Source organism: Hymenobacter norwichensis DSM 15439 (genome assembly GCF_000420705.1).
In the GTDB taxonomy this organism is placed as follows: domain Bacteria; phylum Bacteroidota; class Bacteroidia; order Cytophagales; family Hymenobacteraceae; genus Hymenobacter; species Hymenobacter norwichensis.
In genome coordinates this window covers 403,699-460,791 of the sequence record NZ_ATVL01000007.1, presented here as the reverse complement: position 1 = coordinate 460,791, position 57,093 = coordinate 403,699, and the positions used below count along the sequence as shown (strand labels likewise).

Below are 57,093 nucleotides of genomic sequence, written 5' to 3'. Positions count from 1 at the left end.
GAGCTAAAGCAGCAGTTGGCAGCCAAAGCAACAAGAGGATAGTTTTCATTCTATTATTCGATAAGCAGCTTGCCGATATATCGGGACTAAATTATCGTTTTCCTATAAACTACCGCCGCTGTACATAGCGCTATTTCTCTCGCTCTATCGTGTAGTTGATAAGTTGCTCTAACGACATGCGCGAGGGCGACGCCGGAAAGGTGTGCAAGATTTCCAAGGCCTCGTCGCGGTAGCGTTTCATCACCCCAATGGCATAATCGAGGCCACCGGTGGTTTTCACAAACTCAATAACAGCCTGCACCCGGTCTTTGCGGCCGTCGTTGTTTTTCACGTTGTAAATGATGCGGCGCTTAGTCAGCCAATCGGCCTGCTGGAGCGAATAGATGAGCGGCAGCGTCATTTTCTTCTCCTTAATATCGATGCCCAGCGGCTTGCCAATTTCGGCAGTTCCGAAGTCGAATAGGTCGTCTTTGATTTGGAAAGCCATGCCTACTTTCTCGCCAAAAAGCCGAGCGCGCTCAATGGTTTCGGCATCGGCACCGGCCGAGGCGGCGCCCACGGCGCAGCAAGAGGCAATGAGCGAAGCCGTTTTCTGCCGGATAATGTCGAAGTACACGTCTTCGGTGATGTCGAGGCGGCGTGCTTTCTCGATTTGCAGCAGTTCGCCTTCACTTAGCTCTTTCACGGCGTTGCTCACAATTTTGAGCAGCGTGTAATCATCGTTTTCCAAGCTCAGCAGCAGCCCTTTGCTCAGCAGATAGTCGCCGACGAGGACGGCAATCTTGTTTTTCCAGAGGGCGTTGATGGAGAAGAACCCGCGCCGATAGTTGCTTTCGTCCACCACGTCGTCGTGCACGAGGGTGGCGGTGTGTAGCAGCTCGATGAGGGCCGCGCCGCGGAACGTAGCTTCAGGCAGTGGGTCGCCGCCGCTGATTTTGGCCGTGAAGAACACGAACATCGGCCGAATCTGCTTGCCCTTGCGCTTCACGATATAGCCCATGATTTTATCGAGCAGCAGCTGCTTGGTTTGCATGGAAGCACGGAATTTCTTCTCAAATTCCTCCATTTCGCCCGCAATTGGGGCTTGTATCTGGTCCAGCGTAACGTTCATGCAGCGGTTTTGGGCGCTGCGAAAGTACGGGGAAAAAGGTGAAGTGGTGAGGTGATGAAATAGTGATTTTGCTGTTCTGTCTGCTCGACCCACACAGCCTGCACCATCAGAACGATGAACTCGCTATTTCACCGCTTCACAATTTCACTACTTCACCAACTCAGCGCTTACCTTCGCCCTTATGCCAACTCAGCCCATCCGCCTCGATTTTCTGTTATCCAGCACGCGCCACAGCCGGCCTTTCGCCGCCGATGCGCAGTACGTGCCCGATGGCCAACCCAAGCCGGTAGTGGTATTTGTGCACGGGTTCAAGGGCTTCAAAGACTGGGGCCACTTCAATGTGCTGGCCGAGTGGTTTGCCGGGCAGGGCTTTGTGTTCGTGAAGCTAAATCTCTCGCACAACGGGCTGGTGGTGGATGGCACCGGCGACCTGGAAGACCTGGAGGCGTTCGGCCAGAATAATTTCAGCTTGGAGCTGGATGATATTGGCGCACTGCTCGATTACCTAGAAAGCCCCGACTCGGTGGTGCCCGCCTCGGAAATCAACTTTTCGCGTTTAGCGCTTATCGGCCACAGCCGGGGCGGTGGCTTGGTGTTGCTGAAAGCCGCCGAAGATGCGCGCGTAACAGCCGTAGCTACATGGGCCGGTATCAATAACATAGACCCCGGCTGGACCGACGAACTGATGCAGCAGTGGCAGCAACAGGGTGTGTACCACGTGGAAAACAGCCGCACCAAACAGCAGCTTCCTCTCTACTACCAGATTGTGGAAGACTACCACACCAACCGCCTGCGCCTCGATATTCCGCACAACGTACGTCGCCACCTGCGCAAGCCCCTCCTAATTTTGCACGGCGACCAAGACGAAACCGTATCAGTGCAGCGCGCCCACGAGCTGAAAATCTGGAAACCGGATGCCGAACTGGTGGTATTACCCGGCGTCACGCACAATTTTGGCGGGGGCCACCCCTACTCTGCTTCGGAGCTACCCACCCAGGCTCAGCAAGCTGCGGAAGCTACTGTAGCGTTTCTGCGCCGGGTACTATGAGTGCGGTACACACTGCCTACCTCCTACTCGGCTCCAACCTCGGCGACCGGGCTACCATCCTCCGGGATGCAGTGCAGCACCTGCGCGCAACAGCCGGTACCGTAGAAGCCACCTCAGGACTGTACGAAACGGCGGCCTGGGGCCTAGAAGAGCAACCCACTTTCCTCAACCAAGCAGTACGCTTGCAAACTAAACTGACGCCCGAACTCCTACTTGATACCTGCCAACAAGCTGAGCAGTTAGCTGGCCGGGAGCGTCTGGTTCGCTGGGGGGCCCGTACTCTAGACGTGGATATTCTGCTTTACGATGGCCTCGTGCTGGATACTCCGCGCCTCACTGTGCCGCACCCACGTCTGCCGGAGCGCCGCTTTGCCTTAGTGCCCTTGGCTGAAATTGCCGCCAATGTGGTGCACCCCGAGGCAAAGTGCACCGTAACCGAACTGCTAGTGGCCTGCCCGGATACGCTGCCGGTAACGAGAATCAATTAGTAGTGGGCTAAAGCTTCAATGGGTGCTGCACTGCCTGTTTTTTATTAGCTAAACTTTCTGCGCTAGCTATGTGGATGACGGGCCGGCTGCGCAAAAACACGGCGTTGTGCACTACCCGGACAACCGGATACAGCAGCCACACCAGTAGCAGCCAATGCAACAGGCGCGGACGTTTGCCCATCGTCCGGCGCAGTGCGCCAAACAGCAGCAACATCACAGGGCCGTAGAATACTGCGGCGTACCGCTCACTGTCGTGGAAGCCCGCCGAACCACGGCTTAACTGGTAGCTCAAGGCGTGCAATACTACATACACACCGGCCGTAACGAGGAGCATTTGCCCAAATCTGCCAATCTCCATTGCTCCCACAATCAGTATGGCAACTACCAGCACTCCCCCAACAAGGTAAGCCCAGGGAACAGGCGCAGGCGGAATAGGCACCGGCAGTAGCCAATGCACCAACATAAACCCGAAGTCGTTTACTGCCTGCAGACCTATTGAGGCCGAATTAGATACTACCAGGGGTAAGTCGAGGTTGGTGCGCCACACGTGTACCTGCCAGAGCAAGCCACCGGATACGCTCAATAGAAAATGTAGTACAGGCGCTAGTGCATATTCGTGTAGTGTGCGGCCATAGGCAACAAGCAGCCCTAATGCTACGCCGGCCAGCACGAAGAACCCCGCTGTACGCTGTAAAGGCAGTAGCAAGCCGGCCAGTGTAGCTACTAGCCACCAGCCCTTTGCTTTGGTAGTAAGGCAATTATATAGGGCCACCGCATAGATGGTAAACAACAGCAGAAAGCAGGTTTCCGACCATACAAACTTAGTTGTCATCAGCCAGGGGGTACTGACAGCTAGCGCCCACGAATAGCACCGTTTCCACGCTATTTCGCGGCCCAATAGCTGACTTCCGAGCCAACTCCACCCCACTAGGCTACCTACCAAACTCACCCCATGCAGCCATACCAGCGCGCGAACCATTGCTTGAGCAGAGGCCCCCAAACTTGATAGCAAAAGGGGATATAACGGCCCCCAGATGACATACGGCGCGCCCGTTGGACCACGCAGTTCGTGTACGTCAGCCCAGCTACGCGCTGCCGCTAGGTAATGCCACGAGTCGGAGGTAGCTGCTGGTCCTTCGCCCCAGGCATAGAGGAAAAGGGCCAGCAACACCGCCGCGCCAAGCACTATACCGTTATTTTGCCGCCAGAACGGACTAGAGAATATTCCCGGCGACACGACGCACAAAATGATTATCCTACCACTGCCGATTGGGCGGCTACTTCCGGCGCAATCTTCTTCACCAAGCCTTGCAGCACTTTACCGGGGCCGCACTCCACAAACTCGGTGGCACCATCTTGCACCATGCGCTGCACACTCTGAGTCCAGCGGACCGGCGCGGTGAGCTGGCGCACCAGATTTTCCCTGATTTCGTCGGCGTCGCGGTGCGGGGCGGCATCCACGTTCTGGTATACCGGACAGACACCCGTTGAGAAAGTGGTTTTGGCAATGGCCTGGGCCAACGCTGCTTCCGCCGACTGCATCAGTGGTGAATGAAACGCTCCACCCACAGGCAGTGGCAACGCCCGCTTAGCACCAGCGGCCTTCAACTGCTCACACGCCAGCTCAATGCCACGCTGAGAACCCGACACCACCAATTGACCGGGGCAGTTGTAGTTGGCGGCCACTACTACGCTGCCGCCGGCCGTAATTTCCTGGCAAATGCGGGCTGTAGTGTCGTCGTCGAGAGCCAGAATAGCGGCCATCGTACCGGGCTGCTCTAGGCAGGCGGCCTGCATGGCCTGGGCCCGCTGGGCTACCAGGCGGAGGGCATCTTCAAACTGCAACACTTTGGCTGCCACCAGCGCCGAAAACTCGCCCAACGAGTGCCCAGCCACCATATCTGGCTTTAGGTCGGGCAATACGGAGGCTAAGGCTACAGAGTGCAAGAAAATAGCCGGCTGGGTTACGTCGGTGCGGCGCAGATCTTCCTCAGAGCCGCTGAACATAACGTCGGTGAGCTGAAAGCCTAAGATATCGTTGGCCTGATCCATTAGGCGCTTGGCCTGAGGGTATTGCTCGTACAAGTCGCGGCCCATGCCGCTGAACTGGCTGCCCTGGCCCGGAAAAACAACTGCTTTCATATGAAGAGAAAAACAAGAGAAAATGGATGGGCTGGCAAGATAGCACGAATAAAAAAAGCCCGTTGCTTGATACAACGGGCTTTCCTTAACAAGAAATCAACTACCACTTATCAGCTTAGCGGGTAATCTGCACCCAGCCTTTGTAGGTGCGCTTGGTGTTGTTGACGTCGCCAAACTCCACCTCGGCCTGGTAGAAGTACATGCCCTCCACTACCGAGGCCCCGCCGCTGCCCTCCGTGCGGCTGCCCCCGCCCGGCCAGTTGATGAGCGGGTCGGCGCTGCTCTCGTAGATTTTCACGCCCCAGCGGTTGAAGGCCGTGAAGTGCGTGCGCCGGATCGGGGTGAAGACCTTGGGCCGGAAGGTGTCGTTCTTGCCATCACCATTGGGGGTGAAGATGTTGGGCAGCAAGAACAGCTGGCAATCGTCTTTGCACTCCACGTTGCTGCGGGCACTGAGCGTACCACTCGAATCCACCGCTTGCACGGCGTAGCAGCCAGCCTCCTGGCGCAGGTTGGTGTGCGCGTAGCTGGTTTGCGTGGCCGGCACCTGAGTCAGGAAGCGCAAGGAATCCTGGTCGTTGGGGGCGTAGTAAATGTTGTAGAACCGGATGGCCCGGCTGCAATCGGCGGGTGTGGTGCCCAGCGTCCAGCGCAGGTTGTTGGTGTACACGGCTCCGCTGATGGGCGTGGCCGGCAACTCGAACAAGCGGCTGGCCAGACTGTCGCAGTTGGGGCGCGTGAGCGTCAGCACTGGCGCACACGGAATGTTGCGCACAGCAATGCATTGCTGTTGGCTGCGGTTGACCAACGTATCGGGCAGCCTTTGGGCATTGTAAGTACCGTTAGTTTCCACATAATAGCAGTAAGTCGCTCCCTTACGCAAGGGCTGGCTGGCTGTGCCCTCGTCGCGGTAGCTGCCCCCGGTGGCCGTGCCTGTAACAGTGGCAATGGCCACAAACGGGTCAGTGGGTAGCGCATCGGGGCCCTTCCGGTAGATGATGGTCGGGCGTAGCGCATTGTTCCAAGGCACGGTGTATGTCCAGTTCAGCACAATAGCATTCCGAGTTGTGATACTTACGGCCGGAATGGCCGTGCCCTCCACCCGCACACTAGAGGCAGCCGGGGCTATTTCCTGCACTTGGTTTTGGCTCAGGAACTCCACCCGGTAGCTGTACGACCGATTCTGCGTGTCGAGGGTGGGGTCCTGGTCGACGTACGTTGTGTCGTTGCCAGTAGTGCTTACGTTAAGCGTAGCAATGGGCGTGAACGGGCCCGTTGTAGTCTGCCCCACAGCCCGTGAGAGGCGAAACTGCTGCGGGTCGGCAAAAGGTGGGGTACTCTTGGGCTTGGTCCATTCCACCGTAATCTGCCCGCTGCTAACAGCCGTGCGGTCCACCGTGACCCGGCGCATGACCAAGGCACGGCCCGTAAAGTTGAGGCAGGCCTCATTGGAAGCAATGCTCTGGCCCCCGGCCGGCAGCGGAAACTCGACATAGATGCGGTAGCAGTACTCCTTGCCCCGGTCTAAGCCCGCGCCGCCGTTGTCGTCGGTGAAAGTGGTTATGTCTGTAGTCCCGGTATAAGTTAGCGCTTGAATCTGCACGAAGCCGCTGCTGGCCGGAATGCCCGTCTGGCACGGCCCTGGGCTAAAGCCCGACGTCCCTTCTTTGCGGTAGATGCGGATCTGGGCGCCGGGTTTGCGGCACAGGTAACTGTTCCACTCCAGGATGGCCGTGCGGGGCGTGCCGGTGCCAGCTCGCACGCGCAGGTTCTGCGGAGCCGGCCCAATGACAGTAATAGACCATACCCGCAAGTCGGTCAGGGCCACACCGCTAGCCCCGCCGGCGGGCTGGTCCACGGCGTTGAAGACCACCAGCTTGGGCTGCACGCCAATGTCGTTGCAGTCCGGCGTCCACTGGAATGTACCCCGCGCCGTGGGCGGCCCTGCCGACGACTGCGTAAACGTGGCCGGGGGCAGAATGCCGCTGTTGGCTGAGAGGGTAATGGGGTTGGCATCGGGGTCGGTGGCCGTCACCGTAGCTGAGACGGGCGTACCGGCCACCACGCACAAATCGGGCGGAATGCTGAGTTCAGGCCGGCGGTTAGTGGTCGGCCGCACCACAATCTGCATGTCGCGAATCACCGAATCGTTGAGCCGGTAGCCGAAGGCCGTGCGCCGGTATGAGCGCACCACAAAAGCGAAGTTGTACTCGCCCACCGTGCCCGGCGAGTTCCACACAATTTGCCCCGTCCGTCGGTTCATCTCGAAAATGGGCGCATCCCCTGGTCTACCTACAGGTGGCCCTGTAAAGGCTACTTGGCTTCCATTAGAGCCATTAAGTAAGTCATTCGGATAGCGGAATCCAGGAACCGGGGCCGGAGTAGGCGTACAACCAACTACGTCTATTGCTCTTCCTGCCTGCCGGCTAGGTGCTAGCACAAATACCAGTGAGTCACCGTCAGGGTCATAAGCACCAGGATTGTGCTGAAACACTTCGGCAACTGCGGCATTATCCACAGCGGGCCGGGTCAGAATTGGGGAACGGTTTGTACCCTGACCAGGGTCAATAACCACGCTGGTAGCAACGTAGAAAGACTGATTAACAGGATCATCCATGTTGCGCACTGCCCCGTTGCGGTTCTCGCCAATAAAGCTGACTAAATAACGCCCGTTAGCACTATAGATATGCTCAAAATCATAGGTATAACGCCGAATATCAGGACCTAACAATACATTTGTGGCCCTTGGTACATTTTGGTCACAGGTTCCGTCGCCGAAAAAGATAGCCGCTGTAGGCTGATCGGCTGCACCATTAGTAGTATTGCTAGGCTCGCGACAATAAAGAACTAGGCGGAATACCACCCGGCGAGGATTACCCCCAACACCAGTGTCAACGCTAGCTTGAATATCCCCCGCCCGAATGTGAGTGGCTTGGATATGAAATGGCAAGCTCAGCAACCCAATGAGCATCAACCAAAACCCGACATGAAATACCCGCGAGAGTAGAAAAGCCAACATAGGCAGCAAGTAAAGATGAGAAAAAGCAGCCCAACGAAGGCGCACTGCAGCCCAGCAATAATCAAGCCTATCAATTAGAGATTGGCACAGGACTTCAGAGGTTTCATTGCTGTTCTTATTGCCAGCTAACAGTCCTGCCTAAACCATCCAAGCTTACATGAGCTAGCACAATTCATGGCACACAGTAATACCTACCAACAAAAAGAGCCTGACCATAATGGTCAGGCTCTTTTTGTTGGTAGCACAATGGCTTACTTAACTTTCTCCACGATGCCTTTGAAGGCTTCGGGATGGTTCAAGGCTAAGTCGGCTAGCACTTTGCGGTTAAGGTCAATGCCAACCTTTTTCAGGCCGCCCATCAACTGCGAATAAGACAAGCCATGCTCACGGGCACCAGCGTTGATACGCTGAATCCAGAGGGCACGGAACTCGCGCTTCTTGGCTTTCCGGTCGCGGTAGGCGTACAGCAGACCTTTTTCAACGGCGTTTTTGGCAACGGTCCAAACGTTCTTACGACGGCCGAAATAGCCTTTCGCCAAACGCATTACTTTTTTCCGACGGTGGCGCGAAGCCACGTGGTTGACACTTCTTGGCATAACCTGCTAGTTTTTGGCGGCCGGCGACAGAACGTTGGTCTTGTCTTTGGGTTTAGCCGGACGCCTGGTTGAAAATTTTGATTGGTAATCACTAGTCGCTGATTGTTAAAGCTGTTCTTCGGCGCTAACAACCAACAAAAGGCAATTACATGTTCAGCATATCTTTCACACGGTTCATATCCGCCGAGCTTACCAAGGTAATGTGCGTCAGATTACGCTTTTGCTTGGTGGTCTTTTTGGTCAGAATGTGGCTCTTGAAAGCGTGCTTACGCTTGATTTTGCCCGTGCCGGTCAGCGTGAAACGCTTTTTGGCGCCGGACTTAGTCTTCATTTTCGGCATTGTGAAGGAGGTAAGAAGTGAAAAAACTGCGGCGGTCGGCTGCCTAGGGCCGGTGCGCCAGCGTATAAAATGACCGAAGCCATTGGAAAAACCACTTATTCGTCGTCTGAACCAGAAGCGGGTTGCGGTGCTGCTTTGGCAGCTGGCTGACCAGCTTTTTCCTTACCAGCTTCCTTGGCTGCCGGGGCAGCAGCAGGCTTGGGCTTAGCAGGGGCAACCACCTTGGGCGCCAGATACAGGAACATGCGCTTGCCTTCGAGCTTCGGTAGCTGCTCTACTTTGGCTAGTTCCTCGAGGGCCTGGGCAAACTTGAGCAACAGAATTTCGCCGCGCTCTTTGAAAACGATGCTACGGCCAACAAAGTGGACGTACGCCTTGATTTTAGCGCCTTCCTTTAGAAATTCCTGCGCGTGCTTCAGCTTGAACGCAAAGTCGTGGTCATCGGTATTGGGTCCGAAGCGGATTTCCTTTAGGATGACTTTGGTTTGCTTGGCCTTCAGTTCGCGGGTCTTCTTCTTCTGCTCGTACTTGAATTTCGAGTAGTCGATGACGCGGCAGACAGGCGGCACGGCAGTAGGCGAAATCTCCACGAGGTCGAGATTCTGCTCCTGCGCGAAACGCCGGGCTTGGTCAATTGAATAAATGCCTTGTTCGATGTTGTCACCAACGAGGCGGACTTCCCGAGCCGTAATCTTCTGATTGATTTTAAACGGCTCCTCGACCTGAGCGCGAGGAATATAGCGGCGGTTTGGGGTAGCTATGGCTTGGTTCTCTTGAGGGTGAGCTAATAGTATTGCTAAGATTGACACGACATGGGCCAAGCCCAATGGGTTCAATCAGCGGGCAAATATCCGCCATTTTTTTCAAACGCTCAAAAAAGGCTATATAAAATTGCCCATGAGCGTTTGAAAAAGAACTGTTTACTGGAGTAGCAAGCAGGTTACTTGGCTTCAATAATCGAGCTTTTATACCTGCCTACTACTCCATTAAACAAAACTTACTTGGTTTTGCCGTCCATCATGGCAGCTATTTGTGTCTGGAAATTCTGTACGAAATCAGCAACTGGCATAGCGCCAATGTCGCCCTCACCGTGCTTACGCAACGAGATGATACCGTTTTCCTGCTCTTTCTCGCCGACAATCAGCATATATGGCACCTTGGAAACCTCGGCGTCGCGGATTTTGCGGCCGATTTTCTCGTCGCGGTGGTCAACGGTACCGCGCAGCTCGGCTTGTACCAACGTGTCGTACACTTGTTGAGCGTAGTCGTGGTATTTCTCGGAAATCGGGAGGACTACAAATTGCTCGGGCGAGAGCCACAACGGGAAATTGCCGCCGCAGTGCTCGATGAGTACTGCTACAAACCGCTCCAACGAGCCGAATGGAGCCCGATGAATCATAACGGGGCGCTGCCGTGAGTTATCGGAAGCCACGTATTCCAACTCGAACCGCTCGGGTAGGTTGTAATCCACCTGAATTGTGCCAAGCTGCCACTTGCGACCTAGGGCGTCGCGCACCATGAAGTCGAGTTTGGGTCCGTAAAAAGCCGCCTCGCCCAACTCGGTTACGGTGTTCAATCCCTTCTCGGCAGCAGCTTCTTGGATAGCCGCTTCGGCCCGGGCCCAATTCTCATCCGACCCGATGTACTTGGTTTTGTTTTCAGGGTCGCGCAAAGAAATTTGAGCCGTGAAGTCAGGAAAGTCCAACGCCTTGAGTACGTAGAGGACAATATCAATAACCTTCAAAAACTCTTCCTTTACTTGATCTGGCCGGCAGAAGATGTGGGCATCGTCCTGCGTAAAGCCGCGCACCCGGGTCAGGCCGTGCAGCTCGCCTGACTGCTCGTAGCGATACACCGTGCCGAACTCGGCCAAACGCACTGGCAAGTCGCGGTACGAGCGGGGCTTGGTCTTGTAGATTTCGCAGTGATGTGGGCAGTTCATCGGCTTTAGGAAGAACTCCTCGCCGGGGTTTGGCGTCTTGATGGGTTGAAACGAATCAGCGCCATATTTCTCGTAGTGGCCGCTGGTCACATACAGCTCTTTCGAGCCGATATGAGGCGTCACGACGGGGAGGTAGCCGGCTTTCATTTGGGCGCGCCGCAGGAATTGCTCCAGCCGCTCACGCAGGGCGGTGCCTTTAGGCAACCACAGTGGCAGTCCCGCTCCTACTTTATCGGAAAAAGCAAACAACTCCAGCTCCTTGCCCAGCTTGCGGTGGTCACGGCGCTTGGCTTCCTCCAGCTTTTCCAAGTACTCCGTCAGCTCTTTAGCTTTGGGGAAGGTGATGCCGTATATGCGAGTGAGCTGCTTGTTTTTTTCGTCGCCGCGCCAGTAGGCACCGGCTACGTTCAGCAGCTTTACAGCCTTGATGGGGCTGGTATCGGGGATGTGTGGCCCGCGGCAGAGGTCTGTGAAATCACCTTGCGTGTAGAACGTGATGGAGCCGTCGTCGAGGCGCTCCAGCAAGTCCAGCTTATACGGGTCGGCCTTTTCGGTGAAGTAGGCAATGGCGTCGGCTTTGCTCACGGCACGCCGCTCGTACTGGCTTTTCTTTTTGGCCAGCTCCAGCATTTTCTTCTCGATTTCAGGAAAATCTTCCGAAGAGATGGTGCGGCCTTCGCCCAGGTCGATGTCGTAATAGAAGCCGTTTTCGATGCTTGGGCCGATGCCCAGCTTCACGCCAGGGTACAAGGCTTCCAGGGCTTCGGCTAGCAAGTGCGCCGACGAATGCCAGAAGGTGCTTTTGCCGTCTTGGTCGTTCCAGGTCAGAATAGCCACGTCGGCATCCTGTTCGATGGGGCGGTGCAGGTCGCGCACTTCGCCGTTGACGCGGATGCCGAGGGCATTGCGGGCGAGGCCTTCGCTAATGCCGGCGGCAACGTCATAGCCCGTGGCGCCATCTACAAACTGGCGCACCGAGCCGTCGGGGAGGGTGATATTGAGCATTGAATGGGGTTGATAATGGCTATACAAACAGCCGTGAGGCCGCAAGTTACGGAAAGGGTGTAGTTGTGAAAGGTGAAGTTGCGAAATCAGCAGCCCGTAGCAGCCAAGCTAGGGTGCTCCTACCTCCACGACTGGCACGCTTGGCTACAGCCCCGGCCGTAGTGGGGATATTGGTTCCAGCTGCTCTGCGGCAGGCGCGGCCGTTCGCTGGGGCCGTTCATCGACGATGATACCTTGAGCACGGTTGCCAACTTTCCAAGCCTTATAAGTCCAGTGCCGGTTGCCGGGATTTTCCACTACAAGCAAGCGGTACTGGTCGGCGGCTTCCTGGTAACGGCCGAGGCTCTCGAAGCTTTCGGCCAGCATTTGGCGGGCTCCCAGTAACCGCGAAGACCGGCGCAAGGCCCGCTGCAAATGCGGAATAGCGGCGCCGTACTTGTGGTTTTTGAAGGCGACCATAGCCAACCGGTAGTCGGCCCGATAGAAGGTGGTATCGAGCTGCACGACCCGGGCGTAAATGCGCGTGGCACTATCAGGCTGATTTTGCAGCTCGAACTGGCGGCCGTAGTCGTACCAGAGTGGGCCGTAAGTGGGAGCCAGTTTCAGGCCACGGGCCGCGTAAATAGCCGCGTTGGCGGGCTGCCGGAAAGCATTAGAGAGAAAAGCCAGTTGATGCAGGGTTTCGGGTTGGCGCGGGTCACGGGACAGGCTGGCCCGCAGGTAGTCCAGAGCCTGCACCGTGTCTTGTAGGCCAATATAGGCCACACCTTTGTAGAACAGGGCCGCTGTGTGGTCGGGTTCCTGTTGCAGGGTGCGGTCCAAGTAGTCGATGGCGGTTTGGTAGTGACGGGCCGCCAGGTGAGTTTCGCCTACCAGCAGATTCAGCTCGACGGAGGCGTAGCCTTTTTGCGAAGCTACATCAGCCGCAGCTAGTGCCGATTGGTACTTACCCTGCGCCCGGAGCGCGCGAGCTTTAGTGAAATAAAACTCGCCGGGCGAATCATCTAAGTCGAGGGCGCGGTTGATGTCCATTAACGCGGGTTCAACCTGACCAGCATCAAGGCGAAACGCAGCCCGACGACCGTACAAGGAGGCATTGCGCGGTTGACGGCTAATGGCGCCGTCCAACTCCTCGGCCTGCACTTTGGGGCCGCTTTGCACCGAAGTCAGGCTTACCATCGTTTCGGGCTCTTCTTCATCGGGGCTGCTGCCACATGACGCTAGAGCGCCGCTGAGCACGAGAAGAGGTAACAGATGAAAAATGAAGCGCGAAAAAGCCACAAACGACGGGTTGAACTCGAAATATAATCTGTAGTTGCAAAGATACCATGCCGCCAAAGTTAAACGGCCATTCAGACCTGCAACCTAGCCGTTCCCTCCTACTCCAGTTCCCGCACGCGGCTCTGCACTTGCTTGAGCATCCGGCGGTTGAGCTGCACAAGCAGCTTGCGGCAGCGGCGACTGATTTCCAACTCTTCGGCCGTAACCGGCGTGATTTCCACGGCATCTTGGAGGGCGGCTACGGCGCGGGTCCGCAACTTCTGGCTGAGCAGAATGCGCGCGAGGTCATATGGGTACTGAATGCGCTGCGGCTCCAACTCGTGGGCTTTCAGCAGGGCATTGACGGCGGCATTGCTGCTGGCGCCATCGGGAGTGCCGCCCAAAAATAGCCGGGAGTATACCCGCTCAATCAGGTTGTAGTGGTCGACGCGGAAGTGCCAACGGCCCAGCAGCTGCCAGGCGTCGGCAAAATCGGGGCGTTGCTCCACGGCCTTGAAAACGTAGGGCTTCATTTCCCGGTAAGCCAGCAGCCGGGCGCGGGCTGTGAGCAGCGTGGCTTGGTTAGCCAGGGCTAACGCCTCAGCATAATTGCTTTCGGCCCCATCGGGGCGTACCACCAACGCACGACTGGAGTAGAGCCGGGCAGCCGAGAAATAGGCAATTTTCCGGGTTTCGTCGGTGTAGCGGGCCCCAATCCGGACGCTGAGTACGGCGGCCTGCCATAGGGCTTCGTAAGTGGCCGGAGCTTTGGCCAGCACCTGCTCGTACTTGGCCAGCGCCTCCGACTCTTTGTATTGTGCCTGGAGAGTTCGGGCTTCGGTGAGCAGCTTTGCTACCTCCGTGGAAAGCGGTGCCTCAACCGGCGCCTTGGCTTTGGGTTTAGGCTTGCGGAACTGCCCGCTCACCGGCCCGGCATTCAGCCCGGTCAGCACTACCAGCACCAACAAACAACCAAACAGCTTCCTCATACAGACTCAGCCACAAAACTGCGGCTTTTACTTCAAATAAAGTGAAACGCCCTACCGGATTACGGTAGGGCGTTTCACTTTAGAATAGTTTGAGCTGCGACTTTGGCGTTTTAAGTATAGCCTGAGCTTGGGCTATTTCATCCGCCGATATATCCACGGGACCGGTCAACTCGGGCAGCGGACCCTTGTGGTCGTTGGTAGCACCGGCGGCATCGGTATCGGGCCGGGGACCGCGCTTTTTGGGGGCTTCGCGCCGTTGCGGGTCAGGGCCTTCGTCGGTAATCAGCGTTACACTGTGAATTTTGTAATAGTTGAGCTTGTTGCCCATGGCCTTCCAGCCTTTCACATCGATGAACTCGTGCAACAACAGCTTTTCGGCTTCCTTGTCGGCCTTCTTATCACGCTGGAACTTGATTTCTGCCACCGGCTCGGGATAAGCCGTAGCAGCCAGCATCTTGGAGCCTTTCGTTTCCGAAATGAAGATAAAGCGCTTCTCTAAGGTGCTGGTTTCAATCTTGAACCGCTTGACGTAATGAATTTTGGTGTCGCCTTCTACATATACGGCACTTAGCACCGTATCGGGCTCAAACTTGCGGAGCAGCACGATGTTGGGCACATCGAAATGGTGGGCCGGATCAGCAGACTTCATTTCGTACGAACCGTCTTTGTACACCACTAGCAGGCTATCTTCGGTATCGAAAGCGCCCAAGTAACGGCCGTGGCCGGCGGTATTGAGGCGGCCCACTACGGCATCGAAGAACGTTTCGCGGCCGCCCAGCGTCGAGTCGCCTCGGCTTTTCTGCACGATTTTCTTGATGGGCTGCTTGGTGACGATGTTGCCCATCGAGCCTTTGCCTTTGATGGCCAGCTCGGCAAAATCGAAGTCGAACTGCTTGACGCGGGCCTGCGCTTTATCACCGAGTTGGATGCTCACCACCTCTGATTCAGAGTTGGGGTTGGCTGTGAGGTAGAGCGTTTTGGTACCCTTGGTACCCTTGGTGAGGTCGTACACTTTGTCGCGGGTGATACCCGAAACCAAGAAGCGCTTGGCAAACGCAATGCCTGAGGCCCCATCGAGGTAGACCATGTTGTACACCAGTCGGTCGTCGTTTTTGTTGTACACGCCGGCGTACAGAATATCCTTACCCACGAAGGTTTTCTCAGCAATGCGGCTCACCGTGAACGAACCGTCGCGGCGGATGGCAATGATGTCGTCGAGGTCGGAACAGCTGGTAACCTCTACCGCCTTTTCGTCTTTTTTCAGGCCATAGCCCACAAAGCCGTCGGCGTAGTTCACGTAGAGCTTCTGGTTGGCCACCGCCACTTTCTGAGCCGTCACCACGTCGAAGGTGCGCAGCTGGGTTTTCCGCTCCCGGTTCTGGCCGTACTTCTTCAGCAGCCCTTCAAAGTAGTTGATGGCGTAGCGCGTGAGGTTGGCCAAGTGGTCGGCTACTTCTGCCAGTTCACCTTCCAGGCGCTGAATGTACTCGTCGGCCTTGAAGCCGTCGAACTTGGAAATGCGCTTGATGCGGATTTCGGTGAGGCGCGTCAGGTCGTCTTCGGTGAGGGCGCGGCGCAACACAATGCGGGTGTCGTTGGCTTTCTGCTTCTCCCCATCAATGCGCACAAACTTGCGCAGACCGGCGTCGATGGTTTGCAGAATATCTTCCCAAGTTTCGCACTCCTCTATTTTGCGATAGATGCGGTTTTCGATGAAAATCTTCTCCAGCGAAGCCGAATGCCACTTTTCCTCTAGCTCTTCCTGCCGGATTTCCAGCTCCCGCTCCAAGAGGCGCAGTGTTTTCTGGGTGCTCAGGCGCAGCATGTCCTCCACCCCCACAAAGCGCGGCTTATCTTCGATAATAACGCAGGTGTTGGGCGAGATGCTGATTTCGCAGTCGGTGAAGGCGTACAGCGCGTCCATGGTCAAATCCGGCGACACGCCCGTAGGCAAGTGCACCTGAATTTCCACGGCCGCCGCCGTATTATCAACCACCTTGCGAATCTTGATTTTGTTGGCTTCCGAGGCCTTCACGATGCTTTCCATCAGCGCCGTGGTGGTGGTGCCGTACGGAATATCACGAATGACCAACATGGTTTTGTCGGCCTTCTCGATGGTGGCGCGCAGGCGGATTTTGGCCCCGCGCAAACCGCCGTTGTAGTTGGTTACGTCGCAGAGGCCGCCGGTTGGGAAGTCGGGGAACAGTTGAATATCCCGGCCCCGCAGCACGTCGATGCTGGCTTTGCACAACTCGCGGAAGTTGTGGGGCATGATCTTGGTGCTCAAGCCCACCGCAATACCCTCCACACCCTGCGCTAGCAGCAGCGGAAACTTCACGGGCAGCGTGGTCGGCTCGCGCTTGCGACCGTCGTAGCTCATCTGCCACTCCGTGATGTCGGGGTTGAACACCACATCCAGCGCAAACTTGCTCAGGCGGGCTTCAATGTAGCGGGGCGCAGCAGCACCGTCGCCGGTCCGGATGTCGCCCCAGTTTCCTTGGGTTTCAATCAGCAAATCCTTCTGCCCCAGGTTCACCATAGCGTCGCCAATGGAGGCGTCGCCGTGGGGGTGGTACTGCATCGTTTGCCCGATTACGTTGGCCACTTTATTGAAGCGGCCATCGTCCATTTCCTTCATGGCGTGCAGAATCCGGCGCTGCACGGGCTTGAGGCCATCCTCAATGGCAGGCACGGCCCGCTCCAGAATCACGTAGGAGGCATAATCCAGAAACCAGTTCTGGTACATGCCGTTCACGGTGGCTACGTCGTGAATGGTTTCGCCGGGCGCGAATTTGGGCTGCTCTTCTACTTCCTCAGTTATGGGTTCGGGCTGCGTTACGGCTTCCACGTCGCCGCTGGTTTCGGAGAGCAGCAGCTCACCGGCCTCGCTTACGACCGATTGCGCGCCTTCTTCCGCCGGAGTTGGGGCATCGGAGTCGGTCCCGAACTCAAACGAGTCGCCGGCACCGAACAAATTGGGTTGTTCTTCAGAATTCAGGTCTTGGGGGTTGTTCTCTTCTGACACAGTAGGGTGTGGCGCTTGCCACGGTTATTGTTCTTGTACCTCTCTCCTGCTTTGCCAGTTGAATAAACAATTAACAAACAGAAGGTTAAAACTGGAATTACGCCAGATCTTCTTCCGGCACCTCTTCTACCGGCAGCACGTCACTCGTTACTAAATCCTTCTCCAGCCGCAGGTTCTCGATGATGAATTCCTGGCGGGCCGGCGTGTTTTTGCCCATGTAATAGGTGAGCACCTGCTGAATGGAACGGTCGGATTGCAGAATCACCGGCTCCAGCTTGATATTGTCGCCGATGAACTTGCCGAACTCGTCGGGGCTGATTTCGCCGAGGCCTTTGAAGCGCGTCACCTCGGGGTTGCGGCCCAGTTGGCGCATGGCCTTCTGCTTTTCCTGCTCGTTGTAGCAGTAGATGGTGGTTTTCTTGTTGCGCACCCGGAACAGCGGCGTTTCCAGGATGAACACGTGGCCGTTGCGCACCAAATCGGGGAAGAATTGCAGGAAGAATGTGAGCAGCAGCAGCCGGATGTGCATGCCGTCTACGTCGGCGTCGGTGGCAATTACCACGCGGTTATAGCGCAGGTGCTCGATGCCTTCCTCGATGTTGAGGGCGTGCTGCAAGAGGTTCAGCTCCTCGTTTTCGTACACAATCTTCTTCTTCAACCCAAAGCAGTTCAGCGGCTTACCGCGCAAGCTGAACACCGCCTCGGTTTCCACGTTGCGGCTCTTGGTGATGCTTCCCGAAGCCGAGTCACCTTCGGTGATGAAGAGTGTGGTGAGGGCCTCGGCTTCCTGTTTGCCTTCGCCGAGGTGGAAGCGGCAGTCGCGGAGCTTGCGGTTGTGCAAGTTGGCTTTTTTGGCGCGCTGGTTGGCTAGCTTCTTCACACCAGCCATGTCCTTCCGCTCCCGTTCGTTCTGCTCGATGCGCCGCTTGAGGGCGTCGGCAGTAGCGGGGTGCTTGTGCAGGAAGTTGTCGAGGTGCTCCTTTACAAAGTCGAGAATAAAGTTGCGCACCGTGGGAGCGTCGGGGCCCATGTTCATCGAGCCCAGCTTGGTTTTGGTCTGGCTCTCAAACACTGGTTCCTGCACGCGCACCGAAATGGCCGCCACAATTGAGCCCCGAATGTCGGCGGCGTCGTACTCCTTCTTGTAGAACTCGCGCAGGGTTTTCACCACGGCCTCACGGAAAGCCGCGAGGTGCGTACCACCCTGGGTGGTGTACTGGCCGTTCACAAACGAGTAATACTCCTCGCCATAATCGTTGCCGTGGGTCAGGGCCAGTTCGATGTCCTCTCCTTTCAGGTGGACGATGTCGTAGCGGCGGCTTTCCTGGTCGATTTTGCGGGCCAGCAAGTCCAGCAGGCCGTGCTCGGAAAAGTACTTCTGACCGTTGAAGTTGATGGTCAGCCCGGCGTTCAGATAAACATAATTCCAAATCTGATTTTCCAGATACTCCGGGATGAAACGGTAGTTGCGGAAAATCGTATCGTCGGGCTGGAACGTCATCAGCGTACCGTTGCGCTGGCTGGTTTTCACCGGCTTTGGGTCCTGCACCAGGTTGCCCTGCGAGAACTCCGCCGCCTTCATCAACCCGTCACGCACCGACTGCACCAGAAAGTAATTGCTGAGCGCATTAACCGCTTTCGTACCAACCCCGTTTAAGCCCACAGACTTCTGAAAGACTTTGCTGTCGTACTTGCCGCCGGTGTTGATTTTGCTTACTACATCGACCACTTTGCCCAATGGAATACCGCGCCCATAATCGCGCACTTGCACGCGCTGGTCGGATATTTTGATGTCGATGGTGCGGCCATGACCCATGACGTGTTCGTCAATCGAGTTGTCGATAACTTCTTTTACCAACACATAAATGCCGTCGTCGTAAGCAGAACCGTCGCCGAGCTTACCGATGTACATGCCGGGCCGCAGCCGGATATGCTCGCGCCAGTCCAAGGACCGGATGCTGTCTTCGGTGTAGCCATGGTCGGGTACGGCCGCGATAGGTGCTTCTTGTTCAGCCATCAGGAAAACCAGTAATCAGATTCAAAGTAAAATAACGCAGAAAATCCCCCGTTTCCACGCCTCGTTTCGCTAGCCAAGTTAGCAAAACCTTGGCTTTTGTCCACATTAAACGCGCCTTTATTCCCTGTTTGTTCCGTTTGGTCGCTGAAAAGCGAATTTTCCCTCCCCTCGATTTCCCAATAATTTTAGCACATGCAACCCCCTTCTACTCTTCATCATTTGCCGCCACCCAGCCACAAGCCCAGTGAGCCGGTAAAGCAGTCTGCCGCTATTCAGTTTGCCTTCTTCATGCTGGGCGCGGTACTGCTAGTGTACACCTTGCGCGTCCTCGATGACATTCTGCTACCATTAGTTTTCTCGGCTTTGTTTGCGCTGCTGCTTATGCCACTGTGCAGTTGGCTGGAAAAGCACGGTGTAGGCCGGGTGTGGGCCATTATCATCTGCCTGCTGGTGCTGGTATTGATATTTGCGGGCATCATTGTGGGCTTTGGCTCGCAACTCACGCAGTTTAAAGACGAGCTACCTAAGCTGCAAACCAAGCTAATGGAGTTTTTTAACAACGCGCAGGAATGGGCCCAGCTGAAGTTCGGCTATAAGCCCATGAGCCTAGACGAAGTGAAAGATTCCACGCTGAAAGTCCTGAAAAAATCGGGCGGCTCGTATTTGGGCACCACGCTTAATACCACGTCGGCAGTGCTCGGCAACTTGGCGCAGGTTTTCATCTACATCTTCTGCTTGCTGCTGTACCGCGACCATCTGCGGCAGTTTATGTTCCGGTTTGTGAAGCCCGAGAAGCGCACGTCGGTGCTGCACACCGTGGACAGCATCCAAACGGTGGTGCAGGCTTACATTTCGGGCCTACTGAAGGTTATTGCCATTGTGGCTATTCTCAATGGCATTGGTTTGCTGGCGCTGGGAGTGAAATTTGCCATCTTCTTCGCCATTTTCGCCTCGGTACTGGCCATCATTCCCTACATCGGTATCATGATTGGGGCGACGCTGCCGGCCATCATTACGCTAGTAGAAACCGGTTCGCCTCTGAAAGCGGCTGGGGTAGTGGGCGTGTTTATAGCGGTGCAGTTCTTGGAAGGCAACTTCATTACGCCCATGATTACCGGCTCCCAAGTAAGCATCAACCCACTGGCCGCCATCCTGGCCTTGATTTTGGGCAATGCCCTATGGGGTACGCCCGGCATGATTCTGAGCATTCCGCTGATGGCCGTTATCAAGGTGGTGCTGGATTCCAACAAAACCACCGAGCCCTGGGGCTTCCTGCTCGGCGACACGGCCGAAGGCGAAGACTCCACCAAACCCGGCAACCAGGGCCCTAGCGCCATTGGTAAGCTGTGGGCCAGACTCAGGGGAGCACCTTCGTAAGCAAGACAGGTCAATAGTGGATTCAAAAAGGGAGGCTGCCATCTGGCAACCTCCCTTTTTTGTGCGTACCGAAGCCGATTACAACGCCAGTCGGTAGGTTTCCATCAGTTCGGCGGTGGCGCCAAAACCTTCTTTCTGATTGAGCAAGCCCGGATTTACCACTCCCTGCACGGTTGATATACCGAAGGACAGCCGCCGGTACTCGGTGGCTTTTTCCGTGATGATGCGAGCCAGCACGGCATCGACGGCTCCTGCCTGCTTGCCGCGGGAGTTACCGGCAATGTATTGGGTATGTACGAAGTTTTGGTGCCGGTCTTGAAACACCAGCACGCCGGCTACCAGCTCATGGCCCAGCCACGCGCCCCAAAGCTCTAGGTTGCCAGGGTTCTGGTCGCGCAGGCTACTAATTTCAGCTAGGGTATGCACCGGCTGACGACCATGCACTGCGGCCAGCGTTTCGGTGAGCAGTTGCCAATACGGCGCGTAGTCGGTGTTGGTGGCTAGTTGCACTACCACGCCGTGCAAACGAGCTTTGCGTAGGTTGCCACGCCGCCAGGTGCCAATGTGCACGGGCTGCGTCAGGTCTAGCACCGAGTTCATCTCCCGATTACTAAGCTCGGCACCTTGCTGATGCAGCCAGAACGCCTGGTTTTCGGAGAACTGCTGACAGAACACCCGGGGCACCGGCCGTACCAGCAAGTACCGAAAACCGGCCGTTTGCCAGGCTACCCGCAGCAAATCCAGCATGGCAGCAGTTTCGGCGTATTTCACGCCCACGGCGGTTACCAAGCCACCGTAAGCTAAGCCAGGGTGTGCCACCAGGGTAGTGGGCTCGGTGGTGGTATGGGCCACCGCCGCCACAAATACAGCCCGTAGCTTCGAGCCCTGCCACACCAGCCAAGAATGGTCCTCGAACCGGTCTTGGTGGTAGTTGAGGAAGGTACGCGCGAACAGGAAGGGGCCATTGGCGGAACTGGCTACCAAGGCGTTCCAAGCAGCAACCTGTGTGGGTGTGTAGGGTTCCACTCGCAGACTGTGGGGTAGGTCCAAGGGCATATTCATTCCGTGGTAGGCTGCCCAGCCAGGCCCCGGAAGGTAGCATAGTCGCGGATGTAGCTGGCCTCGGAATAGGGCTGCGACGCCAGGCAGAGTAGCACCGCTTGGTGGTGGAAGCGGATGGTACGCCAGTAAAGCCCAGCCAGGTACAGGCCCTCATCGGGCCGGGTGAGGGTGAAGTGCAGGCACGCACCGGCCGGATTTTCCAGCGTGATTTCCAAGCTGCCGCTCACCGCAAACAGCACCTGCTCTAGGGCGCGGTGGGCATGGTGCCCGCGCAGCACCTCGTCGGGCGTGAGGTAGGTCCAGTAGGTGCGGGCCACTTGGAACGGCAGTGCCGGTGGGGTAGCGGTGGTGGTGAAGCCCGTGTGGGCGTCGCCGGTTTGCGGAAATTTCAGTAAACGTGGGGCCGACGGCAGGGCTTCAGAAACCTTCATACGCAACAAAGCAGTGAGTCAATATCTACTCGAACGGGCCGAATTCGTGGCTGCCGACAACAGGGCCGGGATGCCCAAAAGTAGCGCTAATCAAACGCACTGCCAACCAAGGAATGCTATGCTCAGCAGGTATGCTTTCCAGCCAGTTCAGCACACAAACCTAAATTTTATACTTGGGGGTCGGCAACCTGTTGTTGGTCGGGAAGGTATAACACACCAAGCCGGACGGCCACAGGCTGTCGGCATTCCTCCTTTCCACGACCAAATTTTTCAATCATGGCTATCATCACCGGCGAAACCTCCCGCGCTTACAACGACTTAGTAGAAATCAACAAGACGGCGGCCAAAGGCTACCAAGAAGCGGCTGAAGAAGCATCGAGCGCCGAGTTGAAATCACAGCTCAGCAAAATGAGCCAGCAGCGCGCCCAGTTTGCCTCGGAGTTGTCGCAGCACGCGCAGCAGTACGGCATCAACCCCGAAGAAACCAACACGATTGAAGGCTTAGCGGCCGATGCCGCTGCCGCCGTACACCGTGGCTGGATCAATATCAAATCGGCCATTACCGGCCAAGATGATGCCGCCATCCTAGGCGAGTGCGAAACTGGCGACGCCACGGCGCTGTCGGCCTACGAAACAGCTTTGAAGTCAAACGAGTTGCCAGCTGAAGCCCGCACCGTAATTCAGAAGCAGCACGGCGAGATTCTGTCGGCTAAAAACTGGATTACTCAGCAAAAATCGACCGTACGCTAAGCTTTAGAAGTTGCTTTTACTAAAAAGGCCCGCATTGTGCGGGCCTTTTTTTGTACCCGCAAACGCCTTTCTGCTACGAATTTGACGGTTGCGCCCTGCCGGATTTCCACTCAACGCAACCATCCATAGGGTTATCTTTGTTATCATTACTACTTGCCTTAGCTAATTTCCGCTACCCGATACCGCGCCGCTTTTGTACGCCATCATTGACCTTGAAACCACCGGGGGCCAGCCCGCACAGGACCGCATCACCGAAATTGCCATCTTCATTCACGATGGCGAAAAGGTAATCGACCAGTATGAGACGCTGCTCAACCCCGGCCGGTCTATCCCGTTCTTTATCACCCAACTAACCGGCATCTCCGATGACATGGTGCGCGACGCGCCCAAGTTTCATGAGGTGGCCCGCAAGGTGGTGGAAATGACGGAGGGCTGCGTGTTTGTGGCTCACAACGTGCGCTTCGACTATAGCTTCCTGAAAAAGGAGTTTGCTGACCTAGGCTACAACTACTCGCGCAAAACGCTGTGCACGGTGCGTTTAAGCCGGTCGTTGATACCAGGCCAACCTAGCTATAGCTTGGGCAAGCTCTGCCAAAACATTGGCATTCCACTCAATGGCCGCCACCGCGCTGCCGGCGACGCCGCCGCTACTGCCATCCTCTTCGACCGGCTCCTAAAAATCAGCCAGCAGGACGAAGCTCTCCACAACCCCACCATTTCGGCGGCTGATACGTTGGCTGCTGTGGATGCTACTGCCCCTAGTGGCCGCCGGCCGGTACCCGCGGCCGATTCAGAAGCTCCGGCCGCAACCACCAAGCAGCCCTCGGCTCGCAAGATAAAGGCGGTACAGGAAGCCATTAAAACCGCGCTGCTGCCGGCCAACATCACCCCGGCTAAAATGTCGACGCTACCGCACTCGGCGGGGGTGTATTACTTCCACAACGAAGCTGGGGAGGTAATTTACGTGGGCAAGAGCATCAACATCTACAAGCGGATTTTGCAACACTTCGCCATTGATTACAAGTCGCGCAAGAGCATTGAGTTCAAGAACTCCATTTCCGATATTACGTGGGAGTTGACTGGCTCGGAGTTGGTGGCGCTGCTCTACGAGTCGCACGAAATCAAGCGGTTAAAACCGCTGTATAACCGGGCGCAACGCCGCTCGGTGTTTCCAGCCGGCATTTTCCTACGGACCGACGAGAACGGCTACAAGCGCCTCTACTACGGCCGCGCCGACGACCACGCCGAGTCGCACCCGCTGATTGCGCTGGGCAACCAGTACAAGGCCAAGGGGTTCTTATTTCATAAAGTAGCCAAGTTCAACCTGTGCCAGAAGCTCTGCGACCTGTACAAAACCACCGGCTCGTGCTTCGACTACCAAGTGCACCGCTGCAATGGTGCCTGCATCGGCCTGGAACCCGCCGAGGAGTACAATGCGCGCGTGGAGCAGGCTATCGAGTCGTTTACGTATGAGCACGGCTCGTTTGTGGTGATTGGCAAGGGCCGTTCGGAGCTGGAAAAAACGGTAGTATTGGTGGAAAACGGCCGCTATTTAGGCTTCGCCTACGTGGACGAAACCTTCTCGGCCCGCAACATCAACGACTTCAAAGAGGTCATTACGCGCTACAACGACAACAAGGACGTGCAACAGATTATCCGGCAGTACCTGCGCACCAAGCACAAAGACAAGGTAAAGCTCTTTAAGACTACTTAAACCACATCCATTTTTCATTGCAGCCCGCCCAGGTACTCACACCTGAAGCGGGCTGTTTTTATATAGGCTGCCAAGTATTAGCACTACATAATGCGCCCTGGCAACATCACATATTTATGTGATAAGAAATAGGTTGACACAGGGCAGGGCAAAAGTTTAGATTTACGCTATATCAATTACTTCCAACTCTTCCTTGCCATGAGCCAATTATTACCCACAGTCAGTCCACCACCCGCTAGGTACATTGACCACATGCAACGGCGCTACCGCTGGGTAGGTCCTCGGGGCCGTCATTGGTATTATGTGGCATTGCGGACCATTCTGGAACGCCATAGCCTGAAATGGCTATACTAAACCCTAACCGATTTGTGCACAGGGGCAGAAAAGCAGACTGACGGGCCGGTGCGGTAGGACAAGCAACGAATGTGTTATACGGTTTCGGCTTTCTGCTGGCATTCGCGCAGCCACTGCACGGCATGGGCTTCGTCGTTGAAACGCCGCATTAAGTAAGATTGTGAGGCTTGGCTTTCAAGTTGTTGGAACGCCGGAATACCTTGGGTAAGCAATTGATAGCTAGGCGAAAGCAACTGGCTCATGTACACCTTACTGCCCAACTTGGCGCTGAGCTGCGGAAAAAATTCATAAAGACCCCACTGCGTAGTTTCTTCGTCGGCAGGCAACCGGCGGCGGCCGTCGAGCAGCCAGAATGGGCACCGGAAGTGTTGCCCTGCCGCCAGAATCACTTGGTAGCCTTCCCGGGTCTCGACAGCTGAAACTGGCCGCATCCAGCGAGCTACCAGCATCCGTAGGTCGTCGCGGTAGGAAATAGCCAGGTAATCTGGCGTTGAAAAGTGCTGCATACAATAGGATAGAACCGCAAAGATAAGGACTGCGGGTAGTTGGCCTACGGTATGTAGTGGGCTAAAACAGCCGGTGCCGCAGTAGCCAGCCAGCGCCATCAAATTCGGTGGCTGCGGGCACGTACTTCTCTACTTTCACGGGGCGGGGTACCCGAATGGTGTTACCGTCGCCGCTGTCGAATACAGTAATACGTGTCCGGCTGGGCGCATTTTCCAGCGGAGCAGTTACCACATCCTGCCCGGCTCCGTCATAAATGCTGAGCGTGATGCCCGAAGTGGGCAAGACCCGCAGCTCGAAAACGTCGTTGCCGCCCAGTCCAAACAGCTTCACTGTGCTGGTTTCGCCCGTTTTAAACACGCGCCGCCCTACCAAACTATCCAGGCAGGCACAGCCGCGCTGATACACGCTAACTTGGAGTTGCTGCGGCGTGGGAGCCTCCACTACAAACCGCTCGGGGGCATCGGTGCCAGGCACTTCCACGTGGCGGGCCAGCAGCTCATAAAACTTGTTGGCCACGGCTGGCAACTGGCGGCGTCGGCTTCGGAGCTTGCTACTGAACTCCTCTCCCGCCAGCGCATACACCTCCTGAGGCCACACGGTCAGCGCCTGTTTGATGACAGCGTCGGAGAGCTGCTGCCGCATGGAATCGGCAATTTGCTGGAAATCTTGTCGGCTGAGATACACCAGCAACGACTTGTCCATAGGCTCGGCGGCACGGTTGAGGCCAGCCACATCATTGAGCTTAATATCGTTGTCGAAGGTTTGGTAATTAGACTTCACCCAGCCTATCATGTGGGTCAGCAGACCATCATTAAACTTGAAAAAAGCGTGGTCCCGGTCGCGCGGAATGGGTCGGTACTGCGTTCCATTACTGGGAGTTGGAAAGCTGGCCCAGCGCCACTGGTCTTCGCGCCGGCTCCAGTCGCCGAGCCACATATCGAACAACCGGGCCCGCAGATACGGGCGAGCTTCCACCCGATACTGGGGTGTGGTTAACAGGTTAGTGAATACCCGGCGGGAGCTTTCTACTAAACTGGAATTGCCGAAGCTAGCCACGGTGCTTTGGTCGCCCTCGGGTCGTTCTTCCAGCAAGTATAAGGCATTGGCAAACGCCGTCCGAAATTCGCCTAGTGCGGGGTCATCGGCCACATATACCAGTACAGGATTGGTGTGGTACACGCCCACAGCCTCGGCCAGGGTGGGCACAATGTAGGCGCCATAGGGGTTGATAACGCTGGTTTGGTCTTTCATTAAACGACCGATGGGGCCGTTTTGCAGCTCTTCGGGCAGGGCCTTGGTGGCATCCTTGTCCACGGAGCGTAGCACGTATTGCCGGCCGTCGGGGGCAACCAAACGCAGGTTCTTGGTTTGGAACGAGCCTCCCTCCCGCACCGGTGTTAGGCCGCCCGGCACGGCAGTGCGCAGGTTGAACACGGGCACGGTAATAGGCAGCCCCCACAGCTTGCGGTAGTGCTTGCCCCAGAAAAACTGATGCAGTGCCGACCGTTCGTATTGCGGCCCTGCGGCCACGCGCACCGTGGAATCGGCTAGAATTTGAGCGGGAGCTGCCACTGGAGTAGGCGCGGCCGGCGCAGTACAGGCTGGGCACGTAGCCCAGGTACATAACCAACCAGCAAACCAGACCCGACGTGTAATAAGGGAGAGTAACACAGCGTAATGAAGCAGCGCCATAAGGTCGGACACCAGCCTTATACCGCAAACCAACCCATAGGGGTTGAACTATTGTGCTGTTTACTTGACAAATCTGACTTGAGGCAACCTCAGCCCTAGCGACGGGAGCCACTACTGGTACAATCATCACTAACTACTGGCCAGTATCTGCGTTCAAGGAAGCAAGCCGCGCTTTTCGCCCCGCATGAAATATCCCTACCCTCTTGCTTTCGTTGTTTTTTTTGCCGCGGGCTGTGCCCGTCAGAAATTCTTTCAGCCCGATGCTCGGCCTGACTCTACGCCGTTGGCCGCCAATGCCGACAGTGCCCGCGTAACCGCCGGTCGTCATTATAAAAGAGGCCCTATTGGCCGCGTATTACTAGGCCCCCACCACCGCCCGGCCTGGACCCAAGTGGTTACGCTACCAGTACTAAAGCCAGCAACAGTGGTACCAGGAGGGCTGCAACCAGGCAAACTTGGGGGTGGATTTCAAACAACCAGCATGACGGTGCTTGACCGCAACGGCCAGGGTTACGCGCTCCGCTCTATCGACAAGAACCCGTACCGTACGCTACCTAAAGTACTGCGCCACACATTCGTGCTAAATCTAGTGCGCGACGCTACGTCGGCTGGGCATCCATATGGCGCTTTTGTGGTGCCACCGCTAGCTGAAGCAGCCGGGGTACTCCATACAAGCCCCCGCCCTTTCTACGTCAGAGCCGATGAAGATGGGCTTGGCAAGGCGTCGGAGCTATACCGGGGCCGCGTGGTGATGCTGGAAGAAAAGCTAGAGAAGCAGGTGAATATTGCCGGCCGCGTACCGGGTGCCACTGCGCTGGAAGAAAGCGACAATATGCTGGAACAGCGCTATGCCTCAAACAAACACACCATCGACGAAGAAGCATTCGTACGGGCGCGGTTGCTTGATTTGCTGATTGGCGACTGGGACCGGCACGAAGGGCAGTGGACCTGGGCCGCCTACCCCGCCACGCAGGGCAAAACGCGCTGGGTGCCCGTGCCACAAGACCGGGACCAAGTGTTTTTTCGATTCAATGATGGCCTGATTCCGTGGTTAGCTAGCAAGTTTGTGCGCAAGTTCCAAACCTTTGGGCCCCGCTACGAAAGCATTGAGGGCTATACCCGCAACGCCCGCTACCTCGACGAGCATGTACTTACTGAACTGAACCGCAGTGCTTATCTGCTCATCGCCCGCGACCTGCAAACACGCCTCACCGATGCAGTGTTGGAAAAAGCGGTGCGCCAGGGGTTGCCACGGGAACTATATCAGCAGGAAGGCGCCGAAATGGTAGCCGACCTGCGGGCCCGGCGCGACGCCCTCCCCAAAGCCGCCGCCCGCTTCTATGAGCTGCGAGCCAAGAGCGTGCTGGTAGCCGGCACCGATGAAGAGGAACGGTTTGTAGTGGACCGCCTCCACGACACGCTCACGCTGGTATCGGTATACCGCATCCCCGATGGCAAAAAGGACCTCAAAACGGACTCGCTGTTGTACCGCCGCAGTTTCAACCCTGCCTACACCCGTCATATCAACCTATACGGGTTGCACGGCGACGATATATTTGAAATACGTGGCTCGGTGCGGCGCAGCCCGTTCGTAAACATATACGGCGGCCCCCAGGAAGACTTGGTAGTGGATGAGTCGCGGGTAAAAGGATTGCGCCGCAAGACTCGTTTCTATGATACAGCCCGCAACAACGAGTTTGAACCCGCTCCGGAGTTAAAAGACAAAACCACCCGCGGTGTCAAGTCACACGCCTTCGACCGAGACGGCTCGGGGAGGTGAGTAGTGAAATTATGAAGTGGTGAGTTTGCTATTCAGTTCGCGCCGTTTGCGCTATGTATAATAGCAAACTCACCACTTCACAACTCACCACTTCACCATCTCCAACTCGGCTAGCATATCCAGCACCATGTGTTCGGTGGGGGTAAGCAGGTCGTTTTTAGCGGGGTCGGCATCGTGGCGGCGCAGGTAGTCGATGAGCTTATCGGAGTTGAACAACTCAACTACCTGCGGGTGGATGTAATACTTCGAGCAGACGGTAGGCGTGTTGCCCAGTTCGTGCGCCACATCTTTCAATGCCCGTTTCAGGGTTTTGGGCTTTGGGAATTCTGGTTCCTCGTTTATAACAGCTTCTAGGCACTCCACCATCTTCACGGTGCCGCCCCAAGTGCGGAAATCCTTGGCCGACAGCGCCATACCCGTTGTTTGCTGCAAATACTCGTTCACATCGCCTGATTCCAGTTCGGCGCGGTGCCCGTCGGAAGCATAATACTGGAACAGATGCTGGCCCGGAATTTCCTTGCACTTCTGCACCAGCTTGGCCAGTTTTCGGTCGTGTAGCGTGAGGTCGTGGGGTACACCTTTTTTGCCCACGAAAGCAAACCGCACATCAGACCCACTCACTTGCACGTGCTTGTCGCGCATGGTGGTTAGGCCGTAGGTTTTGTTTTCTTTGGCGTATTCCTTGTTACCAATACGGATATATGACCGGTCCATAAGCGTAAGTACCAGGGCTATTACCTTGGTTTTATCGAGCTGCGGGCGGCTTAAATCCTTCTGCATCTGTTGGCGCAAATCGGCTAGCTTTTCGCCGAAAGCCCGCAGCCGGCTGAACTTGGTAAGGCTGCGCGCTTGGTCCCAGGCGGCGTGGTAGCGGTACTGCTTGCGGCCCTTAGCATCGCGCCCGGTTACCTGCAAGTGGCTGGTCGGCGAATCGGAAATCCACACGTCGGTCCAGGCTGGCGGAATTACGTAGCTATGAATCCGGTCCAGCACTTTGGGGTCGGTAATCAGTTCACCCTTGGCCGTGTGGTAGCTAAACGCCCCATCGGGGCCGGGCGTGCGCGTAATGGCGGGTTTGTTATCAGTACGGTAGCGTAGGCCCGCCAGTTCGGCTTGTCGGGCAGGATCTTTATAGAGTTCGTGCGAATCGGGCAAGGGCGCTAGACGCTTCTTTTTGGTTTTAGTGCGCGGGTGGGTTTCAGTAGGCATGAGGATGCAGGAATTACGAAAAAGGATACCAACTGCTATAGCGGAGCCAGCCGGAATTTCGTGTACGGCAGATACTGCGGAAAGGTCTTTGTCGTTTGACGCTTGCTTTGCTCTATTTCAATACTGGTAGATGAGTAGCAGCAGCGTTGTGCTTGCCTGCAAATTTTTCTAGCTGATTTTCTGCTCTCTATCAGCAGCGGCGCTCAGCCGGCAACATGAAGGGTTCTGGTGCCGTATCGGCATTTCTGGCATCATTTTCCCTTGTTCAGTGCAGTCAACTGTTTTTTCTTCAATTATTATCAGCTAATGCGCCTTTTTTCTCTCAAGCCTCTACTCTTTTTATCGTTGGCAGCTACCCTCGGAAGCACTGCTGCCTGCACCGATGATAACGGCAACCCGGTTCTGTTTTCCATTGAGGACGATAAAGCCTTAGGCGAGCAGGTGGCTGCCCAAACCGACTCGACGTACCGCGCTAAAGGTCAGCTGCTGGAACGCAGCACTGCTGCCAACCAGCGGGCCTACACCTTGCTGGACGGCGTAGTGAATAAAGTACTGAACTCGGGTGAGTTGCAGTACCGCAACGACTTCCCGTGGGACGTAAAAATCATCAAGGACGACGCCACCCAGAATGCGTTTGCTACGCCCGGCGGCCATATTTACGTGTTTTCGGGTTTGATTAAGTTTCTGGAAACCGAAGACCAATTAGCCGGCGTATTGGGCCACGAAATTGCCCATGCTGACCGGCGCCACACTTCGCGTCAGCTTCAGCAGCAGTATGGCATCAGTTTGTTGCTCAGCTTGGTAGTAGGCGACAATCCAGGGCAGTTGGTGAACTTAGCTGCTAACCTGGGCCAGTTGAAATTCAGCCGCGACTTTGAACAGGAGGCCGACCAGTATTCCGTTATCTACCTCAATAAAACCACCTACGCTTGCGACGGAGCAGCTGGCTTCTTTATTAAGGCCCAGACCCAATCCCAAAACAACCCACCTGTTTTTCTGAGTACCCACCCCGACCCAGGCTCCCGTGTACAAGCCATCCAGACGAAAGCTACTGAACTGAACTGTCGGCAGCGCACTAGCTCCAACGACAACTTCAACGAGCTAAAGCGCATTATCTAACAGCAGTTGCTGGGTAGCACTGAGTGCCCAGCAACAGGCTCCTGGTTGTAGTATCCGGCAAGGTCAGCTGCATAAGCAGCTGACCTTTTCTATGCAGGAGGGTATCAAATTCTGCTCTCCCGCGTACTTGCCGGTATGTCTATACTCAACAAGATTGGCGACTTAGCCGACCGCGCCGACGAATTCTTGACCCGCACCCGCGCCCGCCTGGGGCTGCTGCACCCACTCCAGATTGTGCCCTACCGCAGCTACGGCACCCCCGACCGCCTTTACGTAAAAGGCCGCCTGCTCACCGATAAAGGTATTGGTGAGCCCGGCGAAGGAGATTCGCGCTTCCACAACCTGCTAAATATGTACCGCCGTTTCGAGAGCAACGAAATCAGCGGCGCCCAAATGCGGGTGCAGGATGCCGAGGGCGTAGACCACCCGATAGTCACCGACGACGAAGGCTACTTCACCCTGAATATGGCCCCCAAGGTGTTACCCGAGCCGGTTGATTTTATGTGGTATCCGGTGGAAGTACTGCTGGAGAAGGTGCCGCACCCGTTCAGCGCGCCGCCCAACCTACGGGCGGCTGCTCCCGTGCTCATCCCCCCCGACGACGCCGAGTACGGTATCATTTCCGACCTCGACGACACAGTGATTCAAACCTCGTCTACCAATCTGTTGCGCATGGCCCGCATTGTGCTGGTGCGCAATGCCCATTCGCGGCTGCCGTTCAAGGGCGTGGCCGAGTTTTACCGGGCCTTGCAGCTGGGCCGCAACGGCAAGCGTAACAACCCGTTTTTCTACGTGAGCAGCTCGCCTTGGAACCTGTACGATTTACTGGAAGACTTTCTAGCCCTAAATAAGATACCACCCGGCCCACTCTTGCTGCGCGACTTTGGTATCGGTAGCAAGAAACCCGGCCACCAAACGGCCCACCATGGCCATAAGCTCAAGGAAATCGACAACCTGTTGTTGACCTATCCGAAGCTCAACTTTGTACTCATCGGCGACTCGGGCCAAGAAGACGCCAACATCTACCGCGAGGTAGTGCGCCGCCACCCCGGCCGCATCCTAGCCATCTATATCCGTGATATTTTCCGGGCCGACCGGGCCACGATGGTGGAGGGCGTAAGCGAAGAACTGCGCAACGACAAAGTGGAAATGCTGCTGGTACAAGACACCGTGCAAGCCGCCGAACACGCCGCTAGCATTGGTCTGATTCATCAGGAAGCCCTTCCGGCCGTGCAAACCGAGAAGCAGAAAGACGAAGCCGCCGACACCGACGGCAGCACCGACGATGAAGGCACCGGCAAGCCCGTAATGGAATAAGCGGTGAAATTGTGTAATGGTGAGATGGTGAGTTTGATGTTAGGCTTGCACTATTTGCGCAGCTAAAACATCAAACTCACCATCTCACTACTACACAATTTCACCTTTAGCTGGAGTGGTCGGCTACGATAACCCACTGGCCGTTGAGGCGGCGCATCACCAGCAAGTATTGGCCCTGTAAGTCGCCGAGTCCGGGGCGGGTGAGGTGCCACTGCCCTACTACGTGGGCTGCATCGGGGCCATCGGGCGTAACGCGCAGGTTGGCAAAGCGGAGCTGGCCCATAGCGGCGGGGTTGGGGTAGCTGCGGCGGTAGTTGTCGAGGGTGGGCTGCCAGCCATAGGTGAGGCCGCTCTTGCCAATAAACACCAACGAGTCTGACTCCCAATAGCCCTTCATGAAGTTGGCTACGTCGCCGCGGTTCCAGGCGGCAGTTTGGGTGGTCAGCAGTTGAATGATGGCGCGGCGCGTTTCGGCCGGCGTTTCAGTGGCACTAGTGGCCGGCGCGGAAGTACAGGCGGCAAGTAGTGCCAATGTGGAGGCTGCAAGGAAAGCTTTCATGCCGCTCAAGATACGGTGTGGCTACTAGCAGAACCAGTGTTCCAGTAACTGGCATTCCAACTTCCGCGCATCAAGCGGCAATTATTCCTCTCCTACTAACTCTGCCACGTACTTCTTGCCACCCAAGCGGCGCATGTTGCGCAATACCCGTTGCTGTTTGGCGCGGGCTTGTGGCCCAGGGTTACTGGCCCGGAACCGCAACGGGTTAGGCAGCACGCCCGCCAGCAAGGCCGCTTCTTTGGCCGTTATCTTATCGGCCGACTTGTGGAAATACCGCTGGGAGGCGGCTTCTACGCCAAAGGTACAGTCGCCCATTTCGGCCACGCTTAAGTACATTTCCATGATGCGCTGCTTGTCCCAGAGCAGCTCAATGAGCACCGTAAAATACGCCTCGGCGGCTTTGCGGATGTAGCTGCGGCCTTGCCACAGAAACACGTTTTTGGCCACCTGCTGCGAGATGGTACTGCCGCCGCGCAGCTTCTTACCACCGCTCAGGTTATACTTGGCCGCACTCCACAGCGCGTTACCATCGAAGCCGTGGTGTAGCAAGAAGCGCTGGTCTTCGGCGGCAATCAGCGCCAGCGGCACCTCCGGCGACACCTCATCCAGGGTTTTGAAGTAGTAGTTGATGCGCCGGTCCTCTTCCTGAATACCGTAGTAGCCTTTGCCTACCGGCGCATACGCGCGCCGGTCCAGCATCAGCCAAGTAGCCGGCGGCGACACCCAGCGGTACATGAGCACCCAAACCACCGACGTCAGAAACAACGCCGCTACCACTTGCAACAGCACCTGTTGGGTCTGCCGCCGCACTTTTTTGTAATCCACTGCCAAACCGAAATACCTTAGAGCCGCCCCCGGCCGAAACAGCCACGGGAGCGGCAAAAGTAGCGGTTTTCAGTGCTTCCAACGAGAAATTTCACTGGTTGCCGCGTGCCTCGCCAACACACTCAGCCGTGAGCCAACGAGCTGCTAGCTCAACTCCACCATAGCCTTGATGACGCCGGTGGCCGGGTTGAGCCAGCTGGCAAACTCCTGCTGCACCTCCCCAAACGGCACGCGGTGCGTGATGTACGTGGTAGGCTGCACCAGTCCGGCTTTCATGGAAGCAATAACGTGCTCGAAATCCTGACGGGTGGCGTTGCGGCTGCTCATGAGCGTGGCTTCGCGCTTATGAAACTCGGGGTGCGAGAAGCTCAGCTCGCCTTTCTGCAAGCCCACCAGCACGTAGCGCCCGCCGTGCGCCAAATAGCTGAAACCATTATTAATGGCCTTCAGACTGCCCGTGGCGTCGATTACCACCGTGGGCATATCGCCGTTGGTGATGCTGCGGAGCTGCTCCAGCACGTCGGGTGCCAGAGCGTTGATGGTGTGCGCCACTTGCAGCCGGTCCTGGCAGAAAGCTAGGCGCTGTTCGTTGATGTCGAGAGCAATGACGTGGGCACCGGCAATGCGGGCAAACTCCATGATGCCCAATCCGATTGGTCCTGCGCCTACTACCAGCACGTACTCGCCGGGTTTCACGCCGGCCCGCCGCACACCGTGCGCGCCTATAGCCAGGGGTTCCACCAAGGCCAGCTCATCGAAGCTCAGACCTTGTCCGTGCACCAGCGAATACGCCGGCACCGACAGATACTCACCCATACCGCCATCGGAGTGCACGCCGCACACATTTATCTGGGTGCAGCAGTTAGGTAGGCCCGAGCGGCAGGCAATGCACACGCCGCAGTTGAAGTAAGGAATAAACGTCACGGCTTCGCCCAACTCGAAACCCGGCACCTCTGAGGCTAGCTCCCCGGCCAGCTCGTGCCCCAGTACCCGCGGGTAGGCGAAAAATGGCTGCGTGCCTTCGTAGGCATGTAAATCGGTGCCACAGATGCCAATGCGCCGAATCCGCAGCAGGGCGTGCCCTTCCTCAGCCACCGGCATGGTGCGGTTTTCGTACGCAAATTGGCCGGGCTCAATACAAACGAGAGTATTCATTCTGATGGTTGATAGTTGTTGGCGGCTAATTGGTTGCGGCTAGTTGACTGTTAGCATGTTAGACCCAGCTTCTTGGCTTTCTAAATCAAGCTAATAATCAACTAGCCGCAACCAACCAGCAACTTAAAGCGAATAAAAAGCGGTGGCCGTGTCGCCCCAGAACAGCGCCTGTTCGGGCGCCGAGAAACTGGTCAGGTACTCCTGCACCAATCCTACTACGGCATCGTAGCCGCCGGCTACTTCGCACACCGGCCAGTCGGAGCCGAACATTACCCGGCTGGTTCCAAACGCCTCGAACACTGTATCTAGGTAGGGCCGGAAGTCGCAGGACTGCCAAGCTTGCCAGCGGGCTTCCGTCACCATGCCCGACACTTTGCACCACACGTTTTCGTGGGCGGCCAAGGCTTTGAGGTCGGCGGCCCATTTGTCGATTTGCTGGGCTTTGATGTCGGGCTTAGCAATGTGGTCGAGTACGAAGCGCTGATTGGGAAACGCCGCTACCAGTTCCTGAGAATACCCCAACTGGTCGGGGAATATCAGCAAATCGTAGGTGAAGTTCAGTGATTCCAGCGCCGCAATGCCACGCCGAAAGTTGGGCGTCAGCATGAGGGCGCGGTTGGCCTCGCCCTGCAACACGTGCCGGAAGCCCTTCAGCTTCTCGAACTGGCGGTAATAGCCCAACCGCTCCGCTACGTTTTCGGCTTGCAAATCCACCCAGCCCACTACGCCTTTGATGAAGCTGTGCTGCGCGGCATTGGCTAGTTGAAATTCGTTTTCCGCTTCCGACTGGTCGGACTGCACTACCACGCAGCCGTCCAGGCCGTTGCGCTCTAGCACCGGCTGCAAGTCGGTAGGCAAAAAGTCGCGTTGAATAGCGGCCATTTCCTGGTTGATCCAGGCGTCGCGCACGGGCTCGTACTGCCAGAAATGCTGGTGGGCGTCAATCTTCATGGTGGTAGGAATTTGCGGTTGGGAAGGCAAGGTACTGCACCGCTACGTCACGAGTTTTCCCAAGTTTCGTTGAGCACTGGCTGCAAAATCTGCTGCACCTCCTGTAGCAGCGCCGCGTCGAGGGGCTCAGTAGCCCATCGGATATTGCGTAAAATGTTGTCGGGCGTGGCCGTGCTGACCAGCGTGGTGGCGATACCTGGGTGGCTGACCGAGAACTGCACGGCGAGCTTCTCAATGGGATACCCCTGGCGTTTGCAGAAAGCCGCCGCCTGCCGGGCGTGCTCCTGCACCTGCTCGGAGGCCGGGTGCCAGGCGGGCGCCCCCCGTTCTGAGAGCATGCCCATGGCCAGCGGCGAGGCGTTGATGACACCTATCCCCTTGGCCTCGAAAAATGGCACGTAGTCTTTCAGGGCCGTATCGTTGAGGCAATAGTGGCAGAAGGATAGCACGGTTTCCACGGTGCCGGGCGGCACCCGCTCGATTACGTAGCGCAGTTGCTCCAGCGGCAGCCCCGTAATGCCCACGTGCCCCACCACCCCAGCCGCCTTCATCGACTGTAAGGCCGGCAGCGTCTCGTTAATTACTTGGTCCAAGTCGCTGAACTCGATGTCGTGCACGTTGATCAGGTCGATGTAGTCAAGGTGCAGCCGGGATAGGCTTTCCTCTACGCTTTGCACGGCGCGCGCCCCGCTGTAGTCCCAGCTTTTCACCCCGTTTTCACCGTAGCGGCCCACTTTGGTAGACAGGTAGTATTGGTCGCGCGGCAGCTGTTGCAGTGCCTTGCCCAGCACCGTTTCGGCCTTCAGGAAGCCATAGTAGGGCGATACATCAATGAAGTTGATGCCGTTTTCGACGGCCGCGCAAACCGTTTCAATGCCTTGTTGCTCGTTGATGTCGTGGAAAACGCCGCCCAACGAAGAGGCTCCTAAGCTTAGGCAGGAAACTTCCATGCCTGTTTTCCCTAATGTTCTGCGCTCCATACGTGCCGTAATGAAAATGAACCGCCAGCCATGCTTACGCTTCAGCTAAGTAGGTGGGGTGTAGGCAAAAGTAGAGGCGCAGTTAACTCGCACAATCGATTGTATTTAAGATAATTCCGCAAACCTTTGCGCAAAGGTTTGTGAAAGAAAATAACAGTAACATTGTTTTTCTCTTGCCGCAGAAGTGGAAATTGGCGCCTTCCTAATGCGGCAGCTACTTTCACCAGCAAGGGCTTCTGTTCATTTTCAACTCTCAAAACAAGCGGTAGCATGAGCAAACGGCACGTCTCTCTGAAAACCCTGGCTCAGACGTTAAATGTGTCTATTTCCACGGTTTCGCGGGCGTTGCGCAACCACCCCGATATCAGCGCCGAGCTAACTCAGAAAGTGCAGGAACTGGCACAAGAGCTGAAATACAGCCCCAACCCGCTGGCCATCGGGCTGCTTAAAGACCAGTCGAATACCATTGGCGTTATCGTGCCCGACTTGGTAACGTATTTCTTCTCTTCCATCATCAGCGGTATTGAAAGCGTGGCTAATGAGCACGGCTACTACATTGTAATTCGGTGCAGCTACGAGAGTGCCGAAAAAGAGAAAGAATGCCTCGACAACCTGCTAAAGCTGCGGGTGGCCGGCGTTATTATGTGCCTGGCGCAAGAAACCCAAGATTACTCGCACTTTAGCAACCTGATAGAAGAGCAGGTGCCCCTGGTATTTTTCGACCGGGTGTGCCGCTCCGAAGAGGTTTCGACTGTAGTGGTAAACAACCAGGAAGCTGCCCGGCAGATAACGCGCCATTTCTTTGAGAGTGGCTACCGCCGCATTGCCCACATTGCGGGGCCCGCGCAGCTCAACATCACGCAGGAGCGGATTCAGGGCTACCAACAGGGGCTAGCCGAGTGCGGCCTGCCTTTTGATGACAGCCTGCTAGTACATTGCGACCTAAGCATACCAAGCGCCACCGAAGCCACTCAGCAACTCCTGGCCCTCCCCTCCCGGCCTGATGCCATTTTTGGGGTGAACGACACCACTGCCTTTGCGGCCATGAAGGAAATCAAGCGGCAGGGCCTGCGCATTCCTGCCGACATAGGGCTGGTTGGCTTCACCGATGAGTTTCACGCCACAGTAGTAGAGCCCACGCTGACTTCGGTAATGCATCCTACCTATGAAATGGGCCGGGAAGCGGGGCTGCTATTTCTCAAGCAGATAAACCCTCAAGTGGAAGTGGCGCCCCAGCAAACGGTCCTCACCACGCAACTGGTCGTTCGAGAATCATCAGTTAAGTAGACCAAGAAATTTCACGCGCTGGTGTCATTAGCGTGAGTTTGACTTCGCAAAACTCTACACAGCTTACTGCTACTATGTGACCAAGTATTGCCAAAGGCCTATTTTCCTTGCCGCCACAACGAATTTGCGGCAAGGAAGCCAAGTCGCTGTTTTTTTGTTTGTAGCTTGTCGGGGCTGTTAGCGGGATATATCCTGGCCAGCTTCCTACAACAACACAACTGTGCGATGTTGCTTGTGCTAGCTGCGTACTGCCAAGCAATACCTTTCAATTTGCCTTACTAGCTAGTATGCGTCAGCTTGCTTTGTTTCCACTCAACCTCGTCGTATTTCCCGGTGAGAAGCTCAACCTACACATATTTGAGCCTCGCTACCGCCAATTGGTGCGCGACTGTATTAGCGAGGGAATTACATTCGGCATTCCTCCCTACCTCAACGAAGCAGTGAGTACCCTAGGCACCGAAATGCAGCTAGTGGATGTGGAAAAAAACTATACCAGTGGCGAAATGGACATTCGGACCCGGGCCGTTGGGCTGTTTCGGATAGAGGAATTTTACCGACAAGCGCCGGGCAAGCTCTACGCGGCAGGTCTGGTAGAAGACATTACCGACGATGCGCGCCCGGATATTGTTCTGCAAGGCCGCATTGCCAGTCATTTGCAGCAACTCTACGATGTGCTCGGCTTACGCAAATTGATGCAGGAGCTGCCCCCCGATTACCGCATCTACGATGTAGCGCACCATCTGGGCCTTAGTACCGAGCAGGAATACCAACTGCTAGAAGCGGGTACCGAGATGGAGCGACAGGAAATTGTGCTCGAACACCTAGACCACATTCTGCCGGTGCTAATGGAAACCGAGCGGTTAAAGGAAAGAGTGCGGTTGAATGGCCACTTCAAAAACCTTACACCTCCGAATTTCTAATACCAGCGCCCTAAAACGAACGTAAGCAGTTGGTTTGCACGTATAGAAAGAAACACTGCTGTTTCCTATGTCGCTGCCCTCTACTATCCTTTCTCTACTGCTATATCTGATGCTGGCCGCTGGCTTGGCGTTAGCCCTATGGCTGCTAGTGCGCTACTGGCAGGAACGGCAGTATCGGCGGCGGCCATACGTCGCTCCTGCCCGCAACGACTGGCATCAGCACCTCCCCGCCCCGGACGCCACCCTGTTGCACCGCGTGGCCCTGCTCGGCGACCCTGGTGCCGTAGCTACCGATGGCACCGACCCAATTTTGCAGTTACTGGCTGATTGGCAGCACAGTACGGGCGCGGCGGGCACCGTTGTTATCCTCGGCGACAATGTATATCCCGTAGGTTTGCCCGCACCCGACAGCCCTGCCCGTCCCGCCGCCGAAAAGCGGCTTACGGCTTTACTTGAGGCGGTAGGCAGCTACCCCGGCCGCGTGGTACTACTGAGCGGCAACCACGACTGGAACAAGGGCCGCCCCGACGGCTACGAGTACCTATTACGGCAAGAAGCATACGTTGCCGAGCACCTACCCACGGCGCTGTATCTGCCGCAGGGCGGCGTACCGGGCCCGGTTACACTGCCCCTAGCCGATGGGGTATTACTGGTGGTACTGAATACGCAATGGTGGGTGCAACAGGGCGCTCGGCCCACCGCCGACTCCAAAGAGCCGTTTCGGCAGTTGCACCAAATTCTGGCGGCCAACCAGCATCAGCGGGTACTGGTGGCGGGCCACCATCCGCTCTACTCCAATGCTATGCACGGCGGCAAGTTTACGGCCAAGCAGCACGTATTCCCGCTGACCACGGTACACAAACGCGCTTATGTACCCCTGCCGCTTATTGGCTCGTTGCTGCCGCTCTACCGCAAAGTGGTAGGTGCCGCCGAGGATATGGCGCACCCGCGCTACCGTAAGATGCGCCGCCGCCTGTTGCGGGTGTTGCATCAGTTTCCCAACGTCATCTACGCCGCCGGCCACGACCATAATCTGCAATATTTCGAGCGGCACGGTGGGCACTACTTGGTGAGTGGGGCGGGCAGCAAAACGGCTTTCGTGCAGAAAGGCGGTAAGGCCACGTTTGTGCACGAACACAAGGGCTTCTTCAGCGTCGACTTCTACAGCAATGGCGAAGTGTGGCTACGAACGCTAGAGCCGGCAGCCAACCAGGAAAGCCCTGAAGTTTTCCGGCAGCGCCTCGTACCCGGCCCGGTTACCGCTCCGCCTTTGGTGGTACCCTCCGTGCTCAGAGAGCCGCTGCTACCCGCTTAACTGGCCTGCTTTTCCTTGTCCAACGCAGGCACCAGCACCCGTAGGCTTTGCGGATTTATTTCTATCTGTACTGGGCTAGGCAGGGTTTGCGGCTCGCCATCAATTTGCACTAGTACCTCCTGGGCACCGGGTACCGACACGGAAGCCCGGCGGCAGCAGAACCGCCGCGTGTAGTTGGACTCGTCGAACTCGCCATTATAGAGCCGGTAGAGCACGCTGGGAGCGGCCACGCCGGGAAAGGGTTCTATCACGCAGATTTCAAATTGACCGTCATCCAAGTTGCCGTCTGGATTGATAACCACATTGCTGCCGAACGTATTGGCGTTGGCAATAGTCACCATGAAGGCCGCCCCTTCCCAAGTTTCCAAATCGGTTTCGATGCGGTAGCTGGCCGGCTGGTAGTTCAAGTATTCCTGCGTGGCAATCCGGATGTAGGCGCCCGGCCCGCGCGTATCGCCCTGGTCGAAGCGCTCCACTACCAAAGCATTGAAACCCAAATCGGCTAGGTGAGCTGAGAAGCGCCCGCCTACTTGCAGCGTATCAATTACTCGCTCCTGCCCTTGCCAGATAAGATGCAGGGCTTCCTGGATGTCTTGCGGAATGGCTAAGTCTTTGGATAGGCCATTGCCGGAGCCCAGCGGCAAAATTCCGAGTGGTGTAGTTTGGCCTAACAAAGCCTCAGCCACTAAGCTGACCGTACCATCTCCACCCGCCGCAAAAACGGCATCATAGTCGCGCGCGGTTAGTTTGGCGCGCAGGTTACCCAAATCGTTGTGGCCGGTGGTATGATGAAAATTGGCGGTGCGGCCCCGTTCGGTACAGTAGTCGGTTATAGTCTGTTCGAGGGTGGCCTTGTCGATGTCGCCGGAAACCGGGTTCAAAACAAACAGCAGGTTAAGCAGCGGCGGACGCGGAGGGATTGTCATGAGCAAATAGACCGGAAAAATCCGTGAGCACTCTTGCGGGTTATTGCTTCAGGTTGCTAGGTACGCCTTGCGGAAACTCGGCAGTAATTTCCTGTTCCAATTCGCCAATCCGGTTGCCGGGATTGGGGTGAGTACTCAGGAATTCTGGCTGGCCGCCTCCACCGCCTTTTTGCTCTAGTACTTGCATCACCTTAATCATAGAGCGGGGGTCGTATCCAGCCTTCGGGGTGTATTCCACCGCCAGGCGGTCGGCTTCCAATTCGTCTTCTCGCCCGAAGCGCAACGTCAGCAGCTTGCCCACCATAGCAGCGGCAGCAGAAGCGGCCATGGTACCGGGCCGGTCAGGGTCATACATGCCAATAGCTGCTGCCCCGGTTAGTCCTTGCGTCAACTGCGACTTGGCAATCTGCTCGGCGGAGTGACGGCCCACTACGTGCCCAATTTCGTGGGCCAGTACGCCGGCAACCTGCCCTTCGCTGGTCATGTTCTTCAGCAAGCCGGCCGTAATAAATACTTGACCGCCTGGCAAAGCAAAGGCGTTGATGGTGTTTTCGTCGGCCAGCAGGTGAAACTGAAATTTATAAGGGCTTTGGCCAGCTTTCGTGCTCCGTACAATCTGTTGACCGATTTCCTCGACGCGGGCTGCCGCCTGCCGGTCAGGGTGCAAGCCACCGTATTGCTGGGCCATTTGAGGAGCGGCTTGTAAGCCTAACGCTATTTCTTGGTCAGCCGACATACTTACGTGTTGCACTTCGCCAGTTACTTCATTCACCGAGCGTTTGCAGTAATAAGTTACGAAGGCGAAGGCGGCCATCAGAATGGCAACAACGAAGCGAAGATTTCCTCTCATGGTATGAAGGCAGAAAAAACAGGACGGGTTTCAGCCTCTAATGGGCTGTTGGGCTTGTAACGCAGCACTGGTAGCAGGGTTGCCGAAGTATAACACACCTAAATACCGGTTACTTCCGTATCAGGCACATTCTCCCTTTTCCTGTTTTCTCACATACTCTTACTTCAGCACCATTATGAACCAGAAACGCACCTTCGGCTCCTTACTCACTATTCTTGGTATCATCGGTATCATCTATGGTGCTCTTGGCTTTCTGCACGTAGCTGGCGTGAATCTCAGCAAAATCAACTCCCTAGTACCATTTGGCGTAGGATTGATTTTCTTTTTTGCGGGTATCAACTTGGTAAAGACTACCAGCGACCGGGCCTAACACACGTATCCCCAGCTCCTTGGTCATCTAACTCGAGTGAGCAGATAATCAAGAAGCCGGGGATACGTGTGTTCAGTCGGGTAAGTCTAGCTTCCGGCCAAGCCCTGCTGCTGGGCAAATGCCAGTAGCGCCGAGTTCAGTTCCAACCAGTTGGAATGATACCGCACTGCGTTGGGCCCGTGAGCGAACAGTACGCCGCCACCCTTGATAGCACGGATAATGGCAGAACTCTGCGAAACCGGCAGCGCTGGGCATCCTTGGCTACGGCCTAACCGGCCGTGCTGCCGTACAAATTCTTCACTCACATAGTCGGCACCGTGTACTACTACTGAACGGCTAGCGGCGTTGGTATTATAACCGGGGTCTTGGCCGTGCAGTTTCAGCGACAGGCCGTGCTTGCCTTGGTATGTTTGGCCAGTTACGTAAAAGCCCAAGCTGCTTTTTTCGGAGCCTTCTTGGTTGGAGAAGGCCTGCGCTAGGTCGGCTCCGGTATTCTTGCCGTGAGCAACCAGCGTGTGAAACAGCACTGCTTGCTTTTTCAGGTCGATAACCCACAGGCGTTTCTGTCGGCTGGGGCGCTCGAAATCAATAATGGTAAGCGTATGCTGGCTAGGAGCTACCTGACCGCGCCGGCTGAGCGTGTAATACCCCATCAAGGCTTCCCGGTAAACGTTGGCAGGTACGCCGTAATTCACGAGCTTCGCCTCCACGTAGCTACCTGCTACATACTGCTCGAAAGCAGCCATGTACAGCGTACTACGGGTTTCCAACGTTGGCTTAGTGGGTGGCAATGCTCTGGAGCTGGCTACCGGAATAGAGAAAAGCAGACATGCAGTGAGCAGTATCGAGGTAAAAACAGTCGGCACCTGAGTCATTGGCAAAGCAGTCAATCAAAAACGAAATGAAGTGGCAGCTGTTACTCCACACAAACCTTGGATTACAATAATAGTACTTTAAAGTCGCTTCTTCAAAACATCTGAACTGCAATCCTCTTATTTTCAGTTCCTACCCTCGCACTTTATGTTGCCTCGCTCCCTATTTGCCTTTGCCACCGGACTTGTGCTGCTGGCTTCCTGCGGCCAATCCAATACGTCTGTACCGGGTTTGAATACTGCTATTTGGACGCAGGACACCTACGGGTGCCAAAATAAGCGTAGCGAACAAGCCAAAGCCTTTATTAGCAACAAGGAAAAGCTTTATGGCAAAACTACTGCTGCTATTGAGCAGCTATTGGGCCGCCCCGACGAGGAGGAATTGGCTGAGCAAACCGAGAAAACGTACTATTACTATTTAGAGCCTGGCTCTCAGTGTGACGCTGGACATGCTCGTTCCAATGCCAACAAGCTTGTTATTCATTTCGGAGCTATTGGTACGGCCACTGAAATCCGCACTGAACGGCCGCTACCCAATTAAATAAGCCATTATTGGATTTAGCTCATATTCACGAGCAACAATAACCGACCATAGCATATCAGAACGCAAAAAGGAGGGCTTCCGTATGGAAGCCCTCCTTTTTTATTTTCCAAGTATCAGCGCTAGCACTACCCTATTCCGCCTTCCAGTGGGTCAGACGTAGCTGGCACTGCATCGTGCCGGAACTCATTTTGCAAAGCACTTAGCTGTGAAGGCGAAAGAATACGGCTGCACTCTGCTTCGTACTGCGCTTCCAATTCACCGATGGAGGCCTGTTGTTGGGCTACATTGTCTCGGTACAGCCATGAAATTTCATCTAATCGTGCCAGTTTGGCTTTATTAATTGCACGCAGGCGGATGTACTGCGCTTCGTTCAAGCGCATTTCATTGCTCATCTCGCGCGTGATGGTGCTCAGTCGAATCTGTGAAACCGCATTGGTACCTGGCAGTTCTGCGTGGCGGTCTTGCTTTTGTGCAGAAGCGGCTGTTTGCAATCCAACCATTATTAATAGAGTCACGAACAATGCTTTCATGAGGTGGTGCGCTAAGGTAAAAAGTAGAATAATGAGAATTTCAAATGAGTTCTTCCGACTACTTGATACAAATATATATCAACAAAGTTACACTAACAACAAATAGAACAATTTTTTCGCAATAATATTCACAAATGCCTTTGCGGCGCTACAGACGAGCTTTTATTACATAAAAAAAGCCCGGCTCCTAAATAGAACCGGGCTTCTTAACAAGCTTCGTGTTACTCTATTCAACGCCTTCAATCGGCTTATGGTCGGGGCTTTTGAAGTATTGCATAGCTACCAATGAAATAATGGTACCACCTAGGCTACCCATTAGAATGATAGCCAAAAACGCCATTAGAGCCGATAGATCATAACCGAACAAGTCACGGGCGTGGCTCAGGTTAAGGGTGTCAGGCTTAATGGCGCTTACTGCAATGAAGAAGAAGCCTAGCCCTAAGCTGGCTACAATGGCCGTAACAATGCCTGTACCAAAACCGCCTAAATAAGGCATCCGGTCGTCTTTTACGCGCTTGTAATTGGCAATAGCCATTGAAATACCGATAGCCAGAATAATCAAATTCAGGCCGCCAGCAGCCAGATTATCGAAGAAACCGGCAAAAACGGCAATCAGAGTATAGAGAATAAGGGCACCGGCGGTAATCAGGCCGAAGCGGACCCCATTGGTTTCGGGAGTAATACGCGTGTCAGTCATAGCAATTCGAGGAGTTTGGTTGGGAGAGGACTATTTTATTGCAGGAACCTGCCGGGGTATATAGCGTGTTGCAAAAAGCAGCTACCCACCTTGCTAAGTTTCCTAACCTTGATACTGTATTTAATTCAGGGATGTTGGGGTAATCGGCATTTTTTTCGTTGAAAATTTGCTATATAATCTTCTGGGTCTCTTTTACTTTGGGTGCTGATAGCCGCATAATCACCGGAATAGCCCAGCGCATTTTGCCTATTTTTGCATCTCATCAGATGTTTCCTCTGAATTTTCGCCTGTTTTTCCTTCTATGATTAGCACCTCCAATGTCAGCTTGCGCTATGGCAAGCGGGTTTTGTTTGAAGACGTCACCATCAAATTCATGCCCGGCAACGTGTATGGCCTCATTGGGGCCAACGGAGCTGGCAAGTCCACGTTTCTGAAAATCCTATCCGGCGAAATTGAGCCCAACACCGGCTCCGTTACCATGCCGCCTAACTCGCGCCTCTCGGTACTGCGTCAGGATCAGTTTGCCTACGACCAGTTTCCGGTGCTCCAAACCGTAATCAAAGGCCACCAGCGCCTGTGGAAGGTGATGGAGGAAAAGGATGCCCTGTACGCCAAAGCCGATTTCTCGGACGCTGACGGCGAGCGGGCCGCCGAGTTGGAAGGTGAGTTTGCCGACCTCGAAGGCTGGAATGCCGAATACGAAGCGGCCGAGTTGCTCTCGGGCCTCGGCATTGGTGAAGACAAGCACTACACCCTGATGGGCGACTTAGGTGGCTCCGATAAAGTGCGGGTATTGCTGGCACAGGCCCTATTCGGCAACCCCGACGTGCTACTGCTCGACGAACCAACCAACGGCCTCGACGCCGAAACGGTACTCTGGCTAGAGAACTTTCTCGACTCGTTCCAAAACACGGTGATTGTGGTGAGCCACGACCGGCACTTCCTCGACGCCGTGTGTAATTACATGGCCGACCTCGACTTCTCGAAAATCACCATGTACCCCGGCAACTACTCGTTCTGGTACGAGAGCAGCCAGTTGGCTATGCGTCAGCGGCAGGACGTGAACAAGAAAACCGAAGACAAGCGCAAAGAGCTGGAAGAGTTTGTGCGCCGCTTCTCGGCCAATGCCTCCAAAAGCAAGCAGGCCACCTCGCGCCAGAAGCTGCTGCAAAAGCTTACGCTGGAGGAAATCAAACCTAGCTCGCGCAAGTACCCCTACATTGCGTTCAAGCCCGAGCGCGAAGCGGGCAACCAGCTGCTGACTGTAGAAAACCTCAGCAAGAAGGTGGACGGCCAGACGGTGTTCCGCAACGTGAGCTTCTCGCTGGATAAGAAAGACAAAGTGGCCATCATTGGGCGCGACGACCGGGCCGCTTCCCTCCTCTTCGACATTCTGTTCGAGCAAATCCGGCCCGATACCGGCGACTTTAAGTGGGGCACTACCATCACGCCGTCGTACTTCCCCAAAGAAAACTCCGAGTTCTTCGATACCGACCTTAACTTGGTGGATTGGCTGCGGCAGTATTCCACCGAGAAAGACGAATCGTTTATCCGGGGCTTTTTAGGCCGCATGCTGTTCTCGGGTGAGGAGTCGCAAAAGAAAAGCAACGTGCTAAGCGGGGGAGAAAAAGTGCGCTGCATGCTTAGCAAGATGATGATGGAATCTGGCAACGTGCTGGTGCTGGATGACCCAACCAACCATTTGGACCTGGAAAGCATTACGGCGCTGAACAACAGCCTCGGCGAATTCGGCGGCACGCTACTGTTTGCCTCGCACGACTTGCAGTTCATTCAAACGGTGGCCAACCGTATCATCGAGCTTACGCCCGATGGTATCATCGACCGGCGCATGAGCTATGAGGAGTATTTGGCCGATGACACCATCAAAGCGCTGCGTCAGCGCAAATACCAACTCGTTTCCTAACTGCGTTACCACCTGGTATGAACGCTCTGCACCGCTCCTTATTTACGGTTTTCCTGGCTGGCGCTGGGTTCCTGGCAGCCCCCGCGGCCTTTGCTCAGCGCACGGATACCACCTCTACGGTGAAGCCGCAGCTGAACACGGCCCCGCCCGGCACTGCGCCGCGCCCGATTACGCCCACTCCTACTCCGGCTCCGCGCCAGCAGGTTCCCGTTCCGGCTCCGCCCCCCGTTGACGAGCCCGTTCCCACCCGACCTTCCACTAACAGTCCTTCGGGTCTGGAGCTGCCCCAACGGCCAGGAGTAGCTGCGCCGCCACCGCCGTTGCGGAAGTACTTCCTGTACACCAACCTCGGGCTAGGCTACACCAGCTTCTACGGCGATGGGCAGTTCAACGCGAGTATTGCCCCGGCACTGGGTATTCGGGTGACTGAGAAATTGGCAGTAGGCCCTGGCATTAGCTATTCCTACACCAATATCAGCTACTCCGACTACAACCAACAGGTGTATGGCTACCCATCCAGTGTTATTGCCAATAACTTGGGGTTGAAGGCCTTTGCTCAGTACATCGTGTACAAGCAGTTCTTTCTGCACGCCGAATACGAGGTAACGCGCAGTAATATAAAGTACCGGTTCCAGAATCAGGGCCAAGGCCAGCCTCAGGGGTTCAATATCAAAAGGACCCTAAACACCCCGCTAGCTGGGGCCGGCTACCGTAACGAATTCAGTGACCGGGTGGCGGCGGATATTGTGGTACTATACAACTTCAACGACGGGCTGAATCCTGATGGCTCTAGTACTTCGCCATACGGGCAGCCCGAAATACGCTTCAACTTCCTAGTGAACCTAGGCAAGTAGCAGCTACCCGCAAAACACAAAAGAGCCTCCCCATGACTGGGGAGGCTCTTTTGTGTTTTCAGACTAAAATTTTCGGCTATGATATAGCTACACTACCCGGCCGCCGCGGATTACCCGTAGCAGGATGGCAATGATGGCAATAACCAACAGGATGTGAATCAGGTTGTTGCCAGCCATGCCAGCACCCAAAACGCCGAAGAAGCCAAGAGCCCAGATGAGGATGAGCACAACGGCAATGATGTACAATAGATTTCCCATGGTAAGTGGTGGTTGAAGTGGGGAGAGTGGAAAGGAAGGCTTCAATTACAACTACAGATGTTGTGGGAAGCTGATTTGCGGATTTGTACGCGGGGGGTTGCAAAAGGATATATCCGCACTAAAAAACTTTGGCATTTATAGGGTCGTTTCCGAAAAAACAGCCAGGGATAGACGCTGAGAGCGTTTTCTTGGTGTATATATTTTTCGCGTTTCCTCAAACAATTTTCTCCTAGCCCTCAGATTACTGATCTAGCCTACGGGAATGCTGCTTTCGGAGTAGTTTTGCCAGCGCCATTTTTAGCGCTGATGTTCCTCTCCTCCCACCCTTTTTTTCGTTTCGTAGCATGAGCACGATGCATGTTGCCGTTATTGGCTCGGGCACTATGGGCAATGGCATTGCCCACGTATTTGCCCAGCACGGATTTTCCGTTGCCCTCATCGACATCAACCAGCCAGCCCTCGACAAGGCCCTTGCCACCATTGGCCGCAACCTCGACCGCCAAGTAAGTAAAGGCAGCCTCTCGGAAGCCGACAAAACGGCTTCCCTTGGCCGCATTCAAACCTATACCAGCATTGCCGAAGGCATGCAGGGAGTGCAACTAGTAGTAGAAGCCGCCACCGAAAACGTGGACCTGAAGCTGCAAATATTCCGCGACCTAGACCAGCATGCGCCGCAGGAAGCCATTTTGGCCTCGAATACTTCGTCTATTTCCATCACCAAAATAGCGGCCGTTACCAAGCGTCCGGCGCAGGTAATTGGGATGCACTTTATGAATCCGGTGCCGGTAATGAAGCTGGTGGAAGTGATTCGCGGGTACGCTACCTCCGACGCCGTAACCGAGCAGGTGATGGACCTTTCGCGGCAGCTTAGCAAAACGCCCACCGAGGTGAATGACTACCCCGGTTTTGTGGCCAACCGTATTCTGATGCCCATGATCAACGAGGCCATTATCAGCTTGTTTGAAGGCGTGGCCGGCGTCGAGGAAATAGATACGGTGATGAAACTGGGCATGGCGCACCCTATGGGCCCCTTGCAGCTAGCCGATTTCATTGGCTTGGATGTGTGCTTGGCTATTTTGCGGGTGCTGCACGACGGGCTGGGTAACCCGAAATACGCGCCCTGCCCGCTGCTGGTAAATATGGTAATGGCCGGCCGCCTGGGCGTGAAATCCGGCGAGGGTTTCTACCAATACACGGCCGGCTCCAAGGAGCTGGTAATAGCTGAGCGGTTCCGCAAATAGCAGGCGGCAATAAACTCGGTAGCAGTTGCACTGTTCCCCGGTCGGCTGCAAGCCTGCTTTGTATTCTATATTAGACAAGTCCCTGAAGTTGAGCGCACTTTGGGGGCTTGTTGTGTTTTACGGCTGAGCAGCAGCGGAAGCAACGTAGCTAGCGGCGACGTTAGCAGAGCATTACCTCGACTGTGCGTAAACTTTTCCGCTCAAAATTCGCTTTTATCCGTATATGCTTCTCCATTCCAAGCTGCACGTACAAAGCATTGTGCGGGGTAGTCCTGCCGAGTGGCATCTCACCCATCAGATACTTACACTCATGGAACTAGCAACATTCGGGGCCGGCTGCTTTTGGTGCGTCGAGGCCGTATTTCAGGATCTTCAGGGCGTGCAGAAAGTGGTGTCGGGCTATTCCAACGGCCGCATTGCCAACCCTACGTACCGCGAAGTATGCAGCGGCCTGACTGGCCACGCTGAGGTTATCCAAATCACCTATGACCCGCAGGTTATCAGTTTCAAGGAGCTGCTGGAGGTGTTCTGGAAAACCCACGACCCCACCACCCTCAACCGCCAGGGTAACGACACCGGCACTCAGTACCGCTCGGGCGTGTATTATCACAACGACGAGCAGCGCCGCTTGGCCGAGGAGTACAAGCAGAAACTCAATGAGGCTCACGCTTTCGACAACCCGGTTGTAACGGAAATCGAGCCGTTAAAGAGCTTCTACCCTGCTGAAGACTACCACCAAAACTACTACAAGCAGAACGGCCATGAGCCCTACTGCCAGTTTGTAGCGCGGCCTAAAGTGGAAAAAGTGAGAGCCTTGTTCGGCGACAAGCTGAAAAAAGCAACTGCTTAACAAGCTATTTAGGAAGCACCCACTACAGACATAAAAAGGCCCGTTCCAAGCGCTTGGAACGGGCCTTTTTGTGCCTGTATCGAGGCTTCTAGGTTACCCTTGCAGGGTGATGGCAAATGGCCCGATTTCCTTGCCAAGGAAATAGAACATAGCTACTTTATCAACCACGCTACGGGCCCACGCCGAACAGCTAGCATCTACTACCTGCCCGTTTTTTACCATGATGAAGCCGGTAGCTTCGCCTGGATATGCGCCATCGGCCCCAACGGGTGGCACGGGGGTTAGGAACTTGTGCGGCTTGATTTGGATGTTCTCCTGCTCAACTGGCAGCTTCAGCGTTGGGTCTTCCTTGCGCGGCTTGAAGCCAAAAGTAGGCGAGTAAGAGAAGTTGGGGTTGTGCACCCAGTCGCCATTGAAGATGTAGTACTCGTCGGTGCCGATACGGATGAACTCACGCAACGAGCAGCGCACGGCAAAGCGCGGCGCAGCCGGGTTTTGCAGAGCCTCCAACAGTTGCTTAGTGCGGTTGGGGTCGTACACGTCAACTAACGCCTGCTTCATACGGGCTTGCGCGGCTAGCTCGCACCCAGCATACAGGTTGAGCAGTTGCTGCCGCCACTCGTGCAGAGAGCCCAGGCGCTTGGCCTCGGCCTGGCTGACATCGGGCAGCGTGTAAGTGTAAGGCCCGGCTAGTGCCACACCGTCGGAGCCGTTGGCCACCGACCATTCCACCAGGTAGCATTGCTGCTTGCGCCCATCCACCCACGGCAGCTCGGTGTTGTAGATAACCTTGGTCTGGATGTCGGCGGGATTCGCTTCCAGTTCGTTCGCCAGATAGGTGCGAATCTCTTCGCGGGCTTCAGCGGCCGAAGCTGGATTGGATTTGAAGTTCATGGAGTGGAAATTTTAAAACAAAGAATCGAGAAGTGAGAGCTTGAAAAGCTAAAGTACTGGCTTAGCTGCATTTCAGGCTCTCCCTTCCAAACTCTAAAGTTACACGGCTACGTTGTGCTCGCGCAAAGCGTCGTTGAGGCTGGTCTTGAGGTCGGTGCTGGGCTTGCGCTGGCCGATGATGAGGGCGCAGGGCACGTGGTACTCGCCCGCCGGAAACTGCTTGGGCAACGAACCCGGAATAACCACCGAGCGGGCCGGTACGTGCCCACGGTATTCCTTGGGCTCAGTGCCCGTGACATCAATAATACGGGTACTGCCCGTGATAGTCACGCCGGCCCCAATTACCGCTTCTTTTCCTACGAAGCAGCCTTCTACCAGAATACTACGTGAGCCGACGAAGGCGCCGTCTTCCACAATTACCGGGGCGGCCTGCACCGGCTCCAATACCCCACCAATGCCTACGCCACCGCTCAAATGCACACCCGCGCCAATCTGCGCGCACGAGCCCACCGTAGCCCAGGTGTCTACCATCGTGCCCTCGCCTACCCAAGCGCCAATGTTCACGTAGCTGGGCATCAAAATCACACCGGAAGCCAGATAAGCACCATAGCGGGCCGTAGCTGGGGGCACCACCCGTACACCCTGGCCGGCGTAGTCGGTTTTCAGGCGCATTTTGTCGCGGTACTCGAACGGGGGTAGTTCCAGCGTTTCCATCTGCTGAATAGGGAAGTACAGGATGACGGCTTTCTTCACCCAGTCGTTTACAATCCAACCGCCTTCCTGGTCGCTGGCGGGCTGAGCCACGCGCAGGCGGCCTTTATCGAGCTCTTCAATTACGTGGTGGATGGCGTCGGTGGTAGCGACTTGCTGGAGCAGGCTCCGGTCGGCCCAGGCGGCCTCAATGGTTTGTTGCAGATCGGTCATGTTGTTGATTGTTGATTGATAAGAGCGGGTTGTTATGCTTTAAGAGCCGATTGATAAAGACAGGAAACATGCACAAGACGTGATTAGCCCAGGGGATAATCTCCTTAACAATCAATAATCAGCCTCCAAAACCAGCACCTCAAGCACAAACTTACCATCTTCGCGGGCAAGATGGCGCCACTTTCTTCTCCTTCCGGTTCTCGCATTCGCACGGTGCTGCTGGCCTCAGTGCTTAAGCCCCTGGATGACACGCGGATGTACGGCAAATTTGGCGTTACTCTGGCTGAGCGGCCCAATACTAGCGTGCACGTTGCAGGCCGTGCGGCGGCCGTACCCGCTACTGCGCCGGCCAATCTGCACACGCATTGCTTGCTGGAAGGCAGCCGCCTAAGCTGGGCCCGGCTGGCGGCCCAATGGCGCTACTGGCAACTACTGCGCCGCCTACAACCCGATTTGGTGGTTGTGCACGCCCCTGAGCTGCTACTCCTCACCTTGCTCTGGCACTGGCTGGCTACCAACCGGCGGTTTCTCTACGACATCCGCGAGAACTACGCCCTGAACGTAAGCACCCAGCAGGTGTATGGCGGTTTTACGCGCCGGTGGCTGGCGGCGGGGCTGCGGTGGGTGGAAGCCAGAGCCGCCCATCGAGCAGCGGCCGTCTTGCTGGCCGAGGAAAGCTACGCCGACGAGCTACCCTTTCTCAAGGCTCTTCTTCCAAAGCAAGTCTTGCTTTTAGAAAACAAGTACCAGCCATTTTCCGCGGAAGCTGCCCTCCTGCCCCGGCCGCTGCCCACCCCCACCGAGCCGCTCCGGCTGCTTTACTCCGGCACTATCTCCCGGCTCAACGGCATCGAAGAAGCGCTAACACTAGCCGAAGAACTACACCGGATTCGGCCAGGCGGTGCGTTACTTACAGTTATTGGCTTTTGCCAGCAACCTGGCCTACTACTCGAATTGCAACAACGGCAACAGGCCAACCCAGCTTGGTTGCGGCTGGTGGTGGCGGCTGGCCCAGTACCCCACCACGCCATTGTGGCCGAAATTCAGCAAAGCCATATAGGTTTGCTGCTCTACCAGCCCCACCCCAGCACCGAGCGGTGTCGGCCCACCAAGCTGTTCGAGTACCTGGCACACGGTCTGCCCATGCTCATACCCGCCAATCCGCTATGGGAAGACGTGGTGCGGCGCTATCGGGCTGGCTTGGTAGTGGATTTGCAGCACATGACTGAAGCTGCCAAGATGCTGCATGAAATTACCACTCCAAAATTAACCGCGACTTCCCTTTTCTATCCTGAAGGAATTCCAACGGCGGCTCTGTGGGCTTCGGAAGGTATAAAATTACGGGCCTTGGTCGATTCCATTCGGTAACTACCGACCTTCGCCGCCCGTTTAGCAAGTAGCCCTGTGGGTTTTTACTACCTTCGGCCCCCTCTCCTAACTTCTCGTTTCTTTCTCTCACGCTCCCACCTTATGTCCTCTCTCCGTCACTCCGAAATTGCTGGCGTCGGCCACTACGTCCCGAGCCGCGTGGTTACCAACGCCGACCTTACCGAATTCATGGAAACCACCGACGAGTGGATTCAGGAACGGACTGGCATCAAGGAGCGGCGCTGGTTTGAGGAAGGCAAAGACACCACTGCCAACATGGGGGCCGCCGCTGCCCGCAAGGCCTTGGAAATGGCCGGCCTTACCCCCGACGACGTGCAAATGATTGTGTTTGCCACGCTCTCCCCCGACTATTTCTTTCCAGGTTCCGGCGTGCTGCTTCAGCGTGAGTTAGGCATCCAGGCGCCCATTCCAGCTTTCGACGTGCGCAACCAGTGCTCGGGCTTCGTATATGCCCTGAGCATGGCCGACCAGTTTGTGAAGACTGGCATGTACGACACGGTACTGGTGGTAGGCTCGGAAATCCATTCCTCGGGCCTCGACAAATCCACCCGGGGCCGGAATGTATCGGTGATATTTGGGGACGGCGCCGGCGCGGTGATTCTCCGCCCCAGCACCCGCGAGGGCCACGGCATCCTGAGCACTCACTTGCACTCCCAAGGTGAGCATGCCGAGGAGTTGATTGTGAAAGAGCCGGGCTCCAACCGCGAAAACCGGGTGCAGTACGTGGTAGACAATGAGCTGGACATGTACCCCTACATGAATGGCCAAAACGTGTTCAAGCACGCCGTAGTGCGGTTTCCGCAGGTTATCAAAGAGGCCCTCGACCAGAACGGCTACCAACCCCAAGACGTGGACATGCTGATTCCGCACCAGGCCAACCTGCGCATCACGCAGTATGTGCAGCAGAAAATGGGCCTCACCGACGACAAAATCTACAGCAACATCCAGCGTTATGGCAACACCACCGCCGCCAGTGTGCCCCTGGCCCTGAGCGAGGCCGTGCAGGAAGGCCGCATCAAGCGCGGCGACTTGGTGTGCTTGGCTGCCTTCGGCTCCGGCTTCACTTGGGCCTCCGCGCTGATTAAGTGGTAATCCTTCAATTAAAAATCAAGAATTGAGAACGAAGAATTGGCTGCTCTTAACCTGTCTGGACTTATTGAACAGCTAATTCTTAAGTATTTATTCCTGATTCTTAATGCCTAAAAATGCCCAGCTTCACCGAGGAAAACTACCTGAAGGCCATCTACAAGCTAAGCGAAGCCGCGCCGGGCACCGACGTCAGCACCAACGGCATTGCCGAGGTATTGCAGACGCGCCCGGCGTCGGTGACGGATATGCTGCGGCGGCTCGGGGAGAAGGGCCTGCTGCATTACCAGCGGTACCGGGGCGTATCGCTCACTCAGGAAGGCCGGCAGTTGGCGTTGCTGACTATCCGCAAGCATCGGCTGTGGGAGGTGTTTCTTGTGCAGAAGCTCGGCTTCAACTGGGACGAGGTGCACGAAGTGGCCGAGCAGATGGAGCACATCGACTCGCTGCTGCTGGTGCGCCGCCTCGACGAGTTTCTGGGCTTCCCGCGCCTCGACCCACACGGCGACCCTATTCCGACGGAAGATGGTGCCATGCCGCGCCCTCAGAACCGCTTGGTAGCCGACCTCATGCCGGGTGAGCAAGGCCAGTTGATGGCCGTAAAAAACACGTCCCCTTCCTTCCTGCAATACCTCGATAAGGTTGGTCTGAAGCTGGGTTCCGGTATTGAAGTACTGGATAAAATCAGCTTCGACAATTCTTTGGAAGTCAGGATCAACCAAGACAAAATTATAATGCTCTCCCCAGAAGTTGGCCGCAATCTATTTGTGGCCGATTAGCTAGCTTTCTTGCCATTTGCAGTTTAATCTGCCCTTAATTCGGGGTTGCTTGGCTTGTGTACCTTTGCCCTACTTTCCATACCTGCACTTGTGGCTGCCTTACCCCCCGCGCTTTCCGATACCATTGTTGCGTTGTCTACGCCGCCCGGCTCGGGAGCTATTGCGCTGGTCCGTCTTTCCGGCGCTGCTGCCATCAGCCTGACCGATGCCGTATTCAGTGGCAAAGCCCTAGCAGAACAACCCAGCCACACCCTGCACTACGGCACCATCCGCGACGAAGGCCGCATCATCGACGAAGTGGTGGTGTCGTTGTTCCGGGCCCCCAATTCTTACACCCGCGAGGATGTGGTGGAAATCAGCTGCCACGGCTCCGACTACATTGTGCAGCAACTGCTACTGCTGTTCACTCGCCAAGGAGCCCGCTTAGCCGAGGCTGGCGAGTTCACCAAACGGGCTTTCCTGAACGGCGCTTTCGACTTAGCCCAAGCCGAAGCCGTAGCCGACCTGATTGCCGCTGACTCGCAACTCTCGCACCAAGTAGCCATGCAGCAGATGCGGGGTGGCTTCTCGCGTGAGCTGAAAGACCTGCGCGCCCGGCTGGTACAGTTTGCGGCATTGCTGGAACTGGAGCTCGACTTCGGGGAGGAAGACGTGGAGTTTGCCGACCGTTCAGGCCTGCTGGTGCTACTGACGGAAGTTCGCGGGTTAGTACAGCGGTTGCTGCGTTCCTTCGAGCTGGGCAACGTCATCAAAAACGGCGTAACCACCGTTATTGCCGGCCGGCCTAATGCGGGCAAAAGCACCCTACTCAATGCCCTGCTCAACGAAGAGCGTGCCATTGTATCGGAAGTAGCGGGTACCACCCGCGACCTGATTGAAGACGAAGTAAGCCTGGATGGCATCCGCTTCCGCTTTGTAGACACTGCTGGCCTGCGCGACACCACCGACCTAGTGGAATCCATTGGCGTAGAGCGAACGTTGAAGCGAGTACAGCAGGCCGCTATCATCATATATCTGTTTGATTTGACGGATACTAATCCAGTTTCACTTCAAGCACAGATTGATGACTTGCACTTGCCTTCTACCACGCCCGTATTAGCCATTGGCAACAAGCTAGACGTAGCTTCCGAGGAAGAACTAACTGCCTTCCAAACGCGGCCGGATACGGTGCTGATTGCCGCTAGCCGCGGCGACGGCCTCGACGAACTGCGCCAAGTATTGCTAAGCCGGGTTCGGGGTGAAGGCCTTGACCGGGCCGGCAGCAGTACCATCGTCACCAATCTCCGACACGCTCGCAGTCTGGAATCGGCGGCGGTGGCGCTGGATGCCGTGCTGGCAGGTATTAGCAGCGGTACCGGCACCGAGCTGCTGGCCGCCGACCTACGCCAGGCACTGGCCGCACTGGGCGAAATAACTGGCGAAATTTCTTCTGATGATTTACTCACCAGCATCTTCACACAGTTCTGCATTGGCAAGTAAGTTCGACGGAGTGCTAAGAATATCCACTTATTCATTGGCATTTCACTCGTTAGGGCTTATCATAGCGCCTTCAAAATGATGGAGGCGAATTTTCGCTTCTTCCCCTGAAGTACCGTTGGCAGTGATGTGAAATTTATGTCACTGTGTTTCTTTACAATACATTCTCACCTAAACAACACAATAGGGTATATGGTAGTATAGAATCAATCGGCGCTTAGTGTGCCGGCAATTCTTTCGCTTTCGCCCTGAACCACCCTTCTACCCCTCTCTCTTATGGCAGAATCTGCTGAGATTATCCTCGACGGGAAATCGATTACTCTCCCCGTCATTGAAGGTACCG

The 57,093-nt window shown here is 55.9% G+C and carries 52 protein-coding genes and 1 pseudogene (2 of these 53 cut by a window edge); 22 read left to right on the top strand and 31 right to left on the bottom strand.

Features of this window, described 5'->3' with window-relative positions:
- Together G536_RS0108125 and G536_RS0108120 are read right to left on the bottom strand one after the other, a co-directional pair.
- Positions 1–49, bottom strand: partial view of a hypothetical protein gene (locus G536_RS0108125; RefSeq protein WP_022823095.1) — the 5' portion only. Its footprint begins 377 nt before the window's first position; the window shows 49 of its 426 coding nt (coding positions 1–49); the start codon lies at positions 47–49; its stop codon lies beyond the left edge, outside the window.
- Between the two features lie 81 nt (positions 50–130).
- The gene (locus G536_RS0108120) at positions 131–1,111 is read right to left on the bottom strand and encodes a polyprenyl synthetase family protein (RefSeq protein ID WP_022823094.1); all 981 of its coding nucleotides are present in this window, start codon (positions 1,109–1,111) and stop codon (positions 131–133) included.
- Positions 1,112–1,292: 181 nt separating this feature from the next.
- Here G536_RS0108120 and G536_RS0108115 point away from each other — a divergent pair, with 181 nt between their 5' ends.
- A complete protein-coding gene (locus G536_RS0108115) occupies positions 1,293–2,159 on the top strand; it encodes an alpha/beta hydrolase family protein (RefSeq protein ID WP_022823093.1) in 867 nt (288 codons plus the stop codon).
- A complete protein-coding gene (folK, locus tag G536_RS0108110) occupies positions 2,156–2,647 on the top strand; it encodes a 2-amino-4-hydroxy-6-hydroxymethyldihydropteridine diphosphokinase (protein WP_022823092.1) in 492 nt (163 codons plus the stop codon). The genes G536_RS0108115 and folK overlap by 4 nt, the downstream gene beginning before the upstream one ends.
- A gap of 7 nt (positions 2,648–2,654) precedes the next feature.
- Here folK and G536_RS0108105 read toward each other — a convergent pair whose 3' ends face one another.
- The 11 genes and pseudogenes from G536_RS0108105 to G536_RS0108055 form a co-directional block, all read right to left on the bottom strand.
- Complete coding sequence (locus G536_RS0108105) at positions 2,655–3,479, bottom strand: hypothetical protein (protein WP_022823091.1); 825 nt, start codon at positions 3,477–3,479, stop codon at positions 2,655–2,657.
- A gap of 419 nt (positions 3,480–3,898) precedes the next feature.
- Complete coding sequence (fabD, locus tag G536_RS0108100) at positions 3,899–4,789, bottom strand: ACP S-malonyltransferase (RefSeq protein ID WP_022823090.1); 891 nt, start codon at positions 4,787–4,789, stop codon at positions 3,899–3,901.
- A 115-nt stretch (positions 4,790–4,904) separates the two neighbouring features.
- Positions 4,905–7,406 (bottom strand): T9SS type B sorting domain-containing protein, encoded by a 2,502-nt coding sequence (locus G536_RS26895; RefSeq protein WP_169515061.1) that lies wholly within the window; start codon positions 7,404–7,406, stop codon positions 4,905–4,907.
- A gap of 653 nt (positions 7,407–8,059) precedes the next feature.
- Positions 8,060–8,404, bottom strand: coding sequence for a 50S ribosomal protein L20 (gene rplT / locus G536_RS0108090; RefSeq protein ID WP_022823088.1), 345 nt, complete (start codon positions 8,402–8,404; stop codon positions 8,060–8,062).
- A gap of 145 nt (positions 8,405–8,549) precedes the next feature.
- Entirely contained in the window at positions 8,550–8,744 is a 195-nt protein-coding gene (gene rpmI / locus G536_RS0108085) for a 50S ribosomal protein L35 (protein WP_022823087.1), read from the bottom strand.
- A gap of 203 nt (positions 8,745–8,947) precedes the next feature.
- Positions 8,948–9,505 (bottom strand): annotated as a pseudogene (gene infC, locus G536_RS0108080) (translation initiation factor IF-3); the annotation flags it as partial.
- A 236-nt stretch (positions 9,506–9,741) separates the two neighbouring features.
- Positions 9,742–11,691 (bottom strand): threonine--tRNA ligase, encoded by a 1,950-nt coding sequence (gene thrS, locus G536_RS0108075; protein ID WP_022823085.1) that lies wholly within the window; start codon positions 11,689–11,691, stop codon positions 9,742–9,744.
- A 144-nt stretch (positions 11,692–11,835) separates the two neighbouring features.
- Complete coding sequence (locus G536_RS0108070) at positions 11,836–12,972, bottom strand: tetratricopeptide repeat protein (RefSeq protein WP_169515060.1); 1,137 nt, start codon at positions 12,970–12,972, stop codon at positions 11,836–11,838.
- Positions 12,973–13,070: 98 nt separating this feature from the next.
- The gene (locus G536_RS26890) at positions 13,071–13,940 is read right to left on the bottom strand and encodes a tetratricopeptide repeat protein (RefSeq protein ID WP_157530491.1); all 870 of its coding nucleotides are present in this window, start codon (positions 13,938–13,940) and stop codon (positions 13,071–13,073) included.
- A 79-nt stretch (positions 13,941–14,019) separates the two neighbouring features.
- Entirely contained in the window at positions 14,020–16,761 is a 2,742-nt protein-coding gene (locus G536_RS0108060; RefSeq protein WP_281170604.1) for a DNA gyrase/topoisomerase IV subunit A, read from the bottom strand.
- A gap of 301 nt (positions 16,762–17,062) precedes the next feature.
- Positions 17,063–18,982 carry a DNA topoisomerase IV subunit B gene (locus G536_RS0108055; RefSeq protein ID WP_022823081.1) on the bottom strand — a complete coding sequence of 640 codons (1,920 nt, stop codon included), beginning with the start codon at positions 18,980–18,982 and terminating at the stop codon, positions 17,063–17,065.
- A gap of 192 nt (positions 18,983–19,174) precedes the next feature.
- Between G536_RS0108055 and G536_RS0108050 the strand changes: the two genes are divergently transcribed.
- The gene (locus G536_RS0108050) at positions 19,175–20,359 is read left to right on the top strand and encodes an AI-2E family transporter (protein ID WP_084708530.1); all 1,185 of its coding nucleotides are present in this window, start codon (positions 19,175–19,177) and stop codon (positions 20,357–20,359) included.
- A gap of 78 nt (positions 20,360–20,437) precedes the next feature.
- Here the strand turns inward: G536_RS0108050 and G536_RS0108045 are convergent, their stop codons facing one another.
- Both G536_RS0108045 and G536_RS0108040 read right to left on the bottom strand, forming a co-directional pair.
- Entirely contained in the window at positions 20,438–21,415 is a 978-nt protein-coding gene (locus G536_RS0108045) for a GNAT family protein (protein WP_169515059.1), read from the bottom strand.
- A gap of 2 nt (positions 21,416–21,417) precedes the next feature.
- Complete coding sequence (locus G536_RS0108040; RefSeq protein ID WP_022823078.1) at positions 21,418–21,852, bottom strand: sugar 3,4-ketoisomerase; 435 nt, start codon at positions 21,850–21,852, stop codon at positions 21,418–21,420.
- Between the two features lie 276 nt (positions 21,853–22,128).
- Between G536_RS0108040 and G536_RS26885 the strand changes: the two genes are divergently transcribed.
- Positions 22,129–22,602, top strand: coding sequence for a PA2169 family four-helix-bundle protein (locus G536_RS26885; RefSeq protein ID WP_022823076.1), 474 nt, complete (start codon positions 22,129–22,131; stop codon positions 22,600–22,602).
- 193 nt (positions 22,603–22,795) lie between these two features.
- Positions 22,796–24,316 carry an exonuclease domain-containing protein gene (locus G536_RS0108025; protein ID WP_022823075.1) on the top strand — a complete coding sequence of 507 codons (1,521 nt, stop codon included), beginning with the start codon at positions 22,796–22,798 and terminating at the stop codon, positions 24,314–24,316.
- 428 nt (positions 24,317–24,744) lie between these two features.
- On the opposite strand, the gene G536_RS0108020 is transcribed toward G536_RS0108025, so the two are convergent.
- Positions 24,745–25,176: a hypothetical protein gene (locus G536_RS0108020; protein WP_022823074.1), complete on the bottom strand. Its 432-nt coding sequence runs from the start codon at positions 25,174–25,176 to the stop codon at positions 24,745–24,747.
- 61 nt (positions 25,177–25,237) lie between these two features.
- Positions 25,238–26,749 (bottom strand): hypothetical protein, encoded by a 1,512-nt coding sequence (locus tag G536_RS0108015; RefSeq protein ID WP_022823073.1) that lies wholly within the window; start codon positions 26,747–26,749, stop codon positions 25,238–25,240.
- A gap of 304 nt (positions 26,750–27,053) precedes the next feature.
- Here G536_RS0108015 and G536_RS0108010 point away from each other — a divergent pair, with 304 nt between their 5' ends.
- Complete coding sequence (locus G536_RS0108010; protein ID WP_026879955.1) at positions 27,054–28,649, top strand: hypothetical protein; 1,596 nt, start codon at positions 27,054–27,056, stop codon at positions 28,647–28,649.
- 84 nt (positions 28,650–28,733) lie between these two features.
- Here G536_RS0108010 and G536_RS0108005 read toward each other — a convergent pair whose 3' ends face one another.
- The gene (locus G536_RS0108005; RefSeq protein WP_022823071.1) at positions 28,734–29,858 is read right to left on the bottom strand and encodes a DNA topoisomerase IB; all 1,125 of its coding nucleotides are present in this window, start codon (positions 29,856–29,858) and stop codon (positions 28,734–28,736) included.
- A gap of 306 nt (positions 29,859–30,164) precedes the next feature.
- Between G536_RS0108005 and G536_RS0108000 the strand changes: the two genes are divergently transcribed.
- Positions 30,165–30,977, top strand: coding sequence for a M48 family metalloprotease (locus tag G536_RS0108000; protein WP_022823070.1), 813 nt, complete (start codon positions 30,165–30,167; stop codon positions 30,975–30,977).
- Between the two features lie 135 nt (positions 30,978–31,112).
- Positions 31,113–32,294 carry an App1 family protein phosphatidate phosphatase gene (locus G536_RS26880; RefSeq protein WP_022823069.1) on the top strand — a complete coding sequence of 394 codons (1,182 nt, stop codon included), beginning with the start codon at positions 31,113–31,115 and terminating at the stop codon, positions 32,292–32,294.
- A gap of 106 nt (positions 32,295–32,400) precedes the next feature.
- Here the strand turns inward: G536_RS26880 and G536_RS0107990 are convergent, their stop codons facing one another.
- The 5 genes from G536_RS0107990 to G536_RS0107970 all read right to left on the bottom strand — a co-directional run bounded on the left by G536_RS0107990 (position 32,401) and on the right by G536_RS0107970 (position 36,734).
- Positions 32,401–32,853, bottom strand: coding sequence for a YybH family protein (locus tag G536_RS0107990; RefSeq protein WP_022823068.1), 453 nt, complete (start codon positions 32,851–32,853; stop codon positions 32,401–32,403).
- Between the two features lie 81 nt (positions 32,854–32,934).
- Positions 32,935–33,678, bottom strand: coding sequence for a monofunctional biosynthetic peptidoglycan transglycosylase (mtgA, locus tag G536_RS0107985; protein ID WP_051166916.1), 744 nt, complete (start codon positions 33,676–33,678; stop codon positions 32,935–32,937).
- Positions 33,679–33,822: 144 nt separating this feature from the next.
- Entirely contained in the window at positions 33,823–34,833 is a 1,011-nt protein-coding gene (locus tag G536_RS0107980) for a zinc-binding alcohol dehydrogenase family protein (RefSeq protein WP_022823066.1), read from the bottom strand.
- A gap of 123 nt (positions 34,834–34,956) precedes the next feature.
- On the bottom strand, positions 34,957–35,784 hold the full coding sequence (locus tag G536_RS0107975; protein WP_022823065.1) for an amidohydrolase family protein: 828 nt from the start codon (positions 35,782–35,784) through the stop codon (positions 34,957–34,959).
- A 47-nt stretch (positions 35,785–35,831) separates the two neighbouring features.
- Positions 35,832–36,734, bottom strand: a complete 903-nt coding sequence (locus G536_RS0107970) for an aldo/keto reductase (RefSeq protein WP_211223321.1) — start codon at positions 36,732–36,734, stop codon at positions 35,832–35,834.
- Positions 36,735–37,034: 300 nt separating this feature from the next.
- Here G536_RS0107970 and G536_RS0107965 point away from each other — a divergent pair, with 300 nt between their 5' ends.
- The 3 genes from G536_RS0107965 to G536_RS26875 all read left to right on the top strand — a co-directional run bounded on the left by G536_RS0107965 (position 37,035) and on the right by G536_RS26875 (position 40,286).
- Positions 37,035–38,051, top strand: coding sequence for a LacI family DNA-binding transcriptional regulator (locus G536_RS0107965; RefSeq protein ID WP_022823063.1), 1,017 nt, complete (start codon positions 37,035–37,037; stop codon positions 38,049–38,051).
- Positions 38,052–38,338: 287 nt separating this feature from the next.
- On the top strand, positions 38,339–38,971 hold the full coding sequence (locus G536_RS0107960; protein ID WP_022823062.1) for an LON peptidase substrate-binding domain-containing protein: 633 nt from the start codon (positions 38,339–38,341) through the stop codon (positions 38,969–38,971).
- A 67-nt stretch (positions 38,972–39,038) separates the two neighbouring features.
- On the top strand, positions 39,039–40,286 hold the full coding sequence (locus G536_RS26875) for a metallophosphoesterase (RefSeq protein ID WP_051166886.1): 1,248 nt from the start codon (positions 39,039–39,041) through the stop codon (positions 40,284–40,286).
- Here the strand turns inward: G536_RS26875 and G536_RS0107950 are convergent.
- Together G536_RS0107950 and G536_RS0107945 are read right to left on the bottom strand one after the other, a co-directional pair.
- Positions 40,283–41,212, bottom strand: a complete 930-nt coding sequence (locus G536_RS0107950; protein WP_022823060.1) for a diacylglycerol/lipid kinase family protein — start codon at positions 41,210–41,212, stop codon at positions 40,283–40,285. The genes G536_RS26875 and G536_RS0107950 overlap by 4 nt on opposite strands.
- 40 nt (positions 41,213–41,252) lie before the next feature.
- Positions 41,253–42,062, bottom strand: coding sequence for a M48 family metallopeptidase (locus G536_RS0107945; protein WP_022823059.1), 810 nt, complete (start codon positions 42,060–42,062; stop codon positions 41,253–41,255).
- A gap of 175 nt (positions 42,063–42,237) precedes the next feature.
- On the opposite strand from G536_RS0107945, the gene G536_RS0107940 reads away from it, so the two are divergent.
- Positions 42,238–42,432 (top strand): hypothetical protein, encoded by a 195-nt coding sequence (locus G536_RS0107940; RefSeq protein WP_022823058.1) that lies wholly within the window; start codon positions 42,238–42,240, stop codon positions 42,430–42,432.
- A gap of 86 nt (positions 42,433–42,518) precedes the next feature.
- Here the strand turns inward: G536_RS0107940 and G536_RS0107935 are convergent, their stop codons facing one another.
- Complete coding sequence (locus tag G536_RS0107935; protein ID WP_026879953.1) at positions 42,519–43,298, bottom strand: murein L,D-transpeptidase catalytic domain family protein; 780 nt, start codon at positions 43,296–43,298, stop codon at positions 42,519–42,521.
- 154 nt (positions 43,299–43,452) lie between these two features.
- Between G536_RS0107935 and G536_RS30465 the strand changes: the two genes are divergently transcribed.
- A complete protein-coding gene (locus G536_RS30465; protein WP_022823056.1) occupies positions 43,453–43,845 on the top strand; it encodes a hypothetical protein in 393 nt (130 codons plus the stop codon).
- Positions 43,846–43,973: 128 nt separating this feature from the next.
- On the opposite strand, the gene G536_RS0107925 is transcribed toward G536_RS30465, so the two are convergent.
- Both G536_RS0107925 and G536_RS0107920 read right to left on the bottom strand, forming a co-directional pair.
- Positions 43,974–44,378, bottom strand: coding sequence for a hypothetical protein (locus tag G536_RS0107925; protein WP_022823055.1), 405 nt, complete (start codon positions 44,376–44,378; stop codon positions 43,974–43,976).
- 226 nt (positions 44,379–44,604) lie between these two features.
- Positions 44,605–45,075, bottom strand: a complete 471-nt coding sequence (locus tag G536_RS0107920) for a DUF4199 domain-containing protein (RefSeq protein ID WP_022823054.1) — start codon at positions 45,073–45,075, stop codon at positions 44,605–44,607.
- Between the two features lie 301 nt (positions 45,076–45,376).
- On the opposite strand from G536_RS0107920, the gene G536_RS0107915 reads away from it, so the two are divergent.
- Positions 45,377–46,999, top strand: coding sequence for an ABC-F family ATP-binding cassette domain-containing protein (locus G536_RS0107915; protein WP_022823053.1), 1,623 nt, complete (start codon positions 45,377–45,379; stop codon positions 46,997–46,999).
- A 17-nt stretch (positions 47,000–47,016) separates the two neighbouring features.
- Positions 47,017–47,853 carry a hypothetical protein gene (locus tag G536_RS0107910; protein ID WP_022823052.1) on the top strand — a complete coding sequence of 279 codons (837 nt, stop codon included), beginning with the start codon at positions 47,017–47,019 and terminating at the stop codon, positions 47,851–47,853.
- 87 nt (positions 47,854–47,940) lie between these two features.
- Here the strand turns inward: G536_RS0107910 and G536_RS32080 are convergent, their stop codons facing one another.
- Positions 47,941–48,111, bottom strand: coding sequence for a lmo0937 family membrane protein (locus tag G536_RS32080; RefSeq protein WP_022823051.1), 171 nt, complete (start codon positions 48,109–48,111; stop codon positions 47,941–47,943).
- A 353-nt stretch (positions 48,112–48,464) separates the two neighbouring features.
- Between G536_RS32080 and G536_RS0107900 the strand changes: the two genes are divergently transcribed.
- Positions 48,465–49,352, top strand: coding sequence for a 3-hydroxybutyryl-CoA dehydrogenase (locus tag G536_RS0107900; protein ID WP_022823050.1), 888 nt, complete (start codon positions 48,465–48,467; stop codon positions 49,350–49,352).
- Between the two features lie 310 nt (positions 49,353–49,662).
- Complete coding sequence (msrA, locus tag G536_RS0107890) at positions 49,663–50,202, top strand: peptide-methionine (S)-S-oxide reductase MsrA (RefSeq protein ID WP_022823048.1); 540 nt, start codon at positions 49,663–49,665, stop codon at positions 50,200–50,202.
- A 93-nt stretch (positions 50,203–50,295) separates the two neighbouring features.
- On the opposite strand, the gene G536_RS0107885 is transcribed toward msrA, so the two are convergent.
- Together G536_RS0107885 and G536_RS0107880 are read right to left on the bottom strand one after the other, a co-directional pair.
- Positions 50,296–51,096 (bottom strand): hypothetical protein, encoded by an 801-nt coding sequence (locus G536_RS0107885; RefSeq protein WP_022823047.1) that lies wholly within the window; start codon positions 51,094–51,096, stop codon positions 50,296–50,298.
- Positions 51,097–51,195: 99 nt separating this feature from the next.
- Positions 51,196–52,020: a 2,3,4,5-tetrahydropyridine-2,6-dicarboxylate N-succinyltransferase gene (locus G536_RS0107880; RefSeq protein WP_022823046.1), complete on the bottom strand. Its 825-nt coding sequence runs from the start codon at positions 52,018–52,020 to the stop codon at positions 51,196–51,198.
- A 171-nt stretch (positions 52,021–52,191) separates the two neighbouring features.
- On the opposite strand from G536_RS0107880, the gene G536_RS0107875 reads away from it, so the two are divergent.
- From G536_RS0107875 to G536_RS0107855, 5 genes are all read left to right on the top strand, one after another.
- The gene (locus G536_RS0107875; RefSeq protein WP_022823045.1) at positions 52,192–53,388 is read left to right on the top strand and encodes a glycosyltransferase; all 1,197 of its coding nucleotides are present in this window, start codon (positions 52,192–52,194) and stop codon (positions 53,386–53,388) included.
- A gap of 102 nt (positions 53,389–53,490) precedes the next feature.
- Positions 53,491–54,501, top strand: coding sequence for a 3-oxoacyl-ACP synthase III family protein (locus tag G536_RS0107870; protein ID WP_022823044.1), 1,011 nt, complete (start codon positions 53,491–53,493; stop codon positions 54,499–54,501).
- Between the two features lie 113 nt (positions 54,502–54,614).
- Positions 54,615–55,274 carry a metal-dependent transcriptional regulator gene (locus G536_RS0107865; protein ID WP_022823043.1) on the top strand — a complete coding sequence of 220 codons (660 nt, stop codon included), beginning with the start codon at positions 54,615–54,617 and terminating at the stop codon, positions 55,272–55,274.
- A gap of 90 nt (positions 55,275–55,364) precedes the next feature.
- Positions 55,365–56,753 (top strand): tRNA uridine-5-carboxymethylaminomethyl(34) synthesis GTPase MnmE, encoded by a 1,389-nt coding sequence (mnmE, locus tag G536_RS0107860; protein WP_022823042.1) that lies wholly within the window; start codon positions 55,365–55,367, stop codon positions 56,751–56,753.
- 273 nt (positions 56,754–57,026) lie between these two features.
- Positions 57,027–57,093, top strand: partial view of a citrate synthase gene (locus G536_RS0107855; protein WP_022823041.1) — the start only. Its footprint extends 1,223 nt past the window's final position; 67 of the gene's 1,290 nt are visible here — the first part of the coding sequence; it begins with the start codon at positions 57,027–57,029; the stop codon falls past the right edge of the window.

What these genes read in the sequence shown, in the direction of transcription:
- G536_RS0108120 (WP_022823094.1), bottom strand. Translation starts at nt 1,111, where the DNA reads ATGAACGTTACGCTGGACCAGATACAAGCCCCAATTGCGGGCGAAATG.
- G536_RS0108115 (WP_022823093.1), top strand. Translation starts at nt 1,293, where the DNA reads ATGCCAACTCAGCCCATCCGCCTCGATTTTCTGTTATCCAGCACGCGC.
- folK (WP_022823092.1), top strand. Translation starts at nt 2,156, where the DNA reads ATGAGTGCGGTACACACTGCCTACCTCCTACTCGGCTCCAACCTCGGC.
- G536_RS0108105 (WP_022823091.1), bottom strand. Translation starts at nt 3,479, where the DNA reads ATGACAACTAAGTTTGTATGGTCGGAAACCTGCTTTCTGCTGTTGTTT.
- fabD (WP_022823090.1), bottom strand. Translation starts at nt 4,789, where the DNA reads ATGAAAGCAGTTGTTTTTCCGGGCCAGGGCAGCCAGTTCAGCGGCATG.
- G536_RS26895 (WP_169515061.1), bottom strand. Translation starts at nt 7,406, where the DNA reads ATGGATGATCCTGTTAATCAGTCTTTCTACGTTGCTACCAGCGTGGTT.
- rplT (WP_022823088.1), bottom strand. Translation starts at nt 8,404, where the DNA reads ATGCCAAGAAGTGTCAACCACGTGGCTTCGCGCCACCGTCGGAAAAAA.
- rpmI (WP_022823087.1), bottom strand. Translation starts at nt 8,744, where the DNA reads ATGCCGAAAATGAAGACTAAGTCCGGCGCCAAAAAGCGTTTCACGCTG.
- thrS (WP_022823085.1), bottom strand. Translation starts at nt 11,691, where the DNA reads ATGCTCAATATCACCCTCCCCGACGGCTCGGTGCGCCAGTTTGTAGAT.
- G536_RS26890 (WP_157530491.1), bottom strand. Translation starts at nt 13,940, where the DNA reads ATGAGGAAGCTGTTTGGTTGTTTGTTGGTGCTGGTAGTGCTGACCGGG.
- G536_RS0108055 (WP_022823081.1), bottom strand. Translation starts at nt 18,982, where the DNA reads ATGGCTGAACAAGAAGCACCTATCGCGGCCGTACCCGACCATGGCTAC.
- G536_RS0108050 (WP_084708530.1), top strand. Translation starts at nt 19,175, where the DNA reads ATGCAACCCCCTTCTACTCTTCATCATTTGCCGCCACCCAGCCACAAG.
- G536_RS0108045 (WP_169515059.1), bottom strand. Translation starts at nt 21,415, where the DNA reads ATGCCCTTGGACCTACCCCACAGTCTGCGAGTGGAACCCTACACACCC.
- G536_RS0108040 (WP_022823078.1), bottom strand. Translation starts at nt 21,852, where the DNA reads ATGAAGGTTTCTGAAGCCCTGCCGTCGGCCCCACGTTTACTGAAATTT.
- G536_RS26885 (WP_022823076.1), top strand. Translation starts at nt 22,129, where the DNA reads ATGGCTATCATCACCGGCGAAACCTCCCGCGCTTACAACGACTTAGTA.
- G536_RS0108020 (WP_022823074.1), bottom strand. Translation starts at nt 25,176, where the DNA reads ATGCAGCACTTTTCAACGCCAGATTACCTGGCTATTTCCTACCGCGAC.
- G536_RS0108010 (WP_026879955.1), top strand. Translation starts at nt 27,054, where the DNA reads ATGAAATATCCCTACCCTCTTGCTTTCGTTGTTTTTTTTGCCGCGGGC.
- G536_RS0108005 (WP_022823071.1), bottom strand. Translation starts at nt 29,858, where the DNA reads ATGCCTACTGAAACCCACCCGCGCACTAAAACCAAAAAGAAGCGTCTA.
- G536_RS0108000 (WP_022823070.1), top strand. Translation starts at nt 30,165, where the DNA reads ATGCGCCTTTTTTCTCTCAAGCCTCTACTCTTTTTATCGTTGGCAGCT.
- G536_RS26880 (WP_022823069.1), top strand. Translation starts at nt 31,113, where the DNA reads ATGTCTATACTCAACAAGATTGGCGACTTAGCCGACCGCGCCGACGAA.
- G536_RS0107990 (WP_022823068.1), bottom strand. Translation starts at nt 32,853, where the DNA reads ATGAAAGCTTTCCTTGCAGCCTCCACATTGGCACTACTTGCCGCCTGT.
- G536_RS0107980 (WP_022823066.1), bottom strand. Translation starts at nt 34,833, where the DNA reads ATGAATACTCTCGTTTGTATTGAGCCCGGCCAATTTGCGTACGAAAAC.
- G536_RS0107975 (WP_022823065.1), bottom strand. Translation starts at nt 35,784, where the DNA reads ATGAAGATTGACGCCCACCAGCATTTCTGGCAGTACGAGCCCGTGCGC.
- G536_RS0107970 (WP_211223321.1), bottom strand. Translation starts at nt 36,734, where the DNA reads ATGGAAGTTTCCTGCCTAAGCTTAGGAGCCTCTTCGTTGGGCGGCGTT.
- G536_RS0107965 (WP_022823063.1), top strand. Translation starts at nt 37,035, where the DNA reads ATGAGCAAACGGCACGTCTCTCTGAAAACCCTGGCTCAGACGTTAAAT.
- G536_RS0107960 (WP_022823062.1), top strand. Translation starts at nt 38,339, where the DNA reads ATGCGTCAGCTTGCTTTGTTTCCACTCAACCTCGTCGTATTTCCCGGT.
- G536_RS26875 (WP_051166886.1), top strand. Translation starts at nt 39,039, where the DNA reads ATGTCGCTGCCCTCTACTATCCTTTCTCTACTGCTATATCTGATGCTG.
- G536_RS0107950 (WP_022823060.1), bottom strand. Translation starts at nt 41,212, where the DNA reads ATGACAATCCCTCCGCGTCCGCCGCTGCTTAACCTGCTGTTTGTTTTG.
- G536_RS0107945 (WP_022823059.1), bottom strand. Translation starts at nt 42,062, where the DNA reads ATGAGAGGAAATCTTCGCTTCGTTGTTGCCATTCTGATGGCCGCCTTC.
- G536_RS0107940 (WP_022823058.1), top strand. Translation starts at nt 42,238, where the DNA reads ATGAACCAGAAACGCACCTTCGGCTCCTTACTCACTATTCTTGGTATC.
- G536_RS30465 (WP_022823056.1), top strand. Translation starts at nt 43,453, where the DNA reads ATGTTGCCTCGCTCCCTATTTGCCTTTGCCACCGGACTTGTGCTGCTG.
- G536_RS0107925 (WP_022823055.1), bottom strand. Translation starts at nt 44,378, where the DNA reads ATGAAAGCATTGTTCGTGACTCTATTAATAATGGTTGGATTGCAAACA.
- G536_RS0107920 (WP_022823054.1), bottom strand. Translation starts at nt 45,075, where the DNA reads ATGACTGACACGCGTATTACTCCCGAAACCAATGGGGTCCGCTTCGGC.
- G536_RS0107915 (WP_022823053.1), top strand. Translation starts at nt 45,377, where the DNA reads ATGATTAGCACCTCCAATGTCAGCTTGCGCTATGGCAAGCGGGTTTTG.
- G536_RS0107910 (WP_022823052.1), top strand. Translation starts at nt 47,017, where the DNA reads ATGAACGCTCTGCACCGCTCCTTATTTACGGTTTTCCTGGCTGGCGCT.
- G536_RS32080 (WP_022823051.1), bottom strand. Translation starts at nt 48,111, where the DNA reads ATGGGAAATCTATTGTACATCATTGCCGTTGTGCTCATCCTCATCTGG.
- G536_RS0107900 (WP_022823050.1), top strand. Translation starts at nt 48,465, where the DNA reads ATGCATGTTGCCGTTATTGGCTCGGGCACTATGGGCAATGGCATTGCC.
- msrA (WP_022823048.1), top strand. Translation starts at nt 49,663, where the DNA reads ATGGAACTAGCAACATTCGGGGCCGGCTGCTTTTGGTGCGTCGAGGCC.
- G536_RS0107885 (WP_022823047.1), bottom strand. Translation starts at nt 51,096, where the DNA reads ATGAACTTCAAATCCAATCCAGCTTCGGCCGCTGAAGCCCGCGAAGAG.
- G536_RS0107880 (WP_022823046.1), bottom strand. Translation starts at nt 52,020, where the DNA reads ATGACCGATCTGCAACAAACCATTGAGGCCGCCTGGGCCGACCGGAGC.
- G536_RS0107875 (WP_022823045.1), top strand. Translation starts at nt 52,192, where the DNA reads ATGGCGCCACTTTCTTCTCCTTCCGGTTCTCGCATTCGCACGGTGCTG.
- G536_RS0107870 (WP_022823044.1), top strand. Translation starts at nt 53,491, where the DNA reads ATGTCCTCTCTCCGTCACTCCGAAATTGCTGGCGTCGGCCACTACGTC.
- G536_RS0107865 (WP_022823043.1), top strand. Translation starts at nt 54,615, where the DNA reads ATGCCCAGCTTCACCGAGGAAAACTACCTGAAGGCCATCTACAAGCTA.